We start from the raw sequence: 52,680 nt of genomic DNA, 5'->3' as shown, positions 1-52,680 counted from the left end.
GTCTATTTAGGTTTGACACGTCTGTCTAATGTGTTTAGACTGGGCGTCATGAAGCAAATCGCCGCCAACCGCAAGGTGCTCGAACTCGCAGGCAACAACCATGCAGAGGTCGCCCGCATCCTTGGGTATGAAGATCGCCGCAACGTGTGGCCGTGGACGAAGCTCCTGAAGCCGTTCCCGCCGTACCACTGCCGGACGCTCGAAGACCATTTCCACGGGGCCGTCTCGCGCCAGCAACTGCGCCCAGACGACTGGCAAAAGCACTGGCCCGATCTTGTCGAGCGGGCCGCCCCCAAGCGCCGCACCCGCTCCGAAGCAAAGGAAGGGGTGTAGGCCATGACGGACAAGAAGCAAGACAAGCCCGTTTGTGAAGAGTGCGATCTTGAGATGCACCAATTCGCAACCGAAGAGGGCGACTACTTCGTGTCGGGATGGGGTTGCGATGGCTGTGGCTGGTCTTTCGACGAATACCGCGAACGCACCACTGCTTTGAGCGAGTGAGCTATGAACCACTTCATCGCGCTCATGTTCCTGATCGTCGGCGTCTCGCTCATCTCGCACGGACTTGGCGAGCTTGGCGCGACCTTCGCCATTGGCCTGATTGCTACGTGCATCGGCCTGTACGGCTTCTCCACTGAGGACTGAGCCGTGATGTACCTCGAAGCCGCTCTCATGCTCATTGGAGCTATTGCGCTTGCTGGTGGCGCCCTTGCTGCACTGAGCAGCGAAGAGCCCGGCGAGGCCGAGTAGGGCGGCTGTATGCGCACTCACCCACGTGTTTTTTCTGACGTGCCCACCACTCGCGCTGCTTGTCAGCGGGGTGCCTCCCAAGGCATCAGCAAAGGTGGCCGGGTACGTCAGAAAGGGCATGTTTTTCGGATTCGACATGCACTTAGTTTTGTCCCGTGCCAACGGGTCATTCAACAGGTAATCCGTTTTGATTTTTCTATTGAGGCACCAATGGAACAGCTGCAACTGAAGGGCCTGCTTTGCAGGCTAGACGCCCCGAGCGTCGTGGACCCGCGACTTGTCACGGCATGCAAGACCTACCGCGAGGCCGTGCGCCTGTGTTGGGACTTGCGCCGCGCGCGGAACATGACAAAGGCGGCTCTGGCATGCGAAGCCGGACTCTACGCCCCACACGTCACGACCTACCTGGAGCCGAGCAAGCGCGAGCGCGACTTGCCGGGCTGGGCCATTCGTGGCTTCGAGTGGGTTTGCGGCAACACAGCCATTTCTCAATGGATCGCCAACAACGCCAAGCTGACGCCGCTCGAAGAGATGCAGGCGCTCAAGTCTTTCGCTTAGATCACACGCGGTGCGTGAGAGGACCCTTCATGCTCAACCAAGACCTTCTGACGCCTGACATGGTGGCAGCAATGGACGAGACGGCTGACTTCATGCACCAGCAGCCTCCCTTCGTCTTCCCGCCCTCGGGCATCAAGCACGAGCGTGCCCCCAAGGTTGTCCGCCTCAAGGGCCTGCAGCCAATCGTCCGCCACGGTATCCCGGTCACGGGCCGCGAGCAGGGCCAGGCTGATGCGCATCGTCGTGACGCCATCAAGCGGGGTGGGATCTGAACTTCTACCCGCATCACATCGGGGACTACCTCACTGCTACGGCGCATCTGTCGTGGCAGGAGGACTGCGCTTATCGCCGTCTGCTGGATGTGTACTACAGCCGAGAGCAAGCGCTCCCCTGTGAGATCGCTCAGGCCTGCCGCTTGGTGCGCGCCACGGCTAAGGATGAACGCAAGGCAGTCGAAACCGTGCTCACCGAGTTCTTCACGCTGACGGATGCAGGCTGGACACATGCACGTTGTGAGGCTGAGATCGTGAAAGCCAATGAGGCTTCGGAGCGCGCAAGGGTCAATGGCAAGAAGGGTGGAAGGCCCCCAAAGCAGAAACCCAGAAATAACCCAGAAGAAACCCACTCGGTTATTTCTGGGAACCCACAGAAAAGCAACTCACAAGCTCCCAATCCCAATCCCATTACCAATCCCATTAATTCCGTTCCTATCGGAACGGACGGCGAGGCCGTCAAGTCGCCCGCCGAAATGACCAAGGCAGAGCTTTGGAGCACGGGCAAGTCGTTGCTTGCCGAGCAGGGGATGCCGAAAGCGCAGTGCGGCTCGTTCGTCGGGAAGCTGGTCGGCGACTACGGCGACGCCATCGTTATCGAGGCGGTGCGCACAACCTGCGTAGCCCAGCCTGCCGACGCCGCGCAATACCTCAAGGCCACGTGCCTGCACCTCGCCGGCAAGCGCCAGCCTGTGAACAAGCAGGAGGCGCTGGAGCAGCGTGGTCAATCCGTCGTTGATGAATGGGCAAATCAAGGAGTGATCGATGCAGCAGCATGAACGGGCCGCATTCGGCCAATTGGTCAAGGACGTGATGGCGTACTACCGCCAAGACACCAGCAAATTTTTGTTGGATACATGGTGGGGCGCTTGCGAGAACTTCGACATGGAGCAAGTCCGGAAGGCCATGCAGAGCCATGCGACTGATGCCGAGCATGGACGTTTCGCTCCGAAGGTCGCCGATGTTGTGCGGATCCTGCAGGGCACGCACACCGACCGCGCGCAGCTCGCATGGGGTAAGGCCCTGGAAGCGATGAGCAGCGTTGGTGCTTACACCGATGTGATCTTCGATGACCCGGCCATCCATGCAGCGATTGAAGACCTTGGCGGCTGGCCGAAGGTATGCCGCACAGAAACCAAGGAACTGAGCTACCTGCAACATCGCTTCTGCGAGTCGCACAAGGCCTACACCGGGCGCGGCCAGTTCGACTATCCGCGTCGGCTGTCGGGCGACCGCTCGCCAGATCATGAATACGAGCGCAAGGGTTTGAAGCTGCCTCGCCCTGCCGTTGTCGGCGACCCTGAGCGCTGCAAGCTGGTTTATCGCGGCGGCAATGCTGCTGGCAAGACGGCCATTGGCTTCGCGTCCTTCGCCGAACTGGCCTCCACCAGCGTCATGCGCCGCATTGAAACGGTAGGTGAAGCATGAGCGAATTCAGCGCCGAATGCCAAGCGGCAAACCGCATCGCCGCACAACTCCGAGGCCTGCCGACGCCACAGCATCAAGCCAGGGTCAAGGTCAAGGTCGCTTTAGGGCCGAAGGTCAGGAAGCCCCGGGCGCACGCAACAGGCATCCCGGGCAAGGGGGCCTACCTAAAGCTGGCGAAGCAGGCGCTCATGGCCGAGGTGCTGGCCTATTGCCACGAGTTCTTTGCGGAGAACGACCAGTTGCCCCCTCAAGCCTGCATCGCACAGCGATTCAAGGTGACGGAGCAGACCGGCCACGACTACCTGCATCGGCTGGCTAAGGACGGGCACATCGAGCGCAATGCGGTGGGCAAGTGGCGGTTCGCCAACCGGCCGAGGCCATCAACAGGAGAACAGAGATGACCAGAAAGAAGACTCACGCGCTCGCGCCGGATGGATGGATCTCAGTGGAATCAGTGCATCGACTGCGTTCGGGCGGCAATGACAGCAAAGGCACCGTGCCCATCCATGCGAAGCCCTCAGCGACATCGCGCATTCCCGTCTATTTCGGGCCGATTGAATCCGGCCGCCAACGCAAGGAGAACTGAAATGATCGCCCTTGAAATCGTCCGCATCCCCACCGGCATGTTCTTCACCGAATATGACCGCTCGGGAAAGCTAGTAAAGAAGGAATGGTTCGCAGTGAAGTGGCGGGAGCTTGGTCCTGCTGCTTCGATGGCTGATGCAAAGCAGCGGTATGGCGGCTCGCCTGTGTTGGCCGACATGAAGGAGGCCGTATGAACTGCAAGCCGGGTGATTTGGCGGTATTCGTCCGTAGCTTTATCGGGAATGAGGGAAAGATCGTGAGAGTTTTGCACGTCTTGGATGGCTATAACCGCCACGGCTATGGCAAAGGTGAAGTCGTATGGGCAACTGATCGACCTGTCCTGGACTCCTGGGGCGAATTGCATTGCACTGCCATCGATAGCTGTCTTCGCCCCATCCGCGACCCCGGAGAAGACGTCCAAGACGAAACGCTGCAATGGCTCCCGGTGCCCACCCAGCACAAGGAGGTTGCATGACTGAATACGTCATTCGCGCCGTGACCAACGACGCCCAGCGCGCCGCCAAGCTTGGTCAGACCATCCTCGATGCATGCCCTTACCCATGGTTCACCGAAGAGGGGAAGCTGTGGCGCAAGGTTTACCGCTCTATCGTTGGGGAGGATGCATCGTGAGCCACACCATGATGCTTCTCAAGCTGATGTCTGACGATGGCCTCTACACCGCCCGCCAGATGGGGCAGAGGCTGGGCCTGACAGAGCTTCAGGTCTATCGCGCCATGGCAGTTCTGCGCAAGCACAAGTCCATGCGTGCTGATGACCAGCCGTACCGCATCACTGAGGCGGGAAAAGAGTGGCTGGAACAGCGCGAGGCCATTGCCCAGCGTGTCGCGATGAACAAGCAGAAGAAGACCAAGGTGGTGACGGTGGACGCGAGTCTCCCGGTCTACCACGACGACGAGCCGGAGCCGCCATTCGAGCACCGCATTGTGGCTGCGCCAGCAGTTGCAGACGAGGTGGTGTCGGCAGCTCTTCAAAGCAGACATTCGCTGCATGCTGTGTGGGGTGCCAAATGAAATACCTCATCGCTCTGTTGCTAGCCTGCTGCCTTGGCACATTGCTTGCCAACACTTTCACCTTGGGCGCTCAAGGGGTGAAGGTGGAGAAGGCGTCTTGCAAGGTCGGGAGGGCATTTCTATGAGCGACAAGCACACCTACCGCCTCACACACGAGGAAGCCCGCCGCCGTGCCCATGCTGGCGTCGAGAACGCACCAGACGGCTACATCGTCACTGTGCAGGAGCCAACCCGCACGCTTGAGCAGAACGCCGCTCAATGGCCGATCCTGCAGGCCTTCGCCGACCAAGTGCAATGGCCTGTGAACGGAAAGATGGTCTGGCTCACGGATGAGGAATGGAAAGACATCCTCACTGCCGCATTCCAGGGCGAAACCGTGCGGCTCGCTCAGGGCCTGAATGGCGGCGTCGTGATGCTCGGGCTCAAGACCAGCAAGTTTGGCAAGAACCAGTTCAGCGACTGGCTGGAATTTCTGCATGCGACCGCTGCTGCGCGGGATGTGGACTTGCACTATATGGAGGTTGCATGAACGAGCGGTACGCAATCGAACACATCACTGATCTTATGAAGTTCAGCGAGGAGGAGTTCTATCGATTCATTCCTGATCTGATCGCATGGTGGTCAATCAGCAAGATCGCACAGGACGCAGGGGCAGAGATTACGGGGATGACTTGGGTCGATGACCACCGCTACGGCCAAGTTAATCAGATTGATGTGACGATCAAAGAAACCGGCGAGAAGCAGGTTTGGACAGGCCCCGCATTTCAGCCGCAATGACCCTCTCCCGCCTCCCAACCCGCTGCCGTCACTGCAAAGAGCGCTTCACCGCTGAAGAGCGGGGAATGCGCATCCATGCTCACTGCATTGACGCCTTTCTCGCAGCCCTTAAAGCTAAGAAAGAAAGAGTGCAAGAGCGGGAACGCAAGGCTAAGCAGAGAGTCGAAAGAGCTCTGGACCGGAAGACCAGAGAGAAGCTGAAGCCGAGGGCGAAATGGCTTGCTGAATGCCAAGTGATCGTGAACAGGATTGTGCGGCTCACAGCGTTGTCTCGCGAAGAGGGTTGTTATACCTGCGGAGCCACGCCAGCGCAGAAGTTCGGCGGCACCTACGATGCCGGCCATTTTCGCTCGGTGGGTAGTGCGCCTCACCTTCGTTTCTGGATGCCGCAGATCAAGCTGCAATGCATCGTCTGCAACCGGCACAAGGGAGGCATGGCACTGGCATTCAGGCAAGCCCTCGTCAGGGACCACGGGAATGAATGGGTCGAGCATCTGGAGGCAATGCACCATGTTGCCAAGTTCGACATTGAGTACCTCGTGCGCTTCAAGGCCGTCATGGGCAAGAGGCTGCGAAGACTGGAGAAACAGAATGGACGCTGAAGTTATTAAAGCGATTGGTTTCTTTGTGGTCCTACCAGTGTGCGGCGCCATCGTTTTCGTCGCGCTCATGTGGGCGGCTGTGAAGGTGAACGCCGAATGAACCAAGAATCACAAGTTTTGCCGAACGAATGGAGGCCAGGATGGGAGGTTTTGGCTGAAACACCCTGCGGACAAGACATCAAGGCGATGACGATGTTTCAGGGGAATTTGTATGTCGCCACTGCGAACCGCGTCTACCGACTCGAAGGCAAAACGCTGCAGCCGGTTGAGCTTCCTGTAATCGACCCAGACCTTTTGGACACGAGCAAGGAGGCGGTATGAACGGATCATGGGATTTCAACGAAGCCATCGCCCGATCTGTTGCGCAAGAGGCGGGTCTGCCAGATGAGTTGGTGGCGGAAGTGCCTGAAATTCTTATGGCCATCTGCAATGCGTTGCTGCGGGAACGTCGCGCGTGCCATGACATCGCTGAAGGTTGGTCAGACTGGGGGACTGGTGTTGAGGGCGTGATGGCAGGCATAGAAAAGCGCGGACTGGGAGAAGAAGGGCGACCATGCTGATGAAGACCAAGATCGAGCCAATCGACTTCCACCTGGTGGACCCAAAGCACCACGCCATCCACAAGAGGCTGGAGAACTGGGCGCGCTACGTCTCAGTTCGTCGCCCGTCATGGGTGGGTCCGATCTGGAAGATGGGGAAGTCCCACGGTCGCCAGTGGCACGCGCCTGAACTGAGCGACCCGCTGGACTCGCTGGACGGGAGCGTCATGGAGAAGGCCGTCCGAGAGCTTCCAGACAAGAATCGCGATGCTATCCGCTGGAGCTACGTCAGGACGAAGACGCCCCCAGCAGTAGCAGCACGGGAACTGGGCGTGACCTACGAAGTTCTGGCCGCACTTGTCCATGGAGGCAGGACGATGCTGGTAAACCGAAGAAAGTAGTTGCACACGAAAGAAACATCGTGTAGGATCGCGCGCAATCGACCGCGCAGACGCATGAATCGAACTTTCCGTGAGGATGGTGTGGCGTCGGCGGAAGGTAAATGTGTCGCTAGCTCAACGGATAGAGCGCCGAGCTTCTACCTCGGTTATGAGGGTTCGATTCCTTCGCGACGCTCCATGACGCATGCGGATTGCCGGAAGACCCAACACCTTGGCTGCGTACCAACGTAGCCTCTGGTTCGGGAGACGGTAAGCAGTCCGCAGCCGTGATGGTGAAGTAGCGCCGGCGCTGGCATTGAAAGCGGGCCTCTCGTACAGAGGTAGCGCACAAGTAAGTAAATCCAGTGGCTGCCGCCCGCATCGCCATCAACCCACAAGCCACCCAGTAGCAATACTCGGTGGCTTTTTCGTTCGCCGGGCAGATCAACGACCACCATCGGCTTTATTAGCTTCAGTCTGACCCGGCACCTATTCAGTGAATGCGCAGGCTGATGCGCGGCTAAAGCGAAGTGGGCTCTGAGTGACCCTGTAGTCTCAGACTCTATAAGCGGATGGCATATCAGGAAAGCCGGAGATCAGCGCCGGCCACTGATTCATCACAGGCAAACGCAGTTGCCACATTGCCCGCAGTCGAGAGGCTAGCGGGCTTTTTTATTTCAGGAACCACCATGGCGCTTACACAGAAGCAAGAAGCGTTCTGTCTCGCGTACATGGAGACGGGGAACGCCAGTGAGGCCTATCGACGCTGCTACAGCGCTGGGCGGATGAAGCCCGAGTCCGTGAATCGGGAGGCGAAAGCACTCACAGACAACCCCAAGATCGCCTCAAGGCTTGCGGAACTTCGGGCGCCAGTCGTGGAGGCCTCGCAGATGACGCTTGAGAGCCATCTGCAGCGCCTGGCGGACCTGAGTGGTAAAGCGGAGAAGGCTGAGAAATACGCCGCTGCTGTGGCCGCTGAGATCGCTCGCGGCAAGGCGAGCGGGTTGTATGTCGAGAAGACGGAGATCACTGGCGCGAACGGCGGTCCTGTGGATATGAACTGGACCGTCGAGTTCATCAAGCCGGCTCGATGAGACTGGAAATCCCCGAGAAGCTCGGCTTCTTGCTGACAGAGCGGAAGCGCTACAAGGGGGCAAAGGGTGGGCGGGGTAGTGCAAAGTCATGGAGCTTTGCCCGTGCGCTGCTGGTGCTTGGCACGACCAGGCGGCTGCGCATCCTGTGCACGCGGGAAGTTCAGAAGTCGATCAAGCAGTCTGTTCACAAGCTGCTGAAGGACCAGATCGAGGCGCTGGGGCTGACTTCGTTCTATCGGGTTCTGGAGAACGAGCTTCGAGGCGCCAACGGCACGGAGTTCTCATTCTCTGGCTTGTCTGACCAGACGGTGGACTCGATCAAGTCATTCGAGGGATGCGACATCGTTTGGGTGGAAGAGGCCCAGTCGGTCAGTAAGCGGTCATGGTCGGTGCTGATTCCGACGATCCGCAAGGATGGTTCTGAGATCTGGCTGTCGTTCAACCCTGAGCTGGAGACTGACGAGACATACGACAGGTTCATCACGAACAAGCCCGAAGACGCGCTGATCGTTGACATGAACTACACGGACAACCCGTGGTTCCCCGAGGTGCTGGAGAAGGAGCGGCTGCACGCCAAGGCGACGCTACCTAAGTCCGAGTACGAGAACATCTGGGAAGGTAAGTGCAAGCCTGCTGTTGCAGGGGCCATTTACTACGATGAGATTGCTGTCGCAGAGGAAGAGGGGCGGATTTGCAACGTTCCGCATGACCCGAAACTGAAGGTTCAGGTGATCTTCGACTTGGGCTGGAACGATGCGATGTCGATCAGCTTGGTGCAGAAGAGCGTTTCGGCGCTGGCGGTGATCGAGAACATCGAGGACAGCCACAAGACGCTGGCCCACTACTCGGCGCTGCTCAAAGAGAAGAAATACAACTGGGGCAAGGTCTATCTGCCCCACGACGGCAGGCACAAGGACTACCGCACTGGCAAGAGTGCGGAGGACATCATGAAGGCGCTGGGCTGGGATGTGGAGATCACCCCGAACATCAGCGTAGAGGACGGCATCAGGCTCACGCGGATGACCTTCCCGCGCCTGTACATGGACAAGACGAATGCGGCAAGGCTGGTGCAGTGCGCCAAGCGCTATCGCCGCAGCATCAACCAACAGACGAACGAGCCAGGCGCTCCGCTCCATGACGAGTGGAGCCACGGCGCGGACAACCTTCGCTACATCGCGGTAAACGCGGAGAGCATGACCAACGAAGACTGGGGCAAGTTGCCTCCGCTTCCTCAGGCACAACCGGACGAATCAGGGATTTACTTCTAACCTATGGCCGACACGCTCCAAGAAACCACTTCGCTAGGCTTGCTGCTCGAACAGCGCCTTGTCGATTGGGAAAATGCGCGCAAGCCGCAGGAACTGAAGCTTCTTGAGTGCTACCAGGACGTGCTGCGCATCCCTCGCGAGGACGACACCAGCGGCACTGGTGCTGCCCGCTCGCGCAAGGCCAAGGGGTTGTTCATCGGCTCCACCCGCAACAAGGTGCGTGCGGCCCGGGCAAAGATCACCGATGCGCTGTTTGGCAGTGGTCAGATGCCGTTCGACACGACCCCAACGAACGAGAAACTTGCGCCCTTTGCTGACGTGATGGAGGACATCATCACCGAGCAGATGGAGCGCGGCCACATGAAGGAGCTTCTGAAGACTGGCGTGAACACGCTGGCTACTTACGGCACTGGCTTCGTGTTCGGCCCGTTCGTGCGCAAGGAAGTCATCACCGAGACGATGGCGACGGATGAGGGCCTGACCGAAGAGAAGTTCGAGTTTGACCTTCCTTACTTCGAGCTCGGCAACACGCTTGACGTGTACCCAGACCCGGAAGCGCGTGAGGTTGCAAGCGGCCTTGGCGTTTTCTGGGTCACGATGGAGAGCCCGACGACAGTAGCCGCATGGAAGAGCGATAAGAGCTACAAGAACGTCGAGATGGCGATGATCGGCCCGGGCGACCGTGGCAACGAGACTGGTTCGGAGCGGGCATCGCAGATGCGCGGCAACGTTCAGTACTGGTTCAAGAACGACCGCATCAAGGTTGCGCGCTTCTTCGGCAAGGTGCCTGCCTCGACTTTTGACGCGTGGTCGAAGAGCGTTCAAACAAGTGAATCGTCCATGCTGGCCGCAGATGCTGAAGAGCGCCAGATGGGCGACATGGTGGACGCGATCATCATCATGGCTGGTGGCGTCGTTGTGAAGGCGGTGGAGAACCCCTACAGCGGCAAGAGCCCGGCGCATCGCTGCCTGTATGAGGCTGTCGAGCATGAAATGTGGGGTGTGGGTGTCGCTGAGAACAATGCGCCGCATCAGAAGGTCACGAATGCAGCCTTCCGCCTGTTCATGGAAGGCAAGGGCATGGCTCTGCTTGGGACGGCTGCAGTGGACCGCTCTGCGTTCATGCCGGCTGAGGACTTCCGTAAGTACCCGGGCAAGGTCTACCAGTTCAAGCCGGGCCTGTCGCCTGAGCAGAGGCAAGCGGCGATCCAGTTCCAGGTTGAGCCCGACATCACTGGCGGATGGATTGACGTGATCCGCATGTCTGAGCAGTTCTCGGATGACGACACCGGCATCACCAAGTACACGCAGGGCGACGACTCGCGCAACCTGAACAAGACCGCTTCCGGCATCTCAATGATCATGTCGGCGAGCTCGCTGCCGATGAAAGAGGTGATCCAGAACATCGATTCGATGTGGATTGAGCCCATCGTTGAGTGCTACATCGACTGGAACCTCAAGTATCTGACGCCCGAGACGGTGCAGAAGATCCACGGCGATGAAGCGGCTCAGTTGTGGGCACAGATCAAGGAGTTCGGCAAGTCGTCGTTCATGGACTGGCAAGCCACCGGCACGGCCTCGTTCATGCAGAAGGAAGTGCTGACGAACAAGATTCGCGCGTTCTCGGAGTTCGCGCTTGGCAACCCCGTCACCGCGCCGCTGATCGACGCCAAGGAGCTGCTTCGTCAGACCTGGGAAGTGATGGAGATCGGCAAGGAGTCGCCCATCCTTGAGGATAAGGAAGGCGAGGGCGACATCCCCCCGCAGATGAAGCAGCGAATGATGCAGGTCGCCGAGCAGATGGAGCAGATGGGACAAGAGCTCCAGAAGACCCAGCAAGACCTGCAGAAGGCGCAGCAGAAGTCCGAGGATGAGTCGTTCAAGCGCATGAAGGCCGAGATCGACGCGGACAAGGCCAATGCACTGCTCGCCATCGAGAAGGCCAAGGACAGCGCTTTGGCTGCTGCGCCAGGCATGGACCCGAGTGCGATCACCGACATGGTGAATCAGGCCGTTGCGATGGCTCTGGCACACATGATGGAGCAACAAACACCACCTCCTGAGCCGCCGCCCGAAGAGCTCGCGCCGCCTGAGCAGATGCCGCCAGATCCTGGCATGCCTCCGCAAGAAGAGATTGCCCCGAATGAACCGCCTCCTGAAGGCGGTTTTTCTTTGGGCGAACCGCCTGTTGAGCCGCAATGAGCGCGGTACGGATTTCCTACATCACCGACTGGCTGGAGCGCACGAAGACCGCATGGCCGTTCGTGGTGGCCGAGATCGACGCAAAGGTCAGCGAGCTCACCGTGCAGCTCATCAACAAAGACGACGAACAGACGCGTGGCCGTATCAAGGCGCTGCGCGACATGAAGGAATTGCCCGAAACGCTCCTGTCGGAGCTTGAAGGCATGCGCGCCCCACTATCCGAAGAGGACGGGGCAGGTTGACGGAAGACGGACTACCCGCAAGGGCCCGAAGGAGCAAATTCGATGCAAGTGAATGACGAGCAATACCAGAAGGAGTACGACGAGGCAGCAGCAAAGCTCGAAGCGGATGCGCAAGCAACTACCGCACGAGGCGCTGACGGCAAGTTCACGAAGGTAGAGGCGCCTGAGAAGGTTGTCGAGCCCGAGAAGAAGCCGGTGGCTGAAGAGCCCAAGACCGAAGAGCCGGACCCAATCAAGGTTCTCGAAGAGCGCGTAGCAAAAGCCGAAAAGATCGCCAAGGACAACCAAGCCTGGGCGACCAAACTGGCTCAAGAGCGCGCGCAAGAACGTCGAGGGCGAGAAGCAGCAGAGCGCGAGGCAAACAAGCCAGCTATTTTGGATGCGAATCCGGAATTGGCAGATGCGATCCGCTTCGTTGCGAAAGATCCGACTCCGCGACATCAGGAAGAGCAGAAGGCGCAGGAATGGCAGGCAGCCATTGAGAAGGTCCACCCGGGCATTTTCGATGTGTCGATCGATCCTGAGCTTGAAAAGGCAATCAAGGCGCGTTTCGACGCTCTTGGCCCTGAGGTCAATGACCCGCTGGTAGCGATTCGTGAAATCACTGCAGAAAAACTGGCTTTCACAGAGCAACAGGTTGGCAAGCGATTCGCTGCCGAAGTTGCGAAGCAAGCCAAGGTGTCCGCTATGGCTGTTCCAGGCGCTGGCGCTGGTGGAGGCTCCGCGAGAGTCGCCCCGGACGATCAACTGGCAATGGCCGAGCGGATGAAAAACATGTCCGACGCTGATTTTGCCCGCGAGGTGAAGCGCGTCAAAGGGTACTAAGCCCTAGAGAAAGATCAACATGACCAATGTGACCACCCTGAGCCAAGTCGCCCCAGGCAATCAGGCTTTCTACGACCGCAACCTTCTGCGCCGCGCCCAGCCGAACGACATTCACGGTCGATTCGGCCAGAAGCGTCCGCTCCCGACCCGAAGCGGTGAGCAAGTCAAGTTCCGCCGCTACTCGCAGCTCGCAGCCGCGACGACCGCGCTTGTCGAGGGTGTGACGCCCTCCGGCTCGCAGCTTTCCACGACCGACATCCTGGCAACGCCTCTCCAGTACGGCGATTTCGTCACAATGTCGGACAAGGTGAGCCTGCTGAACCAAGACCCGGTGATCACCGAGGCGACCGACATCCTCGGCGACCAGGCCGGCACGACCATCGACCTCATCCGCCGTGATGTGCTCGTGGCCGGTACGAACGTGGCCTACGCTTCCGCCGTCGCCAACCGCCTCGCGCTGGTGAACAAGGTCACTGCCGACGACCTCAACAAGGTGATCCGGTTCCTCAAGAACCAGAACGCCAAGTGGATGAAGGAAGGCGTCGACGCCTCCGACAAGGTTGGCACTGGTTCGGTCCGCAAGTCGTTCATCGCACTGGTGCACCCGGACGTTGAGCACGATTTGGAGTCCATCACGGGCTACAAATCGACCTCGGACTACGGCTCGCAAGAAGGGATCATCGAAGACGAGATCGGCTCGTACAAGAACCTGCGTTTCGTCTCTTCGACCAACTGCAAGATCTGGGTGAACGCCACGACCGCGACGACCGCAGGCTACAAGGCAACTGGCGGCGGCTCGAACGACGTGTACGCCACGCTCTTCATCGCAGCCGATGCCTACGGCAATGTGCCGCTCGCCGGTCACGCCATGGAAACCATCGTGAAGCCTCTCGGTTCTGCCGGCGCAGCCGATCCGCTGAACCAGCGCGCCACCGTGGGCTGGAAGGCCATGACGACCACCGTCGTTCTGAACCAGGCATGGCTTCTGCGCCTGGAAAGTTTGGCTTCCGCCTAACCCAACAGCGCCCACCTAACCCGTGGGCGCACTTCATTGAAAGACCATCATGGCACTCACCACCAACACCCAAGCCAATAGCGGCGGCATCGTCAACCATGCCACCGGCTACGTCGTCTCCGACGCTGGTGCTGCTGCGGCTGCGACTTTCACCGTGGGCTTCACGCCTCGTGTGGTTCGCTTCCACAACGTCACCGACCGCATCAGTGACGAGTGGCTGACGGGCATGGCCTCGGCCAGCTCGATCCACACCGTCGCTGCCGGCACGAGAACGCTGGAAACCACCAACGGCATCGCCGTGTCGGGTAGCACCTTCACGGTGACTGCAACCACGATGGTTGCTTCCAAGACCTTCGTGTGGGAAGCCCTCGGCTAAGCCGACGATCCATTAACCCCCAAGGCCCGGCTAACCACCGGGCCTTTTTCTTTGGAGAAACGAAATGCCCCGTGGTATCCCGAACAGCAGCGAAGCCCCGCAAATCTCCGGGCAGCAACCCGCACTCAAGAAGCACCGAATCACATTCCACGGCCAAGGTGCGCCCGTGGAGATCGGCCACAACTACAAGATCAACGCATACCCGCGCAATATCCCGACCACCATCGATGAGAACTTTCTCGATGCGCTTCGTCATGCCGTGACCCACACGCGCGTCCAGGATGAAGAAGGCAACTGGTCGGATGTTTCGATCCCGACCTATCAGTACACCCTAGAGGCAGCCTGAGGCCATAGGTCATGCAGAAGTACCAGAACAATATTGCGGCACGCAACGGCGATGCGGTGGTTGGCATCAAGGTGCTGGTCAAGCTCGCGGGGACTGCTACTCCTGCAACGATCTACTCGGACGACGGCGTCACAGTCACGCCGAATCCGCTGACGACGAACGCAAACGGCTATTTCGAGTTTTACGTAGCCAATGGCTTGTACGACATCGCTGTGAGTGGTGTGAACACGTACACGGATGTCCTGATCGCAGATGCTCTAGGCATCGATGCTGATGCGCTGAAGAAAGCCGAAGCTGCTGCCACTGACGGCGCCACCAAGGTCGGCACCCCCGAGGGCACGGTACAGGATGCGCTGGATGGGCGGCCTACGAAGGCACAGCTTCCCACCAACGTGCTCGACTACCCGACGGTGCAGGACGCGGTGACCGCAGCAGCAGGGAAGTCTCTGCTTGCGCCGCCCGGCGACTACGAAATCAACGCCGACTTGACTGGACTGGAGAACGTCCGCGAGTTCATCAATCAGGGTGCGCGCTTCCCCAACTACTCCGTGAAGGAGATGTACCCGGACAGCGTGTTCACGAGGGCCATCAGCAAGCTCTCGTCTCTCTTTCCGCAGCGGCTCTCGACGGCGGGAAATTACCCGACTGTGGTGGTAACTGGCGACAGCCTGAGCTACAACCATCAGGACTTCGACGCCACGGGGCGGGCTAACGCGACGGACTGCTACCCCGGGTTGAACTCGTGGTCGTTCGTTCTGCGTGATGCGCTGATCCGTAACGACCCGTTCTTCATGCATGGTGACGAGGTGGTGTTCCAGATGGGGACAGGAACGGTTGGCCCTGTCGCTCTGTACGGGAATGGTGCCGCGCAGTTCCTGATGCCTTTCAATGGCCGGGTCAACATGATCCGCGCTACAGCACAGGCACAGGAAGCGAACTTCTACTACAAGCACTCCGGGCCGCAGAACAAGATTTACCTGTGGTTCCTGAAGAACCCGTTGGACACGGGGTGCTCATTCAACGTGCAGGTCAATGGCGTGAACCAGGTTGTTGCATGGAACACCGGGGGGACCACGGTGGCGAGCCCGTATCAAGGTCGGGAACTGCATTTCGTTGAAGTCCCGAACTTCTCAAACAACGGGTTGCCTCAAAAAATCACGCTCACCCAATGGATCGGCACAGCGTCGGTTCCACACGCGACTAATCGCGAAGTGGTCTTCTGCGGAATCTCATCGACGCTGAGCAACGTCAAGTTGACAGGCAAGGGGTCTACCTCTTCGAAATGGCTGGTTGACAACCTATCTACTGCGCTGACCTCCTTCGCCCCCGATCTGGCCATCGTGATCATCGGCGCGAACGACGGATGGGCTGGCGCTATCAGTGGTCCGCAGACGGTTTCCCAATACGGTGCCAACCTGGAAACCATTTATGACGGACTTCTGGCAGCGAAGGAAAGCGCGCAGATGCTGCTTATATCGCCCCCACAGACTACAGGCGCGGTGATCTCAGTGGCGCTGATGAAGCGCTACATCAACAAGGCGCGCGAGATCGCAGCAAGGCGCGGCTTCGCGTTCGTTGATCTCGAAGACTTCTTCGCGAGCACGCCGGCCTCCGTCTATCGCTTCGACAGCATCCACTTCTCCAAGCAGGGGAACACGATGCTGGCGCAAAAGGTTGCCTCGCTGGTGCTGCCGAAGGCCGACATCAAGCCGGGCTATCTCGATTGCACGAACTCGATGGGCGCGTACCGGTTCACATCGCCAACGCCACCAGCAGCGCGCATCTACACGGTTTGGAGCGGGTCCGCATTCTCCTTCCTGCGACTGATGGGAGATCCAAACTTCCTACCCGTCGTGTCTATCGAGAAGTTCAACGATTACACGATCAAGGTGAATCTTGCCGTTTCCCAGACGCTGCTTTCTCGGCTGAGCGTCTCTCAGTTTGACGCCAACGGACTGCAGCAGATAACAGTCAGTCCGCAGGACTACTACGACGGCTACGTGTACTTCCAATTGCGCAAGCAAGACGGCTCGCAGTTGGTGCTTGCCGACTGGACCACCTATGCGTCTTCGCTGAAGTTTGTCGTAGAAGCATCGTGACCATGGCCGCCACCACCCAGCCCGCTTCGGCGGGTTTTTTGCCTGAAAGGACGGCATGACCATCGTCATTGATGCCAGCTTGGACTGGTCGCTGACCACGATCAAGGTCATCCAAGGTGCGTTGCAGCTCTGCCAATCCATTGGTGTTGGAGAGAAGGTGGAGGATGAGGATGCGGACCTGTGCCTGGACGCGCTGAACGGCGTCATCAAGGAGCTTCCGAGCTACGGCTTCCAATGGCCGCGCATCTCGAACAACCCTGTTGCGATCACGTGGACCATCGGAACGCCAAGCATCGTCACGCCGCCGACCGACTACTTCGGCGTGCCCCTGTTGAAGTACACCGATGCGTCTGGCTCAGCGCGCCCCCTGAAGCAAGTCCCCAAAGCTATCTGGGAGGCCTACGACCTTACGAAGACGGCGGACTACCCGGAGGTGTTCTACGTCTCGCCCGATCTGAGCTTTCACCTGTACCCGGCGCCGACGCAAGAGCCGGGACTGACGCTGAGCTATCAGTCGATCCTGCCGGACGTGATCCTTGCTGGCACGACCAACATCCAGCAGCAGTTCGTCAACAGCCTGCAGTACTTCCTTGCTGATGAGATCTCACTGAAGTACGGCGTGGACCAAACGATCCGTGCGGAAATCTCCGCTCGTGCTGCACAGAAAAAGTTCCTGATGCTGCAATGGGCGACCGACCAGGCGCCGATCAGTTTCACGGTCGATGACTGCGCCTATCCGCGCTCGGGGCCGCTGGAATGGCGATAAGGCCTGTTCCTCTCTTCGGGCTTGGCAACTTCGGCAAGTCGTACAACGTCGATGCGCAGAAGCGCACGAACCTGTACGCCGAGATCCAAAAGGACGGAGAGAAGGGGACTCTGACGCTCTATCCAACGCCCGGTTTGACGACATTCGTCAACTTCGGCGCGTATGCGAGCCGTGGGGCCTGGAAGAAGGACGACATTCTCTACATCGTCAACCGCTTCACGCTGTGGCGCGTGACGAACGATGGGACGATGACCAACATCGGCACGTTGCTCACGTCTGCTGGGCGTGTGGACATGTCGGACAACGGTACTCAGATCATCATCGTGGATGGCCCGAATGGGTACATCTACGACACGGGGACTTCGACGTTTGCGCAGATCACCGACCCGGATTTCCCGGGGGCAGACACGGTGACGTTCCTGAACCAGTACTTCATTGTTCAGAAGCCTGAATCTGGCCGCTTCTATGTTTCGGCGCCGCTTGATGGGCTGACTGGCTGGACCTCGCTGGATTTCGCAACGGCTGAGTCGAATCCGGACAACCTGATCCGAGTCATCGCAGACAACGGGCAGATCGTCCTGTTTGGAAGTGAAACGACAGAGTTCTGGAGCGATTCGGGGGCGCTTGATTTTCCGTTTGCTCGCGTAGGTGCTGCGGCGATTGAGTGGGGCCTTGCTGCGCGCTGGTCGCTGTGCAAGTTCATGGACTCGATGATCTTCTTGCGCAAAAACCGTCTTGGTGCTGTTCAGGTTTGCACCTTGTCGGGTTACAGCGCAGTGCCCGTGTCGAACCCTGAGATGGACTACATCTTCAGCCAGTATGAAGGCGTGTCGAATGCGACTGCCTTTGCCTACATGGTGAGTGGGCATCCGTTCTACCAGATCAGCTTCCCCTCTGCCAATGAGTCGTGGGTGTTCGATGGTCTGAGCCGCGAGTGGCATCGCGCCGAGTCGTCGGGTGGCCGCCACCGTGGCGAGATCCAGATCAATTTTCTGGACAGCTCGTATGTCACCGACTACGAGAACGGCAAGCTATACCGCTTTGAAGACGGCATCTACACCGACGACGGCCAGTCCATCGCGCGCGAGTTGGTGTCTCGCCATCAATCGACCGGTGAATACACATTCCTGTCGAAGCTCTGGATCGAGATGGAAGGCGGTGTTGGATTGCTGACAGGGCAGGGCTCGCAGCCGAAACTGATGCTGCAATACAGCAAGGACGGCGGTCATACGTGGTCTGAAGAGATCTGGCGCGACATCGGCGCGATGGGCCAGTTCAAGTGCCGTTCGCTGTTCCTTCGTCTTGGCCGTGGCCGCGACTGGGTCTTTCGTCTGCGGGTGACTGATCCTGTGAAGTGCGTGTTTATCGGTGCGTGGGCGGAGTTCAACTGATGAAGTCCTACGACATCCCAGGCGGTCAGCCGTTCGATTCTGCCGGCAACTGGACGACTTCATGGGCTCAGTGGCTCAGTCGCACCCATCGTGCAGCACTTGCTTCGCAGCAGAGCGGCCCCACGGCAGAGCGCCCCACGTCGCTCCTGTGGGTTGGCCGCTTCTACTACGACGAAGACCTGGGGCTGCCTGTCTGGCTGCACTCGATCAACCCGATTGTTTGGCACGACGCCGCAGGCGCACCGGCATGAAGGTCAAGTATGGGCAAGGCTTCGCGATGACGAGGCCAGGGGCGCTGCTCGTCTTGGTGGATGGTGAAGTCACGTTCAACGTGCCTGACCGTTCGCCAGCTGCCATTCGCAAGCAGATTCGCGCATGGACGCAAAGCCTTCTTGATCTGCCGACTACTGAGCAGCGTGAGTTTGATGTGCAGCACACGCTGATCGACGGCGTTTACACGCGAACCTTGTTCATCCCGAAAGGCTCTCTTTTGGTTGGAAAGCTTCACCTCAAAGAGTGCGTGAACATCGTTGCGAAGGGCGACATCTCCGTTCTCACTGAGACGGGCATGGGGCGCCTCCAGGCGGGGCACGTCGCAGTGTCAAAGCCTGGCATTCAAAAGGTCGGCTACGCGCACCAGGACACGGTTTTCATCAACGTCTTCAGGACCGACGAAACCGACATCGAAAAGATCGAGGCGGAAGTCGCCACCACTGAATATCAGGAGGAGTTGTCATGAGCGTCGCATGGGTCGGGGCGGGTATTGCCGCCGTAGGGACGGTTTCCCAGATGAGCGCATCGAAGAATGCGGCTTCAGCGCAGCAGGGCGGTTCGGATGCAGCCAATCAGGCCGCGATCATTGCTCAGGCTCAGATGCGCGAAGATCTGTCGCCATGGACCAAGGCCGGAGTTGGTGCACAGAACCTGCTGAGTCGCTACCTTGGGACTGGCGGCGTCGGGTCCAGTGGCGTCACTTCGATGGGCCTTGCAACGGGCTTGACGCCGGATCAGGTGCGCGCTCAGTTGCTCGGCCGCTTTACCCGCCAATCCACCGCGCCGAATGCGGGGCCGATGTATCGCACGGGCCAGGAAGCTATCGACGCTTTGGGACCGCAGGGAGCGAACGACTACTTCCAGCAGCAAGCCAAGAACAATAACGGCTCTTGGACGCAGCCTGGAACTGGCCCAGGGTATTGGGGCAACGAGATTGGCGAAACGGGCTCACGAGAGTGGGTTTCTACGGCGGGGAATGGCAATGACGGGCCTGCCTCCACGATTGACGAAGAAGGCCTGAACGCCGAGATTGCGAAGTACTACGCCGAGCAGAAGGCGCAAGAAGACGCATTGAAGGCCGATCCGACCTATGGATCCTTGCTTCGCCCATATCGCAACGGCGAGGAATTCAGCTTCACCGGCAAAGACCTGTTGACGGACCCGGGATACAAGTTCGGCCTCGATCAGGGAACGCAGGGAATCGAGCGCGGTCAGGCTGCACGAGGCAACTTCCTGTCTGGCGCCGCCATGAAAGACCTCGCTCGGTTCAACGAGGACTACGCCGGCACGAAGTTCAATGAGGGCTTCAGTCGCGCTCGTAGCACCTGGGATACGAACCTTGGTGCATACAACCAGAACCGCAACACGATCTACAGCTTCCTGACGGGCCAGTCTCAATTGGGGCAGAACTCGGCGGCGCAGGTTGGGGCGGCTGGCAATGAGACGGCGGCGGCCGTTGGCGGCAACTTGACTGGCGCGGCGAACACAGCAGCAGCGTCGGAAGTTGCCAACAGCAACGCGTTGCGAGATGGAGCGAATTCGCTTGTGAATGCATTCCGCACGAACAACCCCAGTACTACTCAAGGCTGGAACAGCCTCCTGAGCAATAACGGTGGCGGGTACAGCGGCTATACAGGGTACGTTGGTGGAAACGACCCCATCGCGATCAAAAACTCTTCCATGGGATGGACCTCTTGATATGGCACTCGACCCCAGCATCATTTTGAACCTCGGCAAAGGCGTCACGCCTCTTCTTTCTCAAGGAGAGGTAGACGATCAGCGAATGCAGCGTGAGCTTGGCGGCCTGAAGCTGTCGCAGCTACGCCAGGGCATGCAGGACGACGCCGAGCAGCGCCGGATTGCTCAAGGCACCGCGCCCGAAGGGCTTGCGAGCGCCTACTACAAGGCCGGCCTTGTGAAGCCAGCGCAGGACGCCCTGAAGTTCCAGAACGAACAAAAGAAGTCCGGCCTTGAGACGATGAAGCTTCAGGTAGAGCAGCACTTGAAGAACTACGAGGTCGCTGGTCAGATCATGAACGGCGTCAGGGACCAGGCTACGTGGGAGCGCGCGCGCCAGCAAACGGCACAAATCTTCGGCCCAGAGGCCGCCGCCCAGATGCCGGCCCAGTACGACCCCGCTTTGATCGAGGAGAAGCGGGCGCAGGCAATGAGTGTGAAGCAGCAACTGGAGCAGAAGTGGAAGGAGATGGAATACACCACTCCCAATGCAAATGCGAGGTTGCAAGCCCAGACCTCCGCAGCAAACAATGCCAACACCGTGGCCGCCACGACCCGTGGGCAAGACCTGCGCGCATCCACTGCCGCAACGACTGCCGAGCAGAAGAAGGTTCTCAAGCCCATGCCTGCGGCGGCCCTCAAGATGCAGCAGGAAGGGCTGGATGCCATCGGCACGGCGTCGAGCATCAATGCGGACCTCGGCGCTATTGAGAAGCAGATTCAGGACAAGAAGCTCGATTTCGGTCCGATCTCGAACTTGAAGAACGCCGCACGCAACGCCAGCGGATTCAGCTCGGAGGAAAGCCGCAACTTCGCCTCGTTCAAGTCGAACCTCGAAAAGCTGCGCAACGACTCGCTGCGACTGAACAAGGGCGTCCAGACCGATGGCGACGCCCAGCGAGCCTGGAACGAGCTCTTCCAGAACATCAACGATACCGAGGTTGTGAAACAACGCCTGGCCGAGATCAAGCGTATCAACGAACGTGCGGTGGAACTGCGTAAGCTCGACATCGACAACGTGCGCATCAACTACGGCCACGACCCGATGGACACGAGCGCCTACGCCAAGCAGCCGGCAGCGTTGAACGGCGGGAAGGCTGCATCCAAGGCAACGCCTGATGCCTCGGCTCTTGAGGCAGAGATGCGTCGCCGGGGGCTGCTGAAATGAAGGATCTTTCATCCCTTAGCGATGCTGAGTTGATGGCGGCTTACAAGTCGGTCAAAGACCCGTTCACGTCGGCGCTTTCGGCAGAGGGTGTGACCGGCCCAGTCGCCGATCTCGCCCGCAGCATCTACACGCAGGAATCGGGCGGCGGCAAGAACACCAAGACCTCCAATGCTGGTGCTGTAGGTGGTATGCAGATCATCCCCGCGACGTTCAAGAGCGTTGCTGACAAGGATTGGGACATCAATGACCCGACGCAAAACGCCCGTGCAGGCATCCGGTACGTCAAGCAGCTTTACGAGCAAGCTGGAGGCGATCCGGCCCTTACTGCGGCGGGATACTACGGCGGACCCGGTGGACTTGAGAAAGCTCGCCGGGGTGTGGCCGTGTCCGACCCACGCAACCCCAACGCCCCCAACACGTTGCAGTACGGCGAGCAAGTAGCCGCACGACTGCCGAAGGAAAAGGGGTTGATCCAGCGTGGGGTAGAGGCGGTCATTCCGTCTGCCAACGCAGCCGAGACGCCCGCGAATCCGCTGGAGTCGATGAGTGACGAGGAATTGCTTGCGGCCTACCAGAAGGCCAAGGCGCCCGTAGAGCAGCCCACGCCGCCCACTCCTGCGCCAACCATGGGCGAACGGGTGAGCAGCGCCGCAAAGTTGATGGGGGCTGGAGTCGCCAGGGACATCGGACTGGGCGCACTTCGTGGCTCGGCGCGTATCGGTAACACGATCATCAATGCTGGCACGAAGGCGGGCGCCGACGCGATTGGCGACATCAACGACCCGAATGGCCTGATCGACCCGAAATTCAAGCGGCCTGCGGCTGGCGTCTCCAACTTGGTGACGGGACAGAAGCCAACGAGTCCGGTGGAACGCGAGAACACGGCCCGCAACCAAGGTCTTGCTGAATACGACAAAACGGCCCCGACGAACCTGGCCTATCAGCTGGGCGATGTGGGGGCGCAGATTGCTGGGACTGCAGGTGTCGGTGGCGCTCTGGCAGCTCCGCTCAAGGCTGCTGGAGTGCTGCCGCGACTTGCGCTGGCTCTTGAAACTGGCGGCATGACTGTTGGTGGCGCTCCTGCATCGACCCTAGCGCAGGGGGCGGCAAACCTTGTGCCCCGGGTGCTGGGCGGCGCAATCTCTGGCGGGGCGTCTGCTGGCTTGGTCGATCCGAGCTCAGCACGAACTGGCGCGCTGATTGGTGGCGCACTGCCGGCAGCGACGATGGCTGCAGGAACCGTTGGGCGTGCTATTGGTCGCAGCGTCACTGGCGGTGCGATGGCACCAGAGGTGAAGGTGCTAGCTGACCGCGCCAAGCAACTGGGCATCGATATTCCCGCTGACCGACTGGTGAACAGCAAGCCGCTGAACGCGTTGGCCGGGAGCCTTGAGTACGTTCCGCTCAGTGGTCGCACTGCCACGCTCGACAAGATGCAGGACCAACTAAACGTTGCCTTGTCCAAGACCTTCGGACAGAACTCTGACAACGTGACGGCGGCACTCCGGAAGGCTCAGGGAGATCTGGGGGGAAAGTTCGATCAGGTGCTGAAGTCGAACACCGTGAAGGTCGATCCGCAGTTTGTGAACGATCTAGCCGACGCTGCCAACATGGCGAGCAAGGAACTTGGCACGGACGGCGCCAAGATCATCGGCAATCAGGTTGACGAGATCATGCTGAAGGCGGCGAACGGCGAGATTGACGGTCAAGCGGCCTACAACATCAAGAGGACGCTCGACCGGATTAGCCAGCGCAACTCGCCCGAGGCCTACTACGCGCGTGACCTGAAGTCCAAACTGATGGCTGCGCTGGATCGCTCGCTAGGCCCACAACAGGCCGCCGATTTCGCTCTGGTGCGCAAGCAGTACGGGAACATGCTCGCGCTGGAGAACCTTGCGCAGAACGGTGCAGAAGGGAATATCTCCATAGCTCGCTTGGCGAACATGAAGAACATCAACAACCCTGAGCTTCAAGAGTTGGCTGACATCTCAGCTCAATTCCTGAAACCGCGAGAGGGCGGACACGGCTCAGCACAGCGGGTATTCGGTGGCATGGGGGCACTAGGAACTGGCACAACAGCTGCGATGCTCGGGGTTCCGGCTGTTCCGATGGCGCTGGCTGCTGGTGCTGCTGCTGGACGAGGGGCGAACTCGCTACTGAACAGTCGCATTGTCAAGAACGCCATTTCCGGTACTCCGCAGTCGAATCAGCTACTGCAGTTTGCTCGCAGCCCAGAAGTGGAAAAGCTGCTGTACCGATCCGCTCCCGTGGTCGGTTCTCAGTGACCGTTCATCCCTCGCCAGATCCCATAGATAAAAGCCGCCACCACAAAGGCGATCAGTTTTAGCCACATGAAGTCGGTGAGTTCCACCGGTCGATTTTAAGCACCAAGCCACCTCAGGGTGGCTTTTTCATTCCAGGAGCCTGCATGGCATTTCTCGCCCCCCTCATCAACGACCAGCAGGTGGACGTCAACGGGAATCCGTTGTCGGGTGGAACTATTTGGGTGTACCTGGCCGGCTCTAGCACAGCCGCCGCCACCTACAACGACCGGGACGGCCTTCCCGCGCATGCGAACTCTTGGCCGATCACGCTGAACACCTTGGGGTTGAACTCGCAAGGGGCGGTGTGGCTCGTTGGCGGCCAGGCGTACAAGTTCGTCATCAAAGATGTGAATTTGGTCACGATGCGAACCATCGACTACGTGAGCGGCATCAACGATGCGTTCGCTGCGAACGATCAGTGGGTGGTTTTCAGTGGTGCGCCGACCTACGTGAACGCAATCACCTTCACCGTCCCGGGCGACCAAACGCAGACATTCACGTTTGGCACCAGGGTGAGGACTTCCAACACGGGGGGCATCGTCACTGGGACCGTGGTGCGTTCCGCCTATTCCGCGCCGAACACCACTGTCACCATCATCCCGGATAGCGGGGCGCTGGATTCTGGTCTGTCGCTGGTATCGGTCGGCCTGATCACGGCAATGGACCCGTCACTGCCTGGAACGCTCACCACGCCGCCGTTTCGCAATCGCATCCTGAACGGCGCGCTGCGTTTTGATCAGAGGAATAGTGGAGCATCACAAGCCATCACTGCAGGCGCTGCCATCGCCTACACAACTGATCGCTTCTACGTCTCGTGTACAGGCGCAAACATCACCTCTCAGCGTGTTGCTGGAACGGGTTACCAGTACGCGCAAACGCTCACGGGCGCAGCGTCGGTGACGGCCACGCTTTGGGGTCAGCGGATCGAGTCGAGCAACTGCTACGACTGGGCAAACAAGCGGGTCAACGTGCAGGTTCCCATTTCTGCGGTCGGCATCACCTCGGTTACCTGGAATGCCTACTCCGCAGATGCCACCGACAACTTCACTGCAAAGACGTTGCTCGCCACAGGTTCGTTGACCGTTTCTGCATCAGTCGAAACGAAATTCTTCAGTTTCGCCGCTGGAGCAAATGCAGGGCGGGGTGTTGCCATCGAGTTCGAGACGGGCGCGCTGACGGCGGGGCAGTCCATCACCTTTCAGGGCGCCTTTCAGGCAGAGGCCGATCAGGTCTCCACCTTCGAAAAGATCGAAATCGGCGAAGAGTTGCGCCGCTGTCAGAGGTACTACGAGATAGGCACCACTCAGACAGGAGGCGCCTATCCCACGGGTGGTTCTGGCGCTTCGACCATCTGCGAAATCCCTTTCAAAGCGACAAAGCGCGTTGCCCCGACGATGGCACAGCTCGGCAGCTCTTCGTCTGTGAACTTGTCGGCAAATTCATTCCTCACGGTCGGAGTGAACGGCGCGGGGCTATCAGCGACCATCGGCGCGGCAGTTGGCAACTACTCGCTTTTCCTGGATTGGACGGCTTCGGCTGAACTGTGATGCCAACAAGCAACGACACCCAACCCGGCGAGCTGATTGAGGTCGTGAACAAGCGACTGGACGACGGCGACGCCCGCATGGAGCGCATCGAAAGAGGGCTTGCCACCAACACGGAGGCGACGGCTCGGATCGAGTCCAACACCTCCGACCTGGTGGAAGCCTTCGCGAACCTCAAAGGCGCGTTCAAGGTGCTGAACTGGATCGGCAAATTCGCCCGCCCGCTCGGATACATCGCTGGCGCCATCGCAGCGGTCGTCAGCCTCTACACCGCCTTCAAGGCTGGGACGAGCATCAAATGAGTGCGCGGACCAAGATCGTCAGCACAATCGTCGTTGCCGGCGCCACGCTGGTGGCTGGCAGCCCCTACCTGATGGGCTTCCTGCAGAAGTGGGAGAGCGGAAAGGCCAGGGTGCTAGTGGTCTACGCGGACCATTTGGCTGGCGATCTGCCCACCGTCTGCAACGGGCTCACGCCCCACGTCACGAAGACGCCGATCATCGTTGGAGAGCGCTGGACCGATGAGAAGTGCGAGGCCGAAGAGCGCGCCGCTGTCGTCGCCGTGCAGCAGCGCCTAGCGCCGTGCTTCCGTCGCCCGCCGTCGCAGATGGTCTTCGACATGGCGACGAGTCACGCATGGAACCTAGGGGCCGGCGCAACCTGCAGCAGCGGGGCAATGCAGGCATGGAATCGCGGTGATTGGGCTCGTGGCTGCCAACGCCTCGCACGCGGCGATGATGGCCGTGTGGTCTGGTCCTTCGTGCGCGCCGGCAAGAACGCGGACGGCTCGCCACGATTCAAGTTCGTGCAAGGCTTGGCGAACCGTCGCGCTGAAGAGGCAAAAACATGCGAACCGTCATGACGCGCATCTGCTGCTTCTGCGGCTCAGCCGATCACGAGACACTGGATTGCAAGTGGGGACTTGTACATAAACCGCCGTTTTCTATGCATGTTCTGGCGATGTGTCTATTTTCTCGGGAGAAATGTGCATGAACCTCTACGTACTCCTTGCCATCGTCCTCGGATGGGCTGTCTCAGTCGGCGGGGCCGGCTGGTATGGCATAGGCATTGGTGAGGATCGAATCATCGCCAAGCAGGCCAGCGATGACCAAATCCGCCGAGAAACCAGGGAAGCCTCGCAGCAAGGAGCCGCTGATGCAATCGCCAAACTCAAGCCGGTCAACACGACCATCCGCGCCAAGACCGAGACAATCGTTCGCGAGAACACTGTGTATCGGACTTGCGTCAACACTCCTGACGGCCTGCGGAGCATCAATTCCGCGCTCTCAGGACGGATTCCCGAGCCCTCTGGTGGTCAGCAGCTGCCCAAAGCTGACGGAGCTAAATGACCCGTCGTTCGGCGCTACGGTGCTGAAGCTGGTTGAGGTGGCTGGGCAGTACAACGAGTGCCGGGAGGCCGCGCTTGCCGGTCAGCCTGTGCCAAAGGCGGATTACTCGCTCTGGCCGAAGCGCTAGATGCGCGCCGCGATCTGTTCAGCAGTTTCGCGGTAGTAGGCGTCCATGAGGGTCTTGAGATTCTTGTGGCGGCTGATCCGGGCCAAGGTCATCACATCAAGTCGGCGCGAAAGCATCGTCAGGGCAAAAGCTCTGGCGTCGTGGAATGTTAGGCCATCGATCAGCAACTCGTCGGTCATGTCCGAGAAGGTTGCGCTAGCGTTCCCTGGTGATAGCGTGAATGCCCCGTACTTGGCGAATAGGGCGGCCCCCTTGCGGGCGAGCGGAACCTTCACGGGCGGCGATGATTTCCCGCTGGATTTGTCCCGCTCCAGAACAGCCACTTTCCCCGCGACTCTTGCCCTCAGTATCTCGTTCAGGCGCATGCCTGTATGTACGGCGATATGAAAGGCCCGGATTACCTCCAGCTCTCGCTCATTACGATTTTCTGACCTCAAAACTCGCTTGATGAGTTGCCATGTCCATGTCTGATGTCGGGGCGGGTTGTGCTGCGGTAAACGTAGCCCGGTGCAGGGATTCGATTCCAGCACCTTCCAGTCGTCAGCCGCAGCCCGGAACAGACTGCGCAACACGCTGAACTGCCGGATTACGGTCGAGCCGCTGACCTCTCTAAGTCTGGCGTCTCTCCACTCGCCCAGGCGCACGCTTGAGATCGTCGCAATTGGGGTGTTCTCGCCAAAAAATGCAGCCATCTCCATGAGCCGTCGCTCTTCCCATTCGGCAGCACCCGGGGCCTTTTCGGCGGGCACGATCACCAGGTACTTGGCGGCAGCCTGCGCAAATGTCATGCCCCCAGATCCTTTGAGGGCGTCAAGATCCAACTCCGTGTCTCTGGCCCACTTCATCGCCTCCCGCTTGGTGCGAAAAACCTTGGTCTTCCGGATGCCGTGCTTCTGTACCTCGGCTCGATAGCCGTCGCGGAATTCTCTGATGTAGGCCATGTGCGGGAACGTGTGCGGGATGTTGTGCGGGGAGGTACTGTATCCCGCCGCGTCACAACCACCCGCGCTCCCAGTGGAAAACGACACTGTTTCCTGTTGGTTCCCTGCTGTGAGGCCGCACCACGGCAGCAAGACCTCGTCGAGCGAGGTCTTCCTGGACGCCGTGCGCCCGCGCATCGCGCTCGTGCAGGCCGGCTACCGCAGCCGCTTCGGCCACCCCGCGCCCGAGGTGGTGGCGCGCTACGTCGAACGCGGCGTTCAGGTGGTCGACAGCCCGCGCTGCGGCGCCGCCCATTGGGCGAGCCCGGCGCCGGCCGAACTGAAGTGTGAACGCACGCGCGATCCGCGCTACTGGCGCCACCGCATGCCCTGACGACCCGAAACCTCGAATGCCCTCGCATCGGGCCCAAACCTAGGGCTTCTACTGGCCTCGAACTTGCTAAGCTATGGCTCAAGGAGATTGGTCGTTCCATGCACAAATTCGACGAGATGTATGAGCAGCTCCCCTATGCGGGCGCTGCAATCCGACAGCACTACAAGCGCTACGACCAATGGCTTGCGAAGCAACCCGGTGAGGTGATGCGATCGCGGCGTGAAGAGGCGGAAATGATTTTCCGCCGGGTCGGCATCACCTTCGCGGTGTACGGCGCCAAGGACGAGGACGGCTCCGGCACCGAGCGGCTGATCCCGTTCGACCTGCTGCCCCGAATCATTCCCTCCCATGAGTGGGAGAGCATGGAAAAGGGGCTGGTGCAACGCGTCACGGCGCTCAACCGCTTCCTGTACGACGTGTACCACGACCAGGAAATCATCAAGGCCGGCATCATCCCGGCCGAGCAGATCCTGAACAACGCCCAGTTCCGCCCCGAGATGATGGGCGTGAACGTGCCGCACAACGTCTACTCGAACATCTCGGGCATCGACATCGTGCGCGCCCCCGATGCCCAGGGCAACGGCGAGTACTACGTGCTCGAAGACAACCTGCGCGTGCCCAGCGGCGTGAGCTACATGCTCGAAAACCGCAAGATGATGATGCGGCTCTTCCCGGAGCTGTTCAACCAGAACCGCATCGCGCCCGTCGCCCACTACCCCGACCTGCTGCTCGAAACGCTGCGCGCCAGCGCGCCGCCGGCCACGGCCGAGCCCACCGTGGTGGTGCTCACGCCCGGCATGTACAACAGCGCCTACTTCGAGCACGCCTTCCTGGCCCAGCAGATGGGCGTGGAACTGGTCGAAGGCCAGGACCTGTTCGTGAAGGACGACTTCGTCTACATGCGCACCACGCGCGGCCCGGTGCGGGTCGACGTGATCTACCGCCGCGTCGACGACGACTTCCTCGACCCCGAGGTGTTCCGCCCGACCTCCACCCTCGGCTGTGCGGGCCTCATGCGTGCCTACCGCCAGGGCAACGTCGTGATCTGCAACGCCGTGGGCACCGGCGTGGCCGACGACAAGTCGATCTACCCCTACGTGCCGAAGATGGTCGAGTTCTACCTCGGCGAGAAGCCGATCCTGAAGAACGTGCCGACCTACATGTGCCGCAACAAGGACGAGCTGCAGTACACGCTCGACAACATGAAGGACCTGGTCGTCAAGGAGGTGCACGGCGCCGGCGGCTACGGCATGCTCATCGGCCCGGCCGCGACGCAGGCCGAGATCGAAGACTTCAAGAAGGCCGTCATCGCCAAGCCCGACGGCTACATCGCCCAGCCCACGCTGAGCCTGTCGACCTCGCCGACCTTCGTCGACGCCGGCATCGCGCCGCGCCACATCGACCTGCGTCCCTTCGTGCTCTCGGGCAGCGAGGTGCAGATGGTGCCCGGCGGCCTCACGCGCGTGGCACTGAAAGAAGGGTCGCTGGTGGTCAACTCGTCGCAGGGCGGCGGCACCAAGGACACCTGGATTCTCGAAGCGGACCGCACGGCCAAGCCGAAGGCGGCCACGCAGTCGCAAAGCCAATCGCAGTAGGAGCACCCACGATGCTGTCCCGCACCGCAGACCACCTCTACTGGATGTCGCGCTACACCGAGCGTGCCGAGAACACGGCGCGCATGCTCGACGTCAACTACCAGACCTCGCTGCTGCCGCAGTCGGCCGAGGTCGCCAAGTACGGCTGGCAGGGCGTGCTCTCGATCAGCGAATTGCTGCCCTGGTACAGCAAGAAGTACGACCAGATCACGCCCAACGAAGTCATGGAGTTCATGGTCAAGGACGAGAGCAATCCGTCGTCGATCGTCTCCTGCCTGAAGGCCGCCCGCGAGAATGCGCGTGCCGTGCGCGGCGCGCTCACCACCGAGGCCTGGGAAACGCAGAACACCACCTGGCTCGAAGTGAACCGCATGCTGCGCGCCGGCGATTTCGAGCGCGACCCGGGGCAGTTCTTCGAGTGGGTCAAGTTCCGCTCGCACCTGTCGCGCGGCGTCACGCTGGGCACCATGCTCCAGGATGAGGCGTTCTACTTCTCGCGCCTGGGCACCTTTTTGGAGCGTGCCGACAACACGGCGCGCCTGGTCGACGTGAAGTTCCACGCGCTCAACAGCGAGTTCTTCGGCGCCGCCACCGAGGAAGACCAGGAGTACGACTTCTATCACTGGAGCGCGATCCTGCGCAGCGTCTCGGCCTTCGAGGTGTACCGCAAGGTGTACCGCGACGTGATCAAGCCCGAGCGCGTGGCCGAGCTGCTCATTCTTCGCGCCGACATGCCGCGCTCGCTGCACGCGAGCCTGGTCGAGGTGGTCAACAACCTCGCGAAGGTGCAGAACGAGCAGAGCGCCGAAACCCAGCGCCGCGCCGGCAAGCTGCTGGCCGACCTGCAGTACGCGCGCGTCGACGAGATCCTGGCGACGGGCCTGCATGCCTACCTCACGCAGTTCCTCGACCGGGTGAACGAGCTGGGCGGGCGCATCAGTCAGGACTTCCTGGTGCCGGCGCACTGACGGTGCATTGAATCGACGTCCTGCGGGCCCAGGCCGGCCCCGGGACCTCGCACCCCCGGCGGTAGCATTCGAGTTCGATCTCGATCCAAGTTGCTGACCGCAGGGAGTTCTCATGAAGAAATCAATGCTTGCCCGTGATGGCAAGTGGAAGGCCGCCGCCCTGGCGGCTGTCGCGTTGCTCGCCGGCTGCGACCAGGCCGCCTCACCGAAAGAACAAGCCTCCGCGCAGGCATCGACGGCCGTCGTCGTCGATGCCGTCACGGGATTGCGCTGGCTGCGCTGCGCCCTGGGGCAGACCTGGCAAGATGGACGTTGCGTCGGCGAGGCCGAAGCCCTGAGCCTGATGGACGCGCAGGAGCGCGTGCAGGCGCTCAACGCCAAGGGCCATGAAGGCATCTCGCAATGGCGGCTGCCGACCATCGTGGAGCTGGCGGCGCTGCGGCGTTGCGACCATGGCCTGGTCGACGAGACCTTCACGCTCGAACTGAGCCCCGAACGGGAGCCCGTCACCGTGCCCCGGTGGTGCGCCCGCGAAACCTCCGTTCCCACCATCGACAGCGCACGCTTTCCCGACACACCGCTGCGCAAGTTCTGGTCGGGCTCGGGCAGCGAGGCCGCGCAGCACTTCTATGCCGTGGATTTCAGCAATGCATGGATCGGCCAGAACGAGGCGGCCGAGGCCACCCACGCCGTGCGGCCGGTGGCCGATCGCTGACCTTCAGCTACTTCTACTTCGAGAACGACTCGACAGTCACCGGAATCTCCGGCGCCTGCCACCGGTAGGCATCGCCCAGCACATTGCGTTCGGGCTTCTGCCCGCTCCAGCGGATGCCCAGCAGGTCCATCAGGCTCCAGCCGGCCCAGTCCGCGCGAAAGGGCTGCTGCGTGGCGGCGTCGGTGGGCAGCGGCTCGCGGTTGCGCCAGACGACGGCCGGGATGCGGTAGCCCGAGGCGGTCGCGGGGCTGTGGCCTGCACGGTCGCTGCCGTGGCCGACTTCCTGGCCGTGGTCCGACAGGTACATCCAGGCGCGGTAGTCGTCCGGCTTGCCGGTGCTGCGGGTCTGCTGCAGCAGTTCCGACACCACGAAGTCGTGGTACAGCAAGGCCGCGTCGTACTCTTGGCGGAAGTGGCGCACCCAGGCCGAGCGGCCGTCCTTCACGAGGCCGTTTTCGACCGCGTCGACGCTGTCGTCGAAGGGATTGGCGTTCTCGGGAAAGCGCAGGCTGTAGTGCGGGTGCGCGCCCATCAGGTGGACCACGATGAGCTTGCGCTCGGTGCTGGTGTCGGCAAAGGCTTCCTGCACGCAGTCGAGGATCTCGCCGTCGAGCGAGGCGCTGGCACGGCCCGGTGTGCGGTTCACCATGTCGACGACGTCGGCGTAGCGCGCGTGCTGCTGCTCGATGGCCAGGTCGTCGTGGTTGCTGATCCACCAGACCTTGTAGCCGGCGGCGCGCGCCAGGGCCAGCAGGTGGGGCGGGCTGTCGCCGTTCCCGTTGTTTCCATTCGCGGGCTGGCCGAAATGGAACATGTTGCGCAGCGCGGGCAGGGTGCTCGCGTCGACCGACCACGCGTTGCGCAGCACGGCCATGCGGTCGCCTTCCTGCGCCTTGTGCGCCTGCAGGCGCGGCGTGGTCGGGCGGCCGTAGCCGTACAGGCCCATGTTGTCGCGGTTGATGCTGTCGGTGATGACGAGCACGACCGTGGACGGTCCCTCGCGCGTGATCACCGGTGCGATCTGCCGGGCCTGGGCCATCTGCGCATCGCGGGTCTTCTCCTGGTCGGCCCAGGCGGCGCGCTGGTCCTGCAGCGACTGCGACCACTGGGTCCAGAAGACGACCGGGTGCAGCCGGCGCCAGGGTTTGCTCACGTAGGCCACGCAAGCGGCGAGCAGGATGAGGAGCAGCAGCGAGCGCGCCCAGAACGGCCGACGCGCACGCGGCGCCGTGGCACCGCGTCGAGCGAACAGGCCCGCCAGCAGGCCCGCCGCCACGAGCGCGGCCGACCAGACGACGGCGGAGCGCCAGTGCATGCGCAGGTACTCGGCGCTTTCCCGCGCGTTGGTGTTGGCCGCGGCGCCCAGCACCATGGCGCTGTCGGGCGCGGCCTGATAGGTGTCGAGCAGGTAGGCGCGGACCACGGCATCCAGGCCGAAGCCCATGACCCAGAGCCACACCAGCGCCGTGCGCCAGCGCCGCAGGCGTGCGCTGTGCAGCGGCCACAGCAGCCAGAGCACGGGCGGGGCGGCAAGCACCGCGAGCTGGGCGATGCGGCGGCCGTCGTGGCCCAGGGCGATCAGCGCCAGCAGCGTCGCGCCGACCACGCCGCAGGCCAGCAGGGCGCTGGAGGGAGGACGCGGGGCGTCGATGGCGGGATGTGTCAAGCGCGGCGCGGGGGAGTCGAGGGCGGGCGAATTCTGCCCCGCACCCTGCCGCGACACGGCCAGTGTCCCGACCCTTGCGGGGTCTTTGGAGTGCGGCTCAGGGATATCCCCACGGAACTTATCGGCGCTCAGCGTCCCAGAGGGGGGCTTCGACCGGCATTTGCCGGACCTCCCGTGTCTTCTCGAAAGGAACCCTCGCCCCATGGCCCGATTCAGCCGCCGACTGCCCGCGCTCCTGCTCGCATTCTTCTTCTCGTGGATGGTGTTGCCGTCCGCCTTTGCCGCGCAGCCGCAGATGGTCAGTGTCGCGGTCAAGACCCTGAACATGCGCACCGCCCCCAGCCAGCGCGCCGAGGCGCACTGGACCGTGAGCCGGGGCTATCCGCTGCGCGTGATCGGCCGCAAGGGCGACTGGCTGCGCGTCACCGACTTCGAGAACGACAAGGCCTGGGTCTTCCGTTCGATGACGAGCAAGACGCCGCACCACGTCGTGAAGGCGAAGACCGCGCAGCTGCGCCGCGCGCCCGGCGCGCGCAGCCCGGTCGTGAAGAAGGCCGTGTACGGCGACGTGCTGCGCACCCTCGAGCGCCGCGGCGACTGGGTGAAGGTGCGCCACGAAGGCGGCGCCACCGGCTGGGTGCTGAAGCGCTCCCTCTGGGGCTGGTAAGCCCGCGCCCGCTCAGGTCGCGGTCGCCTGGCGCACCGCGCGCTCCCAGCGCGCCATCGATTCCTCGGCCTGCGCGCGGCCCATGGTCGGCATGAAGCGGCGCTCCACCTTCCACAGCTTCGAGAGCTGGCGCGCGTCGGTGTAGACGCCGGTCGACAGTCCCGCGAGGTAGGCCGCGCCCAGCGCGGTGGTCTCGACCACCTCGGGCCGCACCACCGGAATGCCCAGCAGGTCGGCCTGGAACTGCATCAGCAGGTCGTTCACGCTCGCGCCGCCGTCCACGCGCAGCTCGGCCACGGGCTTGCCGCCCGCGGCGACCGCGTCGCGGCTCATGGCCTGCAGCAGCGCGGCACTTTGGTACGCGATGCTTTCCAGCGCGGCGCGCGCGATGTGCGCGACCGTGGTGCCGCGCGTGAGCCCGGTGATCGTGCCGCGCGCGTCCGCGTCCCAGTAGGGCGCGCCCAGGCCGGTGAAGGCCGGCACCATCATCACGCCGCCGGCGTCGGGCACGCTCTCGGCCAGCGACTGCACCTCGGCGCTGCCCTTGATGGCCTTGAGGCCGTCGCGCAGCCACTGCACCACGGCGCCGCCGACGAACACACTGCCTTCCATCGCGTACTGCGGGGTCGCGTCGGTCTGCGCGGCGCTGGTCACGAGCAGGCCGTTGTGCGAGGGCTGGAACGCGCCGCCCGTGTGCATCAGCAGGAAGCAGCCGGTGCCGTAGGTGTTCTTGGCCATGCCGGCCTCGAAGCAGGCCTGGCCGAAGAGGGCGCTCTGCTGGTCGCCGGCCACGCCGCCGATGGGAAGCGCGTGGCCCAGCAGGGCGGCGTCGGTGTCGGCAAAGTGCGAACTGGACGGCTGCACCTTCGGCATCAGCGCGGCGGGGATGTCCAGCGCCTTCAGCAGGTCGGCGTCCCAGTCGTTCGTGTGCACGTTGAAGAGCATCGTGCGCGAGGCGTTGCTCACGTCGGTCACGTGCACCTTGCCGCCGGTGAGCTGCCACATGAGCCAGCTGTCGACCGTGCCGAAGGCGAGTTCGCCGCGCTCGGCCTGGGCGCGCGCGCCGGGCACGTGGTCCAGCAGCCAGCGCAGCTTGGTGCCCGAGAAATACGCGTCGATCACCAGCCCGGTCTTCTCGCGGATGGTGTCGCTCAGGCCCTGTTCGCGCAGCTGCGCGCACAGCGGCTCGGCGCGTCGGTCCTGCCAGACGATGGCGTGGTGCACGGGCTGGCCGGTGGTGCGGTTCCACAGCACGGTGGTCTCGCGCTGGTTGGTGATGCCGATGGCGTGGATGTCGGCGGGCTGCAGCTTCGCCTTGGCCAGCACCTCGCGCGCGGTGGCCAGCTGGCTGCGCCAGATTTCCATCGGGTCGTGCTCGACCCAGCCGGGCTGCGGGTAGATCTGCGTGAGTTCCTTCTGGGCGATGGCGACGATGCGGCCTTCGCGGTCGAACACGATGCTGCGCGAGCTGGAGGTGCCCTGGTCCAGGGCAAGCAGGTAGGTGGTCATTCGATGAGTCTGATGGGGTTCAGTTGTCGCGCGCGATCTCGAGGCGCACCTGCGCGGCGTGCAGCAGGTCGGGGAAGGGCGGCGGCGGCGCGGCGTCGGTGAACAGGCGGTCGATCTGCGAGAGCGTGCCCAGCTGGATCATGGCCGGCCGGTTGAACTTGCTCGCGTCGGCCGCCAGCCACACCTCGCGCGCCTGGGCAATGATGGTCTGCGCGACCTTCACCTCGCGCAGGTCGAAGTCGCGCAGCGAGCCGTCGGCCTCGATGCTCGACACGCCGATGAGCGCGATGTCGACCTTGAACTGGCGGATGAAGTCGATGGTGGCTTCGCCCACCACGGCGCGGTCGCGCGGGCGCACCGAGCCGCCGGCCACGATCACCTCGCAGGCCGTGTTGCCGCTGAGGATGGTCGCCACGTTCAGGTTGTTGGTGATCACGCGCAGGCCCGTGTGGCGCATCAGCGCCTTGGCGATGGCCTCGGTGGTGGTGCCGATGTTCAGGATCAGCGAGCAGTCGTTGGGCACCAGCTCGGCCACGCGGCGCGCAATGCGCGCTTTTCCGTCGGCATTGAGCGTTTCGCGCTGCTGGTAGCCGATGTTCTCGGTGGTCGAGCTGGGCACGCGCACGCCGCCGTGGAAACGCGTGAGCAAGCCCGCATCGGCCAGCCGCTGCACGTCGCGCCGCACGGTCTGCAGCGTGACGCCCAGCATGTCGGCGAGCTGTTCGACGGTGACGGAGCCGCGCGCGCGCACGGTGTCGAGGAGGTTGATCTGGCGCGGGTTGGAGTTCACAGAGGCGTCGTGGAAAGCGGAAAGACTGGGGTCGAGGGTACAGGCCGCGTCACTTTAAAACGAAAGAAAACGAAGCCGAGTAAGGGAAAACTCGGAGGAAAATCGCGCCAAAAGGAATCCAAATGAAAAAACGCGAAAATACAATCTCGGCCTTTGCTGACAAAAGTCACGAACCTACGGACCTCCAGCCTGTGACCGATTTCTCCTCTCCAGCGGCCGAACCCGCCACCGATTGCGATGTGCTGATCGTCGGCGGTGGCATCAACGGCTGCGGCATTGCGCGCGACCTCGCCGGCCGGGGCTGGCGCGTGGTCCTGTGCGAGAAGGACGACCTGGCCTCGCACACGTCGTCGTCTTCCACCAAGCTGATCCACGGCGGGCTGCGCTACCTCGAGTACTACGAGTTCTCGCTGGTGCGCAAGGCGCTGCAGGAGCGCGAGGTGCTGCTCAAGAGCGCGCCGCACATCATGTGGCCGCTGCGCTTCGTGATGCCGCACGACCCCTCGATGCGCCCGGCCTGGATGATCCGCATCGGCCTGTTCATGTACGACCACCTCGCCAGGCGCGAGGTGCTGCCGCCGTCGCGCGGCATCGACCTGCGCCAGCACCCGGCCGGCGCGCCGCTCAAGGCGCAGTACAAGCGCGGCTTCGTGTACTCCGACGGCTGGGTCGACGATGCGCGGCTGGTGGTGCTCAACGCCATCGACGCGCGTTCGAAGGGCGCCGAAGTGCTCACGCGCACGCGCTGCATCCATGCGCAGCGCGGCGCCGACGGCTGGGTCGCCACGCTCGAAGGCCCCGATGGCGCGCACCGCACCGTGCGCGCGCGCGCCGTGGTGAACGCGGCCGGCCCGTGGGCCGAATCCTTCCTGCGCGGCGTGGCCCAGTCGGCGCGCGGCGAGGCGCTGGCCACCAAGAGCCTGCGGCTCGTGAAGGGCAGCCACATCATCGTGCCGCGCCTGTTCGACCACGACCACGCCTACATCTTCCAGAACCCCGACAAGCGGATCATCTTCGCCATCCCTTACCAGGGCGCGTTCACGCTGATCGGCACCACCGACATCGAGATCAGCGGCGACGACCCCGGCGCCGCGCGCATCGCGCAGGAAGAAATCGACTACCTGTGCACCCAGGCCAGCCGCTACTTCGACAAGGCCATCGTGCCGGCCGACGTGGTCTGGACCTACTCGGGCGTGCGCCCGCTGCTGGACGACGCCTCGGGCGACCCCTCGGCCGTCACGCGCGACTACCTGCTCGAGTCGAACACCACCGCCGCGCCGCTGCTGTCGGTGTGGGGCGGCAAGATCACCACCTTCCGCAAGCTGGCCGAGGATGCGGCCGACGAGGTCGGCAAGATGCTCGGCCAGTCGAATGCCCAGCGCCCGGCCTGGACCGACGGCGCCTTCCTGGCCGGCGGCGACCTGTCGGCCTGGATCGGCGCACCCAAGCGCCCCGACGACGACTTCAGCCGCTTCGTCGCCGCCGTGCAGGCCAAGTACCCCTGGCTCGACGCCCAGGTCGCGCTGCGGCTGGCGCGCGGCTACGGCGCGCGCGTGGCCGAACTGGTCGGCGAGGCGCAATCGCTGGCCGACATGGGCGCCGAGGTGGCGCCCGGCCTGTACGAGCGCGAGCTGCGCTTTTTGCAGGCGCGCGAATGGGCCGTGAGCTCGGACGACGTGCTCTGGCGTCGCACCAAGCTCGGCCTGCACTACACGCCCGCCGAGCGCGAGCAGGTGGCGATCTGGCTGCAGGCCAACGCGAAGAACAACAACGACACCGTGGAAGTGGAGGTGAGCTGATGCAGCTGACTCTGGAGCGCGTCACCAAGAAGGTCGGCGCGCAAACCTGGCTCTACGAGCAGAGCATTGCGCCGAAAAGCGGCGCGGTGACCGTGCTGCTCGGCGCCACGCAGGCCGGAAAGACCAGCCTGATGCGCCTCATGGCCGGGCTCGACACGCCCAGCACCGGGCGTGTGCTGGTGGACGGCAAGGACGTCACCGGCACGCCGGTGCGTGAGCGCAACGTCGCGATGGTCTACCAGCAGTTCATCAACTACCCCTCGCTCAAGGTGGCCGACAACATCGCCTCGCCGCTGAAGCTGCGCGGCGAGTCGAACATCGACGCGCGGGTGAAGGCGCTGGCCGACAAGCTGCACATCGGCATGTTCCTCGACCGCTATCCGCAGGAGCTGTCGGGCGGCCAGCAGCAGCGCGTGGCGCTGGCGCGCGCGCTCGCCAAGAACGCACCGCTGATGCTGCTCGACGAGCCGCTGGTCAACCTGGACTACAAGCTGCGCGAAGGCCTGCGCGAAGAACTCACGCAGCTCTTCGCCACCGGCGACTCGACCGTCATCTACGCCACCACCGAACCCGGCGAGGCGCTGCTGCTGGGCGGCTACACGGCCGTGATGGACGCCGGCGAGCTGCTGCAGTACGGCCCGACCGCCGAAGTGTTCCATGCGCCGCAGTCGCTGCGCGTGGCGCGCGCCTTCAGCGATCCGCCGATGAACCTGCTGGCGGGCACGGCGGCGGCCGGCCGCGTGCAACTGGCGGGCGGGCCCGCGCTCACGCTGGCCCTGCCTGAAAGCGTGTCGGGCGCGGTCACCGTCGGCCTGCGCGCGAGTGCCTTGAACGTGAACGCGGGGGAGGGCGACGTCGCCTTGCCCGGCAAGGTGGAGCTGGCCGAAATTTCGGGCTCCGACACCTTCGTGCACGTCGATACCGCGGTGGGCGAACTGGTGGCGCAGCTCACCGGTGTGCACCGCTTCGAGCTGGGCGCTTCGATCACGCTGTACTTCAGCGCGTCGCAAGCCTATGTGTTCGATGCCGGCGAAAAGCTGGCACTGGCGCCGGCATGGCGCAAAGGAAGCTAGTCATGGCACGCATCGACCTCGACCTGGCCCACGCCTACCGCGCCAACCCCACGCAGGACAGCGACTACGCGCTGCTCCCGCTGAAGATGAGCTTTCGCGACGGCGGCGCGTATGCCTTGCTCGGCCCCTCGGGCTGCGGCAAGACGACCATGCTCAACATCATCTCGGGCCTGCTCGTGCCTTCGCAGGGCAGCGTGAGCTTCGACGGCCGCGACATGACGCGCGCCACGCCGCAGGAACGCAACATCGCGCAGGTGTTCCAGTTCCCGGTGATCTACGACACCATGACCGTGGCCGAGAACCTGGCGTTCCCGCTGCGCAACCGCAAGGTGCCCGAAGACCAGATCAAGAAGCGCGTCGGCGAGATCGCCGAAATGCTCGACATGAGCGGTCAGCTCAACCAGCGCGCCGCGGGCCTCGCGGCCGACGCCAAGCAGAAGATCTCGCTGGGCCGCGGCCTGGTGCGCAGCGACGTGTCGGCGGTGCTGTTCGACGAACCGCTCACCGTGATCGACCCGCACCTGAAGTGGCAGCTGCGCCGCAAGCTCAAGCAGATCCACCGCGAGCTCAAGCTCACGCTGATCTACGTGACCCACGACCAGGTCGAGGCGCTCACCTTCGCCGAAGAGGTGGTGGTCATGACGCGCGGCAAGGCCGTGCAGGTGGGCAGCGCCGAGGCGCTGTTCGAGCGGCCGGCCCACACCTTCGTCGGCCATTTCATCGGCTCGCCGGGCATGAACTTTTTGTCGGCCCACAGCGCCAACGGTGCGCTCGAAGTGGCCGGCACGCCGCTGGTGCCCACGCGCGAGCTGCCGCCCGGCGCGCTCAAGATCGGCATCCGGCCCGAGTACCTGCGCCTGTCGAACGCGGGTGCCGCCGGCGCCGTGCCTGCGGTGGTGAAGCAGGTGCAGGACGTCGGCACGCACGCGATGCTCAGCGCCGAAGTCGACGGTGGCGTGGTCAAGGTGCGCATGCATTCGGACGAACAGCCGCCCTCGGTGGGCGACACGGTGTGGCTGCGGGTGCTCGACACCCACACCTGCTACTACAAGGACGAGGAACTGGTCGCATGAACCCCACCAACAAGCCGATCAACCAGAAGGCGTGGTGGCTCGTGCTGCCCGTGCTGATCTGCGTGGCCTTCTCGGCCATCGTGCCGCTGATGACGGTGGTCAACTACTCGGTGCAGGACATCATCTCGCCCGACCGGCGCGTGTTCGTCGGCACCGAATGGTTCGCCGCCGTGATGCGCGACGACGAGCTGCACCAGGCGCTGTGGCGCCAGCTGGGCTTCTCGCTGTCGGTGCTGCTGGTGGAGATTCCGCTGGGCATCGCGCTCGCGCTGTCGATGCCGGCCACGGGCTGGAAGTCGTCGGCGGTGCTGGTGGTGGTGGCGTTGTCGCTGCTCATTCCATGGAACGTGGTGGGCACCATCTGGCAGATCTACGGCCGTGCCGACATTGGCCTCTTGGGCCATGCGCTGCAGGTCATGGGCATCGAATACAACTACACCGGCAGCGCGACCGACGCGTGGCTCACGGTGCTGGTGATGGACGTGTGGCACTGGACGCCGCTGGTGGCCTTGCTCTGCTACGCCGGCCTGCGCTCCATTCCCGACGCCTACTACCAGGCCGCGCGCATCGACGGCGCCAGCAAGTTCGCGGTGTTCCGCTACATCCAGCTGCCCAAGATGCGCGGCGTGCTGATGATCGCGGTGCTGCTGCGCTTCATGGACAGCTTCATGATCTACACCGAGCCCTTCGTGCTGACGGGCGGCGGGCCGGGCAATGCGACCACCTTCCTGAGCCAGTACCTCACGCAGAAAGCCGTGGGGCAGTTCGACCTCGGGCCGGCGGCTGCGTTCTCGCTGATCTATTTCCTGATCATCCTGCTGTTCTGCTTCGTGCTCTACAACTGGATGCAGCGTGTGGGCACGCAAGAGGTGGAGAAAGAACAATGAACGAAAAGCGATTCCACAAGCGCAGCATCTTCTTGCTGCTGTACATCCTGTTCGCGCTGCTGCCCATCTACTGGATGGTCAACATGAGCTTCAAGACGAACGAGGAGATCCTGTCGAGCTTCTCGTTTTTCCCGCAGCAGCTCACCTGGGCCAACTACGCGCGCATCTTCACCGACGAGTCGTGGTACTCGGGCTACATCAACAGCCTGATCTACGTGGCGATCAACACGGTGATCTCGCTCACCGTGGCGCTGCCGGCGGCCTATGCGTTCTCGCGCTATTCGTTCCTGGGCGACAAGCACGTGTTCTTCTGGCTGCTGACCAACCGCATGACGCCGCCCGCGGTGTTCCTGCTGCCGTTCTTCCAGCTGTACAGCACGGTCGGCCTCATGGACACGCACCTGGGCGTGGCGCTGGCGCACCTGCTGTTCAACGTGCCGCTGGCGGTGTGGATTCTGGAAGGCTTCATGAGCGGCATTCCGCGCGAGATCGACGAGACGGCGTACATCGACGGCTACTCGTTTCCGCGCTTCTTCCTCACCATCTTCCTGCCGCTCATCAAGGCCGGCGTGGGCGTGGCGGCGTTCTTCTGCTTCATGTTCAGCTGGGTCGAGCTGCTGCTGGCGCGCACGCTCACGAGCGTGAACGCCAAGCCCATCGTGGCGACGATGACGCGCACGGTGAGCGCCTCGGGCATGGACTGGGCGACGCTGGCCGCGGCCGGTGTGCTCACCATCGTGCCCGGCGCGATCGTGATCTGGTTTGTGCGTCACTACATCGCGAAGGGTTTCGCGATGGGCCGCGTTTAAGGAGGTCGAAAGATGTTCGACTGGATGGTCTGGACCACCCCGGTGGCCGTTTTCTTCAGCTGTATCGCGCTCATGCTGGTCGGCATGACGGTGTGGGAATTCAAGTCGCCCACCACGATGCGGCGCGGCTGGCTGCCTATTGCCACCACGCGCGGCGACCGGCTCTTCATCGGCCTCTTGTCCGCGGCCTACGTCAACCTGATCTTCGTCGGCCTGGCCGGCAAGGTGCAGGAGTGGCTGAGCCTGGAGGCCGAGCCCTCGATCTGGATCGGCTTCGTGCTGTCGATGTTCGTGCTCGCGCTCGTGATGCGCAAAGGCTAGGCCCACCGATTTCGTCAACGCGTCCGGCTCTCCGCCTCCCCGGAGCCGCGATGAAAAAACCGGGGAAGCACAACCGAGGAGACACATTCATGAAGATGCGCTACACGGCATTGGCAATGGCGGCGGCGATGGTCGCCGCGCACGGCGCATGGGCCGCAGAGCCCGAAGCCAAGAAATGGATCGACAGCGAGTTCCAGCCGTCGACCCTGAGCAAGGACCAGCAGGCGGCCGAGATGAAGTGGTTCATCGACGCGGCCAAGAAGCTGCAGGCCAAGGGCGTCAAGGAAATCTCGGTGGTGTCGGAGACCATCACCACGCATGAATACGAATCGAAGACGCTGGCCAAGGCCTTCGAGGAAATCACCGGCATCAAGGTCAAGCACGACCTGATCCAGGAAGGCGACGTGGTCGAGAAGCTGCAGACCTCGATGCAGTCGGGCAAGTCGATCTACGACGGCTGGATTTCCGACTCCGACCTGATCGGCACGCACTACCGCTACGGCAAGATGATGAACCTCACCGACTACATGGCCGGTGCGGGCAAGGAGTACACCAACCCCGGGCTCGACCTCAAGGACTTCATCGGCACCAAGTTCACCACCGCGCCCGACGGCAAGCTCTACCAGCTGCCCGACCAGCAGTTCGCCAACCTGTACTGGTTCCGCGCCGACCTGTTCGATCGCAAGGATCTGAAGGACAAGTTCAAGGCCAAGTACGGCTACGACCTGGGCGTGCCGCTGAACTGGAGCGCCTACGAAGACATCGCCGAGTTCTTCAGCGTCGACGTGAAGACCATCGACGGCAAGCCGATCTACGGCCACATGGACTACGGCAAGAAGGACCCGTCGCTGGGCTGGCGCTTCACCGACGCGTGGCTCTCGATGGCCGGCACCGCCGACATCGGCACCCCCAACGGCATGCCGATCGACGAGTGGGGCATCCGCGTGGCCGACGACAAGTGCACGCCCGTGGGCGCGGCCGTGTCGCGCGGCGGTGCGACCAACTCGCCGGCCGCCGTGTACGCGCTCACCAAGTACATCGACTGGATGAAGAAGTACGCGCCCAAGGAAGCCATGGGCATGACCTTCGGCGAAGCCGGCCCGGTGCCCGCGCAGGGCCAGATCGCCCAGCAGATCTTCTGGTACACGGCCTTCACGGCCGACATGACCAAGAAGGGCCTGCCCGTGGTGAACGAGGACGGCACGCCCAAGTGGCGCATGGCGCCCGGCCCGAACGGCCCGTACTGGAAGCAGGGCATGCAGAACGGCTACCAGGACGTGGGTTCGTGGTCGTTCTTCAACGGCCATGACGCCAACAAGACCGCCGCCGCCTGGCTCTACGCCCAGTTCGTGACCTCCAAGAGCGTCTCGCTCAAGAAGACCATCGTGGGTTTGACCCCGATCCGCGAATCGGACATTCAGAGCAAGGCCATGACCGACATGGCGCCCAAGCTGGGCGGCCTGGTCGAGTTCTACCGCAGCCCGGCCCGCGTGGCATGGACGCCCACCGGCACCAACGTGCCCGACTACCCCAAGCTGGCGCAGCTGTGGTGGAAGAACGTGGCCGAGGCCGTCACGGGCGAGAAGACCCCGCAGAAGGCCATGGACAACCTGGCCGACGAGATGGACAACGTGATGGGTCGCCTGCAACGCGCCGGCATGGCCCACTGCGCGCCCAAGCTCAACGCCAAGGGCGACCCGAACAAGTGGCTCAGCGACCAGCACGCCCCGTGGAAGAAGCTGGCCAACGAGAAGCCCAAGGGCGAGACCATCGACTACAACAAGCTGCTGAGCGCCTGGAAGGCCGGCAAGGTGCGCTGACCGGCGCTTCGCCAGCAGCAATTGCAAACAAGGGCCGCGCCGCGAGGTGCGGCCCTTTTTCGCTTTCTGGCGCCCTGGTTCGTCGGATTCACGCGACGCCATGACCTATGGCAGATGCACCTTTGAAAAGGTTCGCTTACATTCGACGGCCCCCGCCACGGCCCGCCAGTGAATCCAAGTTCTTCCAGCCCCACCGCCAGCCCTCCTGCCACCCCGAGCGCGCGTGTCAAACGCGTCCTGCTGATCCAGTACTCGCAGACCGGGCAACTCGACCGCGTGGCCGGGCAGATCGCCGCGCCGCTGCGCGCCGACCCGGGCATCGAATTGCGCGTGGAAACGCTGCGGCCGCTGCAGCGCTTTCCCTTTCCCTGGCCCTTCCTGACCTTCTTCGACGCGTTCCCCGAGTCGGCCCACCTGAAGCCGGGCCCGCTGGCGCCACTGACGCTCACGGGCGACGAAGACTTCGACCTCGTCATCCTGCCGTACCAGGTCTGGTTCCTGGCGCCTGCGCAGCCGGTCGTGGCCTTCCTGCAGCACCCCGTGGCGGCGCGGCTGCTCAAGGGAAAACCCGTGGTCACGGTCATTGCCTGCCGCAACATGTGGCTGCTGGCCCATGAAAAGCTCAAGGGCCTGCTCGCCGCCACCGGCGCGCGCCTGATCGACAACGTGGTGCTCACCGACCCGGGTCCCACGCTCGCCACCTTCTTCACCACGCCGGCCTGGCTCATCTGGGGCCGCAAGCGCGGCTTCTGGGGCATGCCCGACGCGGGCCTGAGCGAGGAACAGATCCGCGGTTGCGGCCGCTTCGGCCGGGCCTTGTGCGACGCGTTGCATGAAGGCCGAGAGCAGGGCGATGCGCCCCTGCTGGCCGGGCTGGGCGCGGTGCGCGCGCAGGCGCGGCTGCTCATCAGCGAGAAGGCCGGCACGCGCAGCTTCTACCTCTGGGGCAAGCTGATCATGGCGGCCGGCGGGCCGGGCGCGGCGGTGCGCAAGCCGCTGCTCTTGCTGTACGTGCTGTTTCTGCTGGCACTGATCGTCACCGTCGTGCCGGTGAGCCTGACGCTGCAGGCCCTGCTGCGGCCGTTGTTCCGAGGGTGGCTGACTAAAATGACGGCTCAATTCGAGCGCCCGTCGGGCTCTGCCACGGACCGGCTCCCTCTCTATGACGACTGATGTTTTCCTGACCCGCACCGCTGCCTTCCTGCCTTTTTCTCCGGTCAGCAACGAAGACATCGAAGAAGTGCTGGGTCGCATCGGCGGCAAGGTGTCGCGTGCGCGACGCCTCATCCTGCGCAGCAACGGCATCCAGTCGCGCCACTACGCCATCGACCGCGCCACCGGCCAGCTGGCCATGACCAACGCGCAGCTCACCGCCGCGGCCATCCGCGCGCTGGGCGACGACATCGGCCAAGTCGACTGCCTGGCCACCGGCACCTCGCTGCCCGACCAGCTCATGCCCAACCACGCGGTGATGGTGCACGGCGAACTGGGCTGGCCCCGGCTCGAAGTGGTGGCCTGCGCCGGCATCTGCCTGGCCGGCGCGGCGGCGCTCAAGCATGCGTGGCTGTCGGTGCGCGCGGGCGATGCGCGGCGCGCGGTCGCCACGGGCTCCGAGCTGGCCTCGGCCGTGATGCGCGGCATCAACTTCGAGGCCGAGCTCGAGCACAAGCTCGAAGCGCTCGAAGCCCGCCCCGAGATCGCTTTCGAGAAAGACTTCCTGCGCTGGATGCTGTCCGACGGCGCCGGCGCGGTGCTGCTGGAGCGCGAGCCGCGCGGGCCGCTGTCGCTGCGTGTCGAATGGATCGAGCTGTCGTCGGCGGCGCACGAGCTGCCGGTGTGCATGTACGCCGGCGCCGACAAGAACGCGCAGGGCGGCCTCGACGGCTGGGCCCGCACCTCGCCGGCCGACTGGCAGCGCGACTCGACCTTCGCCGTCAAGCAGGACGTGCGCCTGCTCAACGACAACATCGTGCGCGCCACGCTGGCCGAGCCGCTCGCGGCCATCATCGAGCGTCGCGGGCTGAAGACCGACGACATCGACTGGTTTTTGCCGCACCTGTCGTCGCACTATTTCGTCGAGCCCGTGGCCGCAAGCCTGGCCGCGCTGGGCCTGCCGATTCCGCGTGAGCGCTGGTTCAGCAACCTCGCGACCAAGGGCAACACGGGCTCGGCCTCGCCGTACATCATGCTCGACGAGCTGTTCCGCTCGGGCCGCATCAAGCCCGGCCAGAAGCTCCTGATGTTCGTGCCCGAAAGCGGCCGCTTTTCGAGCGGCTTCATCTACCTGGAGGCTGTGTAGCCATGGACCTCGATGCCGTGCCACAGGAGGGCAACGCGACCCTCGCCGGCCATTCCAAGCTGATGTACGCCCGCGACGCGCAAGGCCGCGTCGTCACCACCACCTCGAAGGGCTGGGAGGCGGAAGAGATCGTCACCAGCCACGCGGTCGATGTGCTCATCGAGCAGGCGCAGGAGGCCAAGGCGCGCGTGAAGGCCGGGCTGGCTTCGCCGCTCGAGTACTGGATGTACGAGCGCCGCATGGACGTGGCACTGCTCTCGCAGACCAGCGGCTTCTGGCAGTGGCGCGTGCGCCGCCACCTGCAGCCGCGCCATTTCGCCGCGCTGTCGCCGGCCCAGCTCGCCCGCTACGGCCAGGCGCTGGGGCTGCCCGTTTCCACCCTGCAAGGCCTGCCGTGAACTTCCAACACCAACAGGCGGCGCACTGCGAAAGCGGCGTCATCTCCAGCCTCATGCGCCACCACGGCGCGCCGATGAGCGAGGCGATGGCGCTGGGGTTGTCGTCGGCGCTGTCGTTCGCCTACCTGCCGTTCATCAAGCTGTCGGGCCTGCCGCTCATCTCGTACCGCATGCCGCCCAAGGCCATCATCAAGGGCCTTTTGGCACCGATGGCCGCGCGCTTTCGCTTCGAGACCTTCCGCAGCCCGCAAGCGGGGCAGCAGCGGCTGGACGCGCTGCTGGCCGACGGCCAGCTCGTGGGCCTGCAGACCTCGGTCTACTGGCTGCCGTACTTTCCGCCCAACATGCGCTTTCACTTCAACGCGCACAACCTGCTGGTCTACGGCAAGGACGGCGACGACTACCTGATCAGCGACCCCGTGTTCGAGGAGCCCGTGCGCTGCGCGAGCGAAGACCTGTCGCGCGCGCGCTTCGCCAAGGGCGTGCTGGCGCCCAAGGGCCTCATGTACTACCCGCAGGCCATCGAGCGCAAGGCGGTCGACGCCGCCTCGGTGACCCAGGCCATCCGCAAGACTGTGCGCAACATGCTCGCGCCCATTCCCATCGTCGGCGTGCGCGGCATGCGCACGCTGGCCAAGCGCATGCAGAAGCTGTCGCCCAGCGATCCGCGCAGCGTCGACTTCATCGGCCACCTGGTGCGCATGCAGGAAGAAATCGGCACGGGCGGGGCGGGCTTTCGCTTCATCTACGCGGGCTTCCTGCAGGAGGCCGCGCAGCTGCTCGACAAGCCGCAGCTCACGCAGATGTCCGAACGCCTGATCGCCATCGGCGACGGCTGGCGCGCGTTCGCGCTCAAGGCGGCGCGCATGGTGAAAGGGCGCGAGCCGGTCGATCCGGTGGCGCTCGCCGGCAAGCTGCGCGAGCAGGCGCAGCAAGAGGAAACCTTCTTCCGCGACCTCAAGGCCGCCGTCGCCTGATGCTCGAGCTTCACCAGCTCGGCTACCGCTACCCGCACGCTGACAAGGCCGCGCTGGCCGACGTGTCGCTCGCCGTGCCGCGCGGTTGCGTGCTGGGCCTGCTGGGGCCGAACGGCGCCGGCAAGACCACGCTGATCTCGCACCTGTCGGGCGCGCTCGCGGTGCAGTCGGGCGACATCCGCATCGACGGCCAGCCGCTGCAGCAGGTGCGCGCCAAGGCGCCCACGCGCATCGCCGTGGCGCCGCAGGACCAGGCCTTCTATCCGATGCTCACCGTGGCCGAGAACCTGGCCTGCTTCGCCGCGGCTAGCAGACTTTCGGGTGCGCGCAAGAAGGCGCGCATCGACACCTGCACGCAGTTCGCGCAGCTCGAACAGTTCGCGGGCGTGCGTGCCGAGCGGCTCTCGGGCGGCCTGAAGCGCCGGCTCAACCTCGCGATCGCCTTGCTGCCCGAACCCGAGCTGATGCTGTTCGACGAGCCGACGGTGGGTGTCGATCCGCAGTCGCGCGCCTTCATCCTCGATGCGATCAAGAGCCTGGCGCAGGCCGGCGCGGCGGTGATCTACGCCTCGCACTACATGGAAGAGATCGAGGCCATCGCCGACCGCGTGGCCATCCTCGACCAGGGCCGCGTGCTGCGCGAAGGCCCGCTCGACGCGCTGCTGTCGCAAAGCGCGATGCTGCTGACCCTGGCCGCCGACGGGCTCGACGCGCAGAGGCTCTCGCGCTTCGGCACGGTGGAGCAGGGCGCGGCGCACTGGCGCATCCACCTGAACCTAGGCACCGGCCCCGGCCCCGTGCTGGCCGCGCTCGAAGCCGAGGGCATCGAGGTGCGCCAGGCCGAGTTCGGCCGGCACGACCTCGAGCAGCTCTTCATGGCGCTCACGCACCGTTCGCTGCGCGACTGACCGAACGCCATGCTCTTTGCGCTCATCAAGAAGGAACTGCTGGCCCTCGTGCGCGACATGCACGGGCTGGCCGTGCTGTTCGTGATGCCGATGGTGTTCATCGTGCTGATGTCGCTCACGTTGAAGGACATCTACCGCCCGCCGCTGGCCGAGCTGAGCTACGCGGTTGATGCGCGCGACAGCGGCACGCCCGCCAAATGGCTGCTGCAGATCTGGCAGCGCAGCCACGGCGCACCGCAGCCGCTGGGCAGCGACTGGCAGGCGCGGTTGCGCAGCGGCACGCTCAAGTACGTGATCGTGCTGGAACCCGGCCTGTCGGACGAACTGGAATCGGCCGCGCTCTCCACGCGCGCCCACATCCGCCTGCTGGCCGAACCCGGCATCGACGCCAACCTGTTCAACGCGCTGCGCGCCGAACTCATCGGCGCTTCGGGCGAACTCAAGGCGCGGCTCGCGCTGGCGGTGCCCGGCACGGCCAGCCCCGCGCCCGATGCGTCCATCCAGGCGATGGTGCAGGCCGAGCGCTTCGCCACCGCCGGCCCGCGGCCCACGTCGGTGCAGCAGAACGTGCCGGCCTGGCTGGTGTTCGGCATGTTCTTCGTGGTGGCCTCGCTGTCCAGCCTGTTCGTGCAGGAGCGCGGCTCGGGCGCGCTCGGCCGACTGCAGAGCCTGGGCGTGTCGCGTTCGATGCTGCTCGCTTCCAAGGCCTTGCCGTATCTCGGCGTGAACGCGCTGCAGGCGCTGCTGATGCTGGCGGCGGGCATCTGGTTCATGCCGCTGATCGGCGGCGATGCGCTCTCGCTCGTGGGCATCCACTGGGGCGGCCTGCTGCTGTCGCTGGCGGCCGTGAGCCTGGCGGCGGTGAGCCTGTCGCTGGCGGTGGCCTGCCTGGTGAAGAGCCATGCGCAGGCCGCCACGCTCGGGCCGATGGTGAATGTGCTGATGGCGGCGGCGGGCGGCATCATGGTTCCCAAGTTCGTCATGCCGGGCTTCATGCAGCGCATGGTCGAAATCTCTCCCATGAACTGGGGGCTCGAAGCGTTGCTCACCGTGCTGCTGCGCGGCGGCGGCGTGGCCGAGGTGCTGCCGCAGGTCGGCCGGCTGGTGGCGTTCGCGGCCCTCATGTTCTTCGTGGCTGTCTTTCTGTTTCGCAGGCGCGCACCGTGACGAGCACCGTTTCTTCTCCTGAATTCATCGCCCGCCTCAAGGCCCTCGTGCTCGAGGCTGTCGAAAAAGACGCGCCGCCCGGCGGCCTCGGCGACGACGAGCCGCTGTTCGGCCCCGAGGCGCGCCTGGACCTCGACTCGCTCGACGCGCTGCAGGTGTCGATGGCGATCCAGCAGCACTTCGGCCTGCGCATGCCTGACAGCAAGGACACGCGCCGCGCCATGACCTCCATCGCGCACCTGGCGGAGCACCTGGCGCAAGCGGGCAAGGCATGAGTCCTGTGTACCTGGCCGGCATGGGCCTGGCCTGCGTGCTCGGCGACGATGTGCCGTCGGCGCTCGCGGCATTGCGGCGCGGTGGTGTGCCGCCCACGCCGGTGACCGTGGCTGACGGCCTGCAGTGGCCGGTCTACACGCTGGCGGTGCCGCCCGGTGACTGGGCGCAGCGCGTGCAGCACACGGTGCGCCGCGTGGTCGCGCAGACCGGCGAGGGGCTGGACCGGCAGGGGCCTCTGTTCGTGGCCTCGTCGTCGCTCGACATCGGGGCCATGGAACATGCGCAGCACGACGCGCGGCTCAGCGGCGACCTGCAGGATTTCGCCGACATCGCCGCCGCCGCGCTCGACTGGCAAGGCCCGGTCTTCACCGTCTCGACCGCCTGCACCTCGGCGCTCAACGCGATGCTGGCGGCGGCCGACATGGTGCGCGCGGGCGAGGCGCGCGAGGCGCTGGTGATCGGCGCCGAACTCGACAACCGCTTCACCGTGGCCGGCTTCGGCGCGATGCAGCTGCTGGCGCCCGACAGCGCACGGCCCTTCGGCGCGGGGCGCCAGGGGCTGGTGCTCGGCGAAGCGGTGGCGGCGCTGCGGCTCGGATCGCAACCCGCGCGCTGGGCGCTGCTGGGCGGCGCCAACGTGGTCGACGGCCGCAACCCCTCGGGCACCGAGGCGAGCGCGGTGCGCGCGATGTGCCGCGACACGCTGGCGCGCAGCGGCCTGCAGCCCGCGGACATCGACCTCATCAAGGTGCAGGCCGCCGGCAGCCCGGTCAACGACGCGATCGAGGTCGAGGCGCTGCGGCAGGTGTTCGCGCCGCTGCCGCCGCTGGTGTCGCTCAAGTCGGCGATCGGCCACACGCTCGGCGCGGCCGGGGCGGCGGAGCTGGCTCTGCTGGTCGGCTGCATCGAAGGCGGCGCCTGGCCGTCGGTCGGCTACGCGCTGGACGAGACGCTGGGCATCGCGCTGAGCGACAGGCCGCCGGCACGGCTGCGCCACATCCTGCTCAACGTGGTGGGCTTCGGCGGCGGGCATGCGTCGCTGGTGCTCAAGGATTGCAACGCCGCATGAGCCACGCTGCAACCCCCTGGCGCACCGTCGCCCATGTCGTGGCGCATCCGCCGCCCGACGACTGGCGCGACGCGCTGGCGACCCGCCTGGGCCGCCGGCCGCGCCGCGTCGGCCTGTGGACCGAGCTGGCGATGTACGGCGCGCTGCGTTGCCTCGACGCGGCCGGCGAAGCCGCGCTGCCGGCGGGCGCGCGCCTGCGCGTGACCAGCCGGCGCGGCGCGTGGGAGGCCACGCGCGCGGGGCTGGCGCAGCTCGACGCGGGCCTGCCGATGCCCTTCACCTTCATGCAGGGCCAGCCCGCGCTGATGCTGGCCGAGGTCGGCCGCAGCCTCGACTGGCAGGGCGATGCGAGCTTCATGCTGTGCCGCGATCTCGCGCGGCCGCTGGCGCTGTCGCAGCTCGGTGCGGGGCGTGACGGGCTGTTGTTCGGGGTGGTGGAGGAGACGTTCGGCGACGTGCCGCCGCGCTCCGAATGGTGGCGGCTGGTGCCGACCGATCAGGCGGCGATCGAACGCTGAAGGTTCTCGCGCGCCCGCGCTTCGAGCAGTGCGTGCATGCGCGGCGTGGCATAGATCGCCGGGCGAGCTAGAAAGCGCTGGAGGATCGCGCGCCGGCGCGGCAGGCGAATCTCCTCGGGAACGAAACCGTATTCCGCATGCACCTGGCGCTCGTATTCGTCGAAGCGCGCACGCTCGGCGCCGAGGATCGACAGGTCGATGTCGATCAGCAGCTCCGCGTCGCGGCCCTCCGGCACGGCGTCGTGGCGCGTGGCCATGACGAGCGCGTGGACGCGCTCGGCCGACGCATCGCTGGCACAGGCGGCCTGCATCGCCTGCCGCGCCCAATCGGCGCTGCGCGCCTCGTTGTCATGCGCATGCACGTCGTAGATCGCATCGTGGAACCACAGCGCCAGCGCGACTTCGCCGGGGCGTTCGGCCAGCGCCTGTTCCCGGTCGAACCACGCGAGGCATTCGCCCAGGTGCTGCATCGTGTGGTAGTGGCGCTGCGGCTCGCCGTAGCGGCGTTGCAGTTCGAGCCGCAATGCGTCGTCGGGCGCGGCCACGCCCAGCGCCTGCCAGGCGGCGGTCCAATTCGCGTGCAGCGCCTGCGGTGTCATCGCGGTTATTGCTCCATCGCGGCCTTGACCTCCTGGCCGAGGTCGAGCACCGACATCGCGTAGTAGCTGCTCCAGTTGTAGCGCGTGATCACGTAGAAGTTGCGCGTGCCCGCGACATAGGTCGGCGGCGCGTCGAGGCCGTTCTGCAGCTCGATGAGCGCCAGCAGACCCTTGTGCTTCAGGCCCTCGCCCTCGGGCACGGCGCCCGCGGCCACGAAGCTGTCGGCACTGAAGGTCGGCAGGATGTCGGGCGCCAGCAGCAGCGCCTTCTTCAGGCGCGCTTCCTCGAAGTGCACCGGATAGATCGACGGCATGCCCGGCGTCCAGCCGAAGCCCTTGAAGTAGCTCGCCACCGAGCCGATCACGTCGACCGGGTTGTTCACGAGGTCGATGCG

General features: G+C 63.6%; 66 protein-coding genes and 1 tRNA gene (1 of these 67 running past the window's edge). 61 read left to right on the top strand and 6 right to left on the bottom strand.

The window, feature by feature from the left end:
* Positions 1–48: 48 nt before the first annotated feature.
* The 40 genes from AC1RLW_RS08435 (at position 49) to AC1RLW_RS08240 (ending at position 26,941) form a co-directional block, all read left to right on the top strand.
* Positions 49–333 carry a YdaS family helix-turn-helix protein gene (locus AC1RLW_RS08435; protein ID WP_493192755.1) on the top strand — a complete coding sequence of 95 codons (285 nt, stop codon included), beginning with the start codon at positions 49–51 and terminating at the stop codon, positions 331–333.
* Between the two features lie 3 nt (positions 334–336).
* Entirely contained in the window at positions 337–501 is a 165-nt protein-coding gene (locus AC1RLW_RS08430; RefSeq protein ID WP_493192754.1) for a hypothetical protein, read from the top strand.
* Between the two features lie 3 nt (positions 502–504).
* Positions 505–645, top strand: coding sequence for a hypothetical protein (locus tag AC1RLW_RS08425; RefSeq protein ID WP_493192753.1), 141 nt, complete (start codon positions 505–507; stop codon positions 643–645).
* Positions 646–960: 315 nt separating this feature from the next.
* Positions 961–1,308, top strand: a complete 348-nt coding sequence (locus AC1RLW_RS08420) for a hypothetical protein (protein ID WP_493192752.1) — start codon at positions 961–963, stop codon at positions 1,306–1,308.
* A 29-nt stretch (positions 1,309–1,337) separates the two neighbouring features.
* Complete coding sequence (locus AC1RLW_RS08415) at positions 1,338–1,580, top strand: hypothetical protein (RefSeq protein WP_493192751.1); 243 nt, start codon at positions 1,338–1,340, stop codon at positions 1,578–1,580.
* Positions 1,577–2,359 carry a YdaU family protein gene (locus AC1RLW_RS08410; RefSeq protein WP_493193067.1) on the top strand — a complete coding sequence of 261 codons (783 nt, stop codon included), beginning with the start codon at positions 1,577–1,579 and terminating at the stop codon, positions 2,357–2,359. The genes AC1RLW_RS08415 and AC1RLW_RS08410 overlap by 4 nt, the downstream gene beginning before the upstream one ends.
* Positions 2,346–3,008, top strand: coding sequence for a DUF6475 domain-containing protein (locus AC1RLW_RS08405; RefSeq protein WP_493192750.1), 663 nt, complete (start codon positions 2,346–2,348; stop codon positions 3,006–3,008). The genes AC1RLW_RS08410 and AC1RLW_RS08405 overlap by 14 nt, the downstream gene beginning before the upstream one ends.
* The gene (locus tag AC1RLW_RS08400; protein ID WP_493192749.1) at positions 3,005–3,409 is read left to right on the top strand and encodes a hypothetical protein; all 405 of its coding nucleotides are present in this window, start codon (positions 3,005–3,007) and stop codon (positions 3,407–3,409) included. The genes AC1RLW_RS08405 and AC1RLW_RS08400 overlap by 4 nt, the downstream gene beginning before the upstream one ends.
* Positions 3,406–3,594: a hypothetical protein gene (locus AC1RLW_RS08395; protein ID WP_493192748.1), complete on the top strand. Its 189-nt coding sequence runs from the start codon at positions 3,406–3,408 to the stop codon at positions 3,592–3,594. Before AC1RLW_RS08400 ends, AC1RLW_RS08395 begins: the two co-directional genes overlap by 4 nt.
* Position 3,595: 1 nt before the next feature.
* Positions 3,596–3,787 carry a hypothetical protein gene (locus AC1RLW_RS08390; protein ID WP_493192747.1) on the top strand — a complete coding sequence of 64 codons (192 nt, stop codon included), beginning with the start codon at positions 3,596–3,598 and terminating at the stop codon, positions 3,785–3,787.
* The gene (locus AC1RLW_RS08385) at positions 3,784–4,068 is read left to right on the top strand and encodes a hypothetical protein (protein ID WP_493192746.1); all 285 of its coding nucleotides are present in this window, start codon (positions 3,784–3,786) and stop codon (positions 4,066–4,068) included. The genes AC1RLW_RS08390 and AC1RLW_RS08385 overlap by 4 nt, the downstream gene beginning before the upstream one ends.
* The gene (locus AC1RLW_RS08380; protein WP_493192745.1) at positions 4,065–4,223 is read left to right on the top strand and encodes a hypothetical protein; all 159 of its coding nucleotides are present in this window, start codon (positions 4,065–4,067) and stop codon (positions 4,221–4,223) included. The genes AC1RLW_RS08385 and AC1RLW_RS08380 overlap by 4 nt, the downstream gene beginning before the upstream one ends.
* The gene (locus tag AC1RLW_RS08375) at positions 4,220–4,624 is read left to right on the top strand and encodes a hypothetical protein (protein ID WP_493192744.1); all 405 of its coding nucleotides are present in this window, start codon (positions 4,220–4,222) and stop codon (positions 4,622–4,624) included. The genes AC1RLW_RS08380 and AC1RLW_RS08375 overlap by 4 nt, the downstream gene beginning before the upstream one ends.
* A gap of 121 nt (positions 4,625–4,745) precedes the next feature.
* Positions 4,746–5,153, top strand: a complete 408-nt coding sequence (locus AC1RLW_RS08370) for a recombination protein NinB (RefSeq protein WP_493192743.1) — start codon at positions 4,746–4,748, stop codon at positions 5,151–5,153.
* Complete coding sequence (locus AC1RLW_RS08365) at positions 5,150–5,401, top strand: hypothetical protein (protein WP_493192742.1); 252 nt, start codon at positions 5,150–5,152, stop codon at positions 5,399–5,401. The genes AC1RLW_RS08370 and AC1RLW_RS08365 overlap by 4 nt, the downstream gene beginning before the upstream one ends.
* Positions 5,398–6,003, top strand: coding sequence for a recombination protein NinG (locus AC1RLW_RS08360; protein WP_493192741.1), 606 nt, complete (start codon positions 5,398–5,400; stop codon positions 6,001–6,003). Before AC1RLW_RS08365 ends, AC1RLW_RS08360 begins: the two co-directional genes overlap by 4 nt.
* 96 nt (positions 6,004–6,099) lie before the next feature.
* Complete coding sequence (locus AC1RLW_RS08355) at positions 6,100–6,324, top strand: hypothetical protein (RefSeq protein ID WP_493192740.1); 225 nt, start codon at positions 6,100–6,102, stop codon at positions 6,322–6,324.
* Positions 6,321–6,563, top strand: a complete 243-nt coding sequence (locus AC1RLW_RS08350) for a hypothetical protein (RefSeq protein WP_493192739.1) — start codon at positions 6,321–6,323, stop codon at positions 6,561–6,563. Before AC1RLW_RS08355 ends, AC1RLW_RS08350 begins: the two co-directional genes overlap by 4 nt.
* A complete protein-coding gene (locus AC1RLW_RS08345; protein ID WP_493192738.1) occupies positions 6,557–6,943 on the top strand; it encodes a hypothetical protein in 387 nt (128 codons plus the stop codon). Before AC1RLW_RS08350 ends, AC1RLW_RS08345 begins: the two co-directional genes overlap by 7 nt.
* Positions 6,944–7,046: 103 nt before the next feature.
* Positions 7,047–7,121 (top strand) — tRNA-Arg (locus tag AC1RLW_RS08340).
* Positions 7,122–7,611: 490 nt separating this feature from the next.
* A complete protein-coding gene (locus AC1RLW_RS08335; RefSeq protein WP_493192737.1) occupies positions 7,612–8,016 on the top strand; it encodes a terminase small subunit in 405 nt (134 codons plus the stop codon).
* Entirely contained in the window at positions 8,013–9,284 is a 1,272-nt protein-coding gene (locus AC1RLW_RS08330; RefSeq protein WP_493192736.1) for a PBSX family phage terminase large subunit, read from the top strand. The genes AC1RLW_RS08335 and AC1RLW_RS08330 overlap by 4 nt, the downstream gene beginning before the upstream one ends.
* Before the next feature lie 3 nt (positions 9,285–9,287).
* Positions 9,288–11,486, top strand: coding sequence for a portal protein (locus AC1RLW_RS08325; RefSeq protein ID WP_493192735.1), 2,199 nt, complete (start codon positions 9,288–9,290; stop codon positions 11,484–11,486).
* Positions 11,483–11,728 (top strand): hypothetical protein, encoded by a 246-nt coding sequence (locus tag AC1RLW_RS08320; RefSeq protein WP_493192734.1) that lies wholly within the window; start codon positions 11,483–11,485, stop codon positions 11,726–11,728. The genes AC1RLW_RS08325 and AC1RLW_RS08320 overlap by 4 nt, the downstream gene beginning before the upstream one ends.
* 42 nt (positions 11,729–11,770) lie before the next feature.
* Positions 11,771–12,553: a hypothetical protein gene (locus AC1RLW_RS08315; protein WP_493192733.1), complete on the top strand. Its 783-nt coding sequence runs from the start codon at positions 11,771–11,773 to the stop codon at positions 12,551–12,553.
* 19 nt (positions 12,554–12,572) lie between these two features.
* Positions 12,573–13,568, top strand: coding sequence for a N4-gp56 family major capsid protein (locus AC1RLW_RS08310; protein ID WP_493192732.1), 996 nt, complete (start codon positions 12,573–12,575; stop codon positions 13,566–13,568).
* A 49-nt stretch (positions 13,569–13,617) separates the two neighbouring features.
* Complete coding sequence (locus AC1RLW_RS08305) at positions 13,618–13,944, top strand: hypothetical protein (RefSeq protein WP_354342591.1); 327 nt, start codon at positions 13,618–13,620, stop codon at positions 13,942–13,944.
* A 64-nt stretch (positions 13,945–14,008) separates the two neighbouring features.
* On the top strand, positions 14,009–14,290 hold the full coding sequence (locus AC1RLW_RS08300) for a hypothetical protein (protein WP_493192731.1): 282 nt from the start codon (positions 14,009–14,011) through the stop codon (positions 14,288–14,290).
* Between the two features lie 11 nt (positions 14,291–14,301).
* Positions 14,302–16,389, top strand: a complete 2,088-nt coding sequence (locus AC1RLW_RS08295) for an SGNH/GDSL hydrolase family protein (protein WP_493192730.1) — start codon at positions 14,302–14,304, stop codon at positions 16,387–16,389.
* Positions 16,390–16,444: 55 nt separating this feature from the next.
* Positions 16,445–17,155 carry a phage adaptor protein gene (locus AC1RLW_RS08290; protein WP_493192729.1) on the top strand — a complete coding sequence of 237 codons (711 nt, stop codon included), beginning with the start codon at positions 16,445–16,447 and terminating at the stop codon, positions 17,153–17,155.
* Positions 17,146–18,546: a packaged DNA stabilization protein gene (locus tag AC1RLW_RS08285; RefSeq protein WP_493192728.1), complete on the top strand. Its 1,401-nt coding sequence runs from the start codon at positions 17,146–17,148 to the stop codon at positions 18,544–18,546. The genes AC1RLW_RS08290 and AC1RLW_RS08285 overlap by 10 nt, the downstream gene beginning before the upstream one ends.
* Complete coding sequence (locus tag AC1RLW_RS08280) at positions 18,546–18,797, top strand: hypothetical protein (protein ID WP_354342601.1); 252 nt, start codon at positions 18,546–18,548, stop codon at positions 18,795–18,797. The genes AC1RLW_RS08285 and AC1RLW_RS08280 overlap by 1 nt, the downstream gene beginning before the upstream one ends.
* Positions 18,794–19,285, top strand: a complete 492-nt coding sequence (locus AC1RLW_RS08275; RefSeq protein ID WP_493192727.1) for a hypothetical protein — start codon at positions 18,794–18,796, stop codon at positions 19,283–19,285. The genes AC1RLW_RS08280 and AC1RLW_RS08275 overlap by 4 nt, the downstream gene beginning before the upstream one ends.
* Positions 19,282–20,517, top strand: coding sequence for a hypothetical protein (locus AC1RLW_RS08270; RefSeq protein ID WP_493192726.1), 1,236 nt, complete (start codon positions 19,282–19,284; stop codon positions 20,515–20,517). Before AC1RLW_RS08275 ends, AC1RLW_RS08270 begins: the two co-directional genes overlap by 4 nt.
* 1 nt (position 20,518) lies before the next feature.
* Complete coding sequence (locus tag AC1RLW_RS08265) at positions 20,519–21,724, top strand: hypothetical protein (protein ID WP_493192725.1); 1,206 nt, start codon at positions 20,519–20,521, stop codon at positions 21,722–21,724.
* A complete protein-coding gene (locus AC1RLW_RS08260; protein WP_493192724.1) occupies positions 21,721–24,009 on the top strand; it encodes a lytic transglycosylase domain-containing protein in 2,289 nt (762 codons plus the stop codon). Before AC1RLW_RS08265 ends, AC1RLW_RS08260 begins: the two co-directional genes overlap by 4 nt.
* A 143-nt stretch (positions 24,010–24,152) precedes the next feature.
* The gene (locus AC1RLW_RS08255; protein ID WP_493192723.1) at positions 24,153–25,595 is read left to right on the top strand and encodes a hypothetical protein; all 1,443 of its coding nucleotides are present in this window, start codon (positions 24,153–24,155) and stop codon (positions 25,593–25,595) included.
* Positions 25,595–25,894 (top strand): hypothetical protein, encoded by a 300-nt coding sequence (locus AC1RLW_RS08250; protein WP_493192722.1) that lies wholly within the window; start codon positions 25,595–25,597, stop codon positions 25,892–25,894. The genes AC1RLW_RS08255 and AC1RLW_RS08250 overlap by 1 nt, the downstream gene beginning before the upstream one ends.
* Complete coding sequence (locus AC1RLW_RS08245; protein WP_493192721.1) at positions 25,891–26,454, top strand: lysozyme; 564 nt, start codon at positions 25,891–25,893, stop codon at positions 26,452–26,454. The genes AC1RLW_RS08250 and AC1RLW_RS08245 overlap by 4 nt, the downstream gene beginning before the upstream one ends.
* Positions 26,455–26,581: 127 nt before the next feature.
* Complete coding sequence (locus tag AC1RLW_RS08240) at positions 26,582–26,941, top strand: hypothetical protein (RefSeq protein WP_493192720.1); 360 nt, start codon at positions 26,582–26,584, stop codon at positions 26,939–26,941.
* Positions 26,942–27,064: 123 nt separating this feature from the next.
* Here AC1RLW_RS08240 and AC1RLW_RS08235 read toward each other — a convergent pair whose 3' ends face one another.
* Complete coding sequence (locus tag AC1RLW_RS08235; protein WP_493192719.1) at positions 27,065–28,009, bottom strand: tyrosine-type recombinase/integrase; 945 nt, start codon at positions 28,007–28,009, stop codon at positions 27,065–27,067.
* Positions 28,010–28,118: 109 nt separating this feature from the next.
* Between AC1RLW_RS08235 and AC1RLW_RS08230 the strand changes: the two genes are divergently transcribed.
* From AC1RLW_RS08230 to AC1RLW_RS08215, 4 genes are all read left to right on the top strand, one after another.
* Positions 28,119–28,382, top strand: coding sequence for a ComEC/Rec2 family competence protein (locus tag AC1RLW_RS08230; protein ID WP_493192718.1), 264 nt, complete (start codon positions 28,119–28,121; stop codon positions 28,380–28,382).
* Between the two features lie 98 nt (positions 28,383–28,480).
* The gene (locus AC1RLW_RS08225; protein WP_062476766.1) at positions 28,481–29,977 is read left to right on the top strand and encodes a circularly permuted type 2 ATP-grasp protein; all 1,497 of its coding nucleotides are present in this window, start codon (positions 28,481–28,483) and stop codon (positions 29,975–29,977) included.
* An 11-nt stretch (positions 29,978–29,988) separates the two neighbouring features.
* On the top strand, positions 29,989–30,945 hold the full coding sequence (locus AC1RLW_RS08220; RefSeq protein ID WP_062476763.1) for an alpha-E domain-containing protein: 957 nt from the start codon (positions 29,989–29,991) through the stop codon (positions 30,943–30,945).
* 124 nt (positions 30,946–31,069) lie between these two features.
* On the top strand, positions 31,070–31,660 hold the full coding sequence (locus AC1RLW_RS08215; RefSeq protein WP_493192717.1) for an Lcl C-terminal domain-containing protein: 591 nt from the start codon (positions 31,070–31,072) through the stop codon (positions 31,658–31,660).
* A gap of 13 nt (positions 31,661–31,673) precedes the next feature.
* Here AC1RLW_RS08215 and AC1RLW_RS08210 read toward each other — a convergent pair whose 3' ends face one another.
* Positions 31,674–33,326 carry a sulfatase-like hydrolase/transferase gene (locus AC1RLW_RS08210; RefSeq protein WP_493192716.1) on the bottom strand — a complete coding sequence of 551 codons (1,653 nt, stop codon included), beginning with the start codon at positions 33,324–33,326 and terminating at the stop codon, positions 31,674–31,676.
* Positions 33,327–33,528: 202 nt separating this feature from the next.
* Between AC1RLW_RS08210 and AC1RLW_RS08205 the strand changes: the two genes are divergently transcribed.
* The gene (locus AC1RLW_RS08205) at positions 33,529–33,993 is read left to right on the top strand and encodes an SH3 domain-containing protein (protein WP_095744792.1); all 465 of its coding nucleotides are present in this window, start codon (positions 33,529–33,531) and stop codon (positions 33,991–33,993) included.
* 12 nt (positions 33,994–34,005) lie between these two features.
* Here the strand turns inward: AC1RLW_RS08205 and glpK are convergent, their stop codons facing one another.
* Together glpK and AC1RLW_RS08195 are read right to left on the bottom strand one after the other, a co-directional pair.
* Positions 34,006–35,502, bottom strand: a complete 1,497-nt coding sequence (gene glpK, locus AC1RLW_RS08200; RefSeq protein WP_492695429.1) for a glycerol kinase GlpK — start codon at positions 35,500–35,502, stop codon at positions 34,006–34,008.
* A 19-nt stretch (positions 35,503–35,521) separates the two neighbouring features.
* The gene (locus AC1RLW_RS08195) at positions 35,522–36,292 is read right to left on the bottom strand and encodes a DeoR/GlpR family DNA-binding transcription regulator (protein ID WP_062476748.1); all 771 of its coding nucleotides are present in this window, start codon (positions 36,290–36,292) and stop codon (positions 35,522–35,524) included.
* 122 nt (positions 36,293–36,414) lie between these two features.
* Here AC1RLW_RS08195 and glpD point away from each other — a divergent pair, with 122 nt between their 5' ends.
* The 16 genes from glpD (at position 36,415) to AC1RLW_RS08115 (ending at position 51,686) form a co-directional block, all read left to right on the top strand.
* The gene (gene glpD, locus AC1RLW_RS08190) at positions 36,415–38,091 is read left to right on the top strand and encodes a glycerol-3-phosphate dehydrogenase (protein ID WP_493192715.1); all 1,677 of its coding nucleotides are present in this window, start codon (positions 36,415–36,417) and stop codon (positions 38,089–38,091) included.
* A complete protein-coding gene (locus AC1RLW_RS08185) occupies positions 38,091–39,164 on the top strand; it encodes an ABC transporter ATP-binding protein (protein WP_493192714.1) in 1,074 nt (357 codons plus the stop codon). Before glpD ends, AC1RLW_RS08185 begins: the two co-directional genes overlap by 1 nt.
* 2 nt (positions 39,165–39,166) lie before the next feature.
* On the top strand, positions 39,167–40,237 hold the full coding sequence (locus AC1RLW_RS08180; protein WP_062476739.1) for an ABC transporter ATP-binding protein: 1,071 nt from the start codon (positions 39,167–39,169) through the stop codon (positions 40,235–40,237).
* Complete coding sequence (locus AC1RLW_RS08175; protein ID WP_062476737.1) at positions 40,234–41,124, top strand: carbohydrate ABC transporter permease; 891 nt, start codon at positions 40,234–40,236, stop codon at positions 41,122–41,124. The genes AC1RLW_RS08180 and AC1RLW_RS08175 overlap by 4 nt, the downstream gene beginning before the upstream one ends.
* Entirely contained in the window at positions 41,121–41,933 is an 813-nt protein-coding gene (locus tag AC1RLW_RS08170; protein ID WP_062476734.1) for a carbohydrate ABC transporter permease, read from the top strand. Before AC1RLW_RS08175 ends, AC1RLW_RS08170 begins: the two co-directional genes overlap by 4 nt.
* Before the next feature lie 12 nt (positions 41,934–41,945).
* Positions 41,946–42,254, top strand: a complete 309-nt coding sequence (locus AC1RLW_RS08165) for a DUF2160 domain-containing protein (protein ID WP_062476731.1) — start codon at positions 41,946–41,948, stop codon at positions 42,252–42,254.
* An 89-nt stretch (positions 42,255–42,343) separates the two neighbouring features.
* On the top strand, positions 42,344–44,074 hold the full coding sequence (locus AC1RLW_RS08160) for an ABC transporter substrate-binding protein (protein WP_070059465.1): 1,731 nt from the start codon (positions 42,344–42,346) through the stop codon (positions 44,072–44,074).
* 168 nt (positions 44,075–44,242) lie between these two features.
* Positions 44,243–45,247, top strand: coding sequence for a dialkylresorcinol condensing enzyme (locus tag AC1RLW_RS08155; protein ID WP_493192713.1), 1,005 nt, complete (start codon positions 44,243–44,245; stop codon positions 45,245–45,247).
* The gene (locus AC1RLW_RS08150; protein WP_493192712.1) at positions 45,237–46,373 is read left to right on the top strand and encodes a beta-ketoacyl-ACP synthase III; all 1,137 of its coding nucleotides are present in this window, start codon (positions 45,237–45,239) and stop codon (positions 46,371–46,373) included. Before AC1RLW_RS08155 ends, AC1RLW_RS08150 begins: the two co-directional genes overlap by 11 nt.
* A gap of 2 nt (positions 46,374–46,375) precedes the next feature.
* Positions 46,376–46,771 (top strand): DarG family dialkylresorcinol biosynthesis protein, encoded by a 396-nt coding sequence (locus AC1RLW_RS08145; RefSeq protein ID WP_095947356.1) that lies wholly within the window; start codon positions 46,376–46,378, stop codon positions 46,769–46,771.
* Positions 46,768–47,748 carry a BtrH-related acyltransferase DarH gene (gene darH / locus AC1RLW_RS08140; protein WP_062476720.1) on the top strand — a complete coding sequence of 327 codons (981 nt, stop codon included), beginning with the start codon at positions 46,768–46,770 and terminating at the stop codon, positions 47,746–47,748. Before AC1RLW_RS08145 ends, darH begins: the two co-directional genes overlap by 4 nt.
* On the top strand, positions 47,748–48,656 hold the full coding sequence (locus tag AC1RLW_RS08135; protein WP_493192711.1) for an ABC transporter ATP-binding protein: 909 nt from the start codon (positions 47,748–47,750) through the stop codon (positions 48,654–48,656). The genes darH and AC1RLW_RS08135 overlap by 1 nt, the downstream gene beginning before the upstream one ends.
* Positions 48,657–48,665: 9 nt before the next feature.
* Positions 48,666–49,823: an ABC transporter permease gene (locus tag AC1RLW_RS08130; RefSeq protein ID WP_493192710.1), complete on the top strand. Its 1,158-nt coding sequence runs from the start codon at positions 48,666–48,668 to the stop codon at positions 49,821–49,823.
* The gene (locus AC1RLW_RS08125) at positions 49,820–50,098 is read left to right on the top strand and encodes an acyl carrier protein (protein WP_062476711.1); all 279 of its coding nucleotides are present in this window, start codon (positions 49,820–49,822) and stop codon (positions 50,096–50,098) included. Before AC1RLW_RS08130 ends, AC1RLW_RS08125 begins: the two co-directional genes overlap by 4 nt.
* Positions 50,095–51,168 carry a beta-ketoacyl synthase N-terminal-like domain-containing protein gene (locus tag AC1RLW_RS08120; RefSeq protein ID WP_493192709.1) on the top strand — a complete coding sequence of 358 codons (1,074 nt, stop codon included), beginning with the start codon at positions 50,095–50,097 and terminating at the stop codon, positions 51,166–51,168. Before AC1RLW_RS08125 ends, AC1RLW_RS08120 begins: the two co-directional genes overlap by 4 nt.
* Positions 51,165–51,686 (top strand): hypothetical protein, encoded by a 522-nt coding sequence (locus AC1RLW_RS08115; RefSeq protein WP_493192708.1) that lies wholly within the window; start codon positions 51,165–51,167, stop codon positions 51,684–51,686. Before AC1RLW_RS08120 ends, AC1RLW_RS08115 begins: the two co-directional genes overlap by 4 nt.
* Here AC1RLW_RS08115 and AC1RLW_RS08110 read toward each other — a convergent pair.
* Together AC1RLW_RS08110 and mltB are read right to left on the bottom strand one after the other, a co-directional pair.
* Positions 51,665–52,285: an HD domain-containing protein gene (locus tag AC1RLW_RS08110; RefSeq protein ID WP_493192707.1), complete on the bottom strand. Its 621-nt coding sequence runs from the start codon at positions 52,283–52,285 to the stop codon at positions 51,665–51,667. The genes AC1RLW_RS08115 and AC1RLW_RS08110 overlap by 22 nt on opposite strands.
* A 5-nt stretch (positions 52,286–52,290) precedes the next feature.
* Positions 52,291–52,680, bottom strand: partial view of a lytic murein transglycosylase B gene (gene mltB / locus AC1RLW_RS08105; RefSeq protein WP_062482271.1) — the 3' portion only. 714 nt of this gene lie beyond the right edge of the window; only the last 390 of its 1,104 coding nucleotides appear in the window; the start codon falls outside the window, past its right edge — the gene reads right to left on this strand; it ends in the stop codon at positions 52,291–52,293.

Source organism: Variovorax sp. GW822-FHT04A09 (genome assembly GCF_058801005.1).
Note: the sequence above shows the minus strand (reverse complement) of the source record. Positions and strands in the feature narration are given on the sequence as shown.

Coding starts and splice junctions, on each gene's coding strand:
- AC1RLW_RS08435 (WP_493192755.1), top strand. CDS start 49: ATGAAGCAAATCGCCGCCAACCGCAAGGTGCTCGAACTCGCAGGCAAC.
- AC1RLW_RS08430 (WP_493192754.1), top strand. CDS start 337: ATGACGGACAAGAAGCAAGACAAGCCCGTTTGTGAAGAGTGCGATCTT.
- AC1RLW_RS08425 (WP_493192753.1), top strand. CDS start 505: ATGAACCACTTCATCGCGCTCATGTTCCTGATCGTCGGCGTCTCGCTC.
- AC1RLW_RS08420 (WP_493192752.1), top strand. CDS start 961: ATGGAACAGCTGCAACTGAAGGGCCTGCTTTGCAGGCTAGACGCCCCG.
- AC1RLW_RS08415 (WP_493192751.1), top strand. CDS start 1,338: ATGCTCAACCAAGACCTTCTGACGCCTGACATGGTGGCAGCAATGGAC.
- AC1RLW_RS08405 (WP_493192750.1), top strand. CDS start 2,346: ATGCAGCAGCATGAACGGGCCGCATTCGGCCAATTGGTCAAGGACGTG.
- AC1RLW_RS08400 (WP_493192749.1), top strand. CDS start 3,005: ATGAGCGAATTCAGCGCCGAATGCCAAGCGGCAAACCGCATCGCCGCA.
- AC1RLW_RS08395 (WP_493192748.1), top strand. CDS start 3,406: ATGACCAGAAAGAAGACTCACGCGCTCGCGCCGGATGGATGGATCTCA.
- AC1RLW_RS08390 (WP_493192747.1), top strand. CDS start 3,596: ATGATCGCCCTTGAAATCGTCCGCATCCCCACCGGCATGTTCTTCACC.
- AC1RLW_RS08385 (WP_493192746.1), top strand. CDS start 3,784: ATGAACTGCAAGCCGGGTGATTTGGCGGTATTCGTCCGTAGCTTTATC.
- AC1RLW_RS08380 (WP_493192745.1), top strand. CDS start 4,065: ATGACTGAATACGTCATTCGCGCCGTGACCAACGACGCCCAGCGCGCC.
- AC1RLW_RS08370 (WP_493192743.1), top strand. CDS start 4,746: ATGAGCGACAAGCACACCTACCGCCTCACACACGAGGAAGCCCGCCGC.
- AC1RLW_RS08365 (WP_493192742.1), top strand. CDS start 5,150: ATGAACGAGCGGTACGCAATCGAACACATCACTGATCTTATGAAGTTC.
- AC1RLW_RS08360 (WP_493192741.1), top strand. CDS start 5,398: ATGACCCTCTCCCGCCTCCCAACCCGCTGCCGTCACTGCAAAGAGCGC.
- AC1RLW_RS08355 (WP_493192740.1), top strand. CDS start 6,100: ATGAACCAAGAATCACAAGTTTTGCCGAACGAATGGAGGCCAGGATGG.
- AC1RLW_RS08350 (WP_493192739.1), top strand. CDS start 6,321: ATGAACGGATCATGGGATTTCAACGAAGCCATCGCCCGATCTGTTGCG.
- AC1RLW_RS08345 (WP_493192738.1), top strand. CDS start 6,557: ATGCTGATGAAGACCAAGATCGAGCCAATCGACTTCCACCTGGTGGAC.
- AC1RLW_RS08335 (WP_493192737.1), top strand. CDS start 7,612: ATGGCGCTTACACAGAAGCAAGAAGCGTTCTGTCTCGCGTACATGGAG.
- AC1RLW_RS08330 (WP_493192736.1), top strand. CDS start 8,013: ATGAGACTGGAAATCCCCGAGAAGCTCGGCTTCTTGCTGACAGAGCGG.
- AC1RLW_RS08325 (WP_493192735.1), top strand. CDS start 9,288: ATGGCCGACACGCTCCAAGAAACCACTTCGCTAGGCTTGCTGCTCGAA.
- AC1RLW_RS08320 (WP_493192734.1), top strand. CDS start 11,483: ATGAGCGCGGTACGGATTTCCTACATCACCGACTGGCTGGAGCGCACG.
- AC1RLW_RS08315 (WP_493192733.1), top strand. CDS start 11,771: ATGCAAGTGAATGACGAGCAATACCAGAAGGAGTACGACGAGGCAGCA.
- AC1RLW_RS08310 (WP_493192732.1), top strand. CDS start 12,573: ATGACCAATGTGACCACCCTGAGCCAAGTCGCCCCAGGCAATCAGGCT.
- AC1RLW_RS08305 (WP_354342591.1), top strand. CDS start 13,618: ATGGCACTCACCACCAACACCCAAGCCAATAGCGGCGGCATCGTCAAC.
- AC1RLW_RS08300 (WP_493192731.1), top strand. CDS start 14,009: ATGCCCCGTGGTATCCCGAACAGCAGCGAAGCCCCGCAAATCTCCGGG.
- AC1RLW_RS08295 (WP_493192730.1), top strand. CDS start 14,302: ATGCAGAAGTACCAGAACAATATTGCGGCACGCAACGGCGATGCGGTG.
- AC1RLW_RS08290 (WP_493192729.1), top strand. CDS start 16,445: ATGACCATCGTCATTGATGCCAGCTTGGACTGGTCGCTGACCACGATC.
- AC1RLW_RS08285 (WP_493192728.1), top strand. CDS start 17,146: ATGGCGATAAGGCCTGTTCCTCTCTTCGGGCTTGGCAACTTCGGCAAG.
- AC1RLW_RS08280 (WP_354342601.1), top strand. CDS start 18,546: ATGAAGTCCTACGACATCCCAGGCGGTCAGCCGTTCGATTCTGCCGGC.
- AC1RLW_RS08275 (WP_493192727.1), top strand. CDS start 18,794: ATGAAGGTCAAGTATGGGCAAGGCTTCGCGATGACGAGGCCAGGGGCG.
- AC1RLW_RS08270 (WP_493192726.1), top strand. CDS start 19,282: ATGAGCGTCGCATGGGTCGGGGCGGGTATTGCCGCCGTAGGGACGGTT.
- AC1RLW_RS08265 (WP_493192725.1), top strand. CDS start 20,519: ATGGCACTCGACCCCAGCATCATTTTGAACCTCGGCAAAGGCGTCACG.
- AC1RLW_RS08260 (WP_493192724.1), top strand. CDS start 21,721: ATGAAGGATCTTTCATCCCTTAGCGATGCTGAGTTGATGGCGGCTTAC.
- AC1RLW_RS08255 (WP_493192723.1), top strand. CDS start 24,153: ATGGCATTTCTCGCCCCCCTCATCAACGACCAGCAGGTGGACGTCAAC.
- AC1RLW_RS08250 (WP_493192722.1), top strand. CDS start 25,595: ATGCCAACAAGCAACGACACCCAACCCGGCGAGCTGATTGAGGTCGTG.
- AC1RLW_RS08245 (WP_493192721.1), top strand. CDS start 25,891: ATGAGTGCGCGGACCAAGATCGTCAGCACAATCGTCGTTGCCGGCGCC.
- AC1RLW_RS08240 (WP_493192720.1), top strand. CDS start 26,582: ATGAACCTCTACGTACTCCTTGCCATCGTCCTCGGATGGGCTGTCTCA.
- AC1RLW_RS08235 (WP_493192719.1), bottom strand. CDS start 28,009: ATGGCCTACATCAGAGAATTCCGCGACGGCTATCGAGCCGAGGTACAG.
- AC1RLW_RS08225 (WP_062476766.1), top strand. CDS start 28,481: ATGCACAAATTCGACGAGATGTATGAGCAGCTCCCCTATGCGGGCGCT.
- AC1RLW_RS08220 (WP_062476763.1), top strand. CDS start 29,989: ATGCTGTCCCGCACCGCAGACCACCTCTACTGGATGTCGCGCTACACC.
- AC1RLW_RS08215 (WP_493192717.1), top strand. CDS start 31,070: ATGCTTGCCCGTGATGGCAAGTGGAAGGCCGCCGCCCTGGCGGCTGTC.
- AC1RLW_RS08205 (WP_095744792.1), top strand. CDS start 33,529: ATGGCCCGATTCAGCCGCCGACTGCCCGCGCTCCTGCTCGCATTCTTC.
- glpK (WP_492695429.1), bottom strand. CDS start 35,502: ATGACCACCTACCTGCTTGCCCTGGACCAGGGCACCTCCAGCTCGCGC.
- glpD (WP_493192715.1), top strand. CDS start 36,415: ATGAAAAAACGCGAAAATACAATCTCGGCCTTTGCTGACAAAAGTCAC.
- AC1RLW_RS08185 (WP_493192714.1), top strand. CDS start 38,091: ATGCAGCTGACTCTGGAGCGCGTCACCAAGAAGGTCGGCGCGCAAACC.
- AC1RLW_RS08180 (WP_062476739.1), top strand. CDS start 39,167: ATGGCACGCATCGACCTCGACCTGGCCCACGCCTACCGCGCCAACCCC.
- AC1RLW_RS08175 (WP_062476737.1), top strand. CDS start 40,234: ATGAACCCCACCAACAAGCCGATCAACCAGAAGGCGTGGTGGCTCGTG.
- AC1RLW_RS08170 (WP_062476734.1), top strand. CDS start 41,121: ATGAACGAAAAGCGATTCCACAAGCGCAGCATCTTCTTGCTGCTGTAC.
- AC1RLW_RS08165 (WP_062476731.1), top strand. CDS start 41,946: ATGTTCGACTGGATGGTCTGGACCACCCCGGTGGCCGTTTTCTTCAGC.
- AC1RLW_RS08160 (WP_070059465.1), top strand. CDS start 42,344: ATGAAGATGCGCTACACGGCATTGGCAATGGCGGCGGCGATGGTCGCC.
- AC1RLW_RS08150 (WP_493192712.1), top strand. CDS start 45,237: ATGACGACTGATGTTTTCCTGACCCGCACCGCTGCCTTCCTGCCTTTT.
- AC1RLW_RS08145 (WP_095947356.1), top strand. CDS start 46,376: ATGGACCTCGATGCCGTGCCACAGGAGGGCAACGCGACCCTCGCCGGC.
- AC1RLW_RS08135 (WP_493192711.1), top strand. CDS start 47,748: ATGCTCGAGCTTCACCAGCTCGGCTACCGCTACCCGCACGCTGACAAG.
- AC1RLW_RS08130 (WP_493192710.1), top strand. CDS start 48,666: ATGCTCTTTGCGCTCATCAAGAAGGAACTGCTGGCCCTCGTGCGCGAC.
- AC1RLW_RS08120 (WP_493192709.1), top strand. CDS start 50,095: ATGAGTCCTGTGTACCTGGCCGGCATGGGCCTGGCCTGCGTGCTCGGC.
- AC1RLW_RS08115 (WP_493192708.1), top strand. CDS start 51,165: ATGAGCCACGCTGCAACCCCCTGGCGCACCGTCGCCCATGTCGTGGCG.
- AC1RLW_RS08110 (WP_493192707.1), bottom strand. CDS start 52,285: ATGACACCGCAGGCGCTGCACGCGAATTGGACCGCCGCCTGGCAGGCG.